Annotated in this window: 54 protein-coding genes, 2 pseudogenes and 3 other annotated features (1 of these 59 cut by a window edge); of the genes and pseudogenes, 51 read left to right on the forward strand and 5 right to left on the reverse strand. The window is 42.3% G+C overall.

What is annotated here, in order from left to right:
* Positions 1-223: 223 nt before the first annotated feature.
* The 7 genes and pseudogenes from ACTJJQ_RS00225 to ACTJJQ_RS00255 all read left to right on the forward strand — a co-directional run.
* Positions 224-364, forward strand: a pseudogene (locus ACTJJQ_RS00225) (Kelch repeat-containing protein); the annotation flags it as partial.
* Between the two features lie 254 nt (positions 365-618).
* Positions 619-768 (forward strand): teichoic acid D-Ala incorporation-associated protein DltX, encoded by a 150-nt coding sequence (locus ACTJJQ_RS00230; protein WP_024427820.1) that lies wholly within the window; start codon positions 619-621, stop codon positions 766-768.
* Positions 769-782: 14 nt separating this feature from the next.
* Positions 783-2,288 carry a D-alanine--poly(phosphoribitol) ligase subunit DltA gene (gene dltA / locus ACTJJQ_RS00235; RefSeq protein ID WP_017367739.1) on the forward strand — a complete coding sequence of 502 codons (1,506 nt, stop codon included), beginning with the start codon at positions 783-785 and terminating at the stop codon, positions 2,286-2,288.
* Entirely contained in the window at positions 2,285-3,469 is a 1,185-nt protein-coding gene (dltB, locus tag ACTJJQ_RS00240; protein WP_440599854.1) for a D-alanyl-lipoteichoic acid biosynthesis protein DltB, read from the forward strand. The genes dltA and dltB overlap by 4 nt, the downstream gene beginning before the upstream one ends.
* 21 nt (positions 3,470-3,490) lie before the next feature.
* Complete coding sequence (gene dltC, locus ACTJJQ_RS00245) at positions 3,491-3,727, forward strand: D-alanine--poly(phosphoribitol) ligase subunit 2 (RefSeq protein WP_003216498.1); 237 nt, start codon at positions 3,491-3,493, stop codon at positions 3,725-3,727.
* Complete coding sequence (gene dltD, locus ACTJJQ_RS00250; protein WP_048002087.1) at positions 3,727-4,893, forward strand: D-alanyl-lipoteichoic acid biosynthesis protein DltD; 1,167 nt, start codon at positions 3,727-3,729, stop codon at positions 4,891-4,893. Before dltC ends, dltD begins: the two co-directional genes overlap by 1 nt.
* 95 nt (positions 4,894-4,988) lie before the next feature.
* Positions 4,989-5,408, forward strand: coding sequence for a YkvA family protein (locus ACTJJQ_RS00255; RefSeq protein ID WP_008342863.1), 420 nt, complete (start codon positions 4,989-4,991; stop codon positions 5,406-5,408).
* A gap of 195 nt (positions 5,409-5,603) precedes the next feature.
* Here the strand turns inward: ACTJJQ_RS00255 and ACTJJQ_RS00260 are convergent, their stop codons facing one another.
* On the reverse strand, positions 5,604-6,647 hold the full coding sequence (locus ACTJJQ_RS00260; protein ID WP_193803779.1) for a lactonase family protein: 1,044 nt from the start codon (positions 6,645-6,647) through the stop codon (positions 5,604-5,606).
* 432 nt (positions 6,648-7,079) lie between these two features.
* Between ACTJJQ_RS00260 and ilvE the strand changes: the two genes are divergently transcribed.
* The 14 genes from ilvE (at position 7,080) to yihA (ending at position 25,432) form a co-directional block, all read left to right on the forward strand.
* Complete coding sequence (gene ilvE / locus ACTJJQ_RS00265) at positions 7,080-7,994, forward strand: branched-chain-amino-acid transaminase (RefSeq protein ID WP_144610602.1); 915 nt, start codon at positions 7,080-7,082, stop codon at positions 7,992-7,994.
* 8 nt (positions 7,995-8,002) lie between these two features.
* Positions 8,003-8,250: a binding site (T-box leader), on the forward strand.
* A gap of 122 nt (positions 8,251-8,372) precedes the next feature.
* Positions 8,373-10,097, forward strand: coding sequence for an acetolactate synthase large subunit (gene ilvB, locus ACTJJQ_RS00270; protein ID WP_440599855.1), 1,725 nt, complete (start codon positions 8,373-8,375; stop codon positions 10,095-10,097).
* Positions 10,094-10,612 carry an acetolactate synthase small subunit gene (gene ilvN / locus ACTJJQ_RS00275; RefSeq protein ID WP_007501584.1) on the forward strand — a complete coding sequence of 173 codons (519 nt, stop codon included), beginning with the start codon at positions 10,094-10,096 and terminating at the stop codon, positions 10,610-10,612. Before ilvB ends, ilvN begins: the two co-directional genes overlap by 4 nt.
* An 18-nt stretch (positions 10,613-10,630) precedes the next feature.
* Positions 10,631-11,659, forward strand: a complete 1,029-nt coding sequence (gene ilvC, locus ACTJJQ_RS00280; protein WP_007501581.1) for a ketol-acid reductoisomerase — start codon at positions 10,631-10,633, stop codon at positions 11,657-11,659.
* Complete coding sequence (locus ACTJJQ_RS00285; RefSeq protein ID WP_008342850.1) at positions 11,646-13,199, forward strand: 2-isopropylmalate synthase; 1,554 nt, start codon at positions 11,646-11,648, stop codon at positions 13,197-13,199. The genes ilvC and ACTJJQ_RS00285 overlap by 14 nt, the downstream gene beginning before the upstream one ends.
* Before the next feature lie 18 nt (positions 13,200-13,217).
* Positions 13,218-14,315, forward strand: a complete 1,098-nt coding sequence (gene leuB / locus ACTJJQ_RS00290) for a 3-isopropylmalate dehydrogenase (protein ID WP_039166990.1) — start codon at positions 13,218-13,220, stop codon at positions 14,313-14,315.
* Positions 14,316-14,357: 42 nt separating this feature from the next.
* Complete coding sequence (gene leuC / locus ACTJJQ_RS00295; RefSeq protein WP_041090960.1) at positions 14,358-15,773, forward strand: 3-isopropylmalate dehydratase large subunit; 1,416 nt, start codon at positions 14,358-14,360, stop codon at positions 15,771-15,773.
* Between the two features lie 15 nt (positions 15,774-15,788).
* Positions 15,789-16,388: a 3-isopropylmalate dehydratase small subunit gene (gene leuD / locus ACTJJQ_RS00300; RefSeq protein ID WP_008342843.1), complete on the forward strand. Its 600-nt coding sequence runs from the start codon at positions 15,789-15,791 to the stop codon at positions 16,386-16,388.
* Positions 16,389-16,511: 123 nt separating this feature from the next.
* Entirely contained in the window at positions 16,512-17,519 is a 1,008-nt protein-coding gene (ddcA, locus tag ACTJJQ_RS00305) for a DNA damage checkpoint antagonist DdcA (protein ID WP_035391221.1), read from the forward strand.
* A 240-nt stretch (positions 17,520-17,759) separates the two neighbouring features.
* Positions 17,760-19,034 carry a trigger factor gene (gene tig, locus ACTJJQ_RS00310; protein ID WP_017358146.1) on the forward strand — a complete coding sequence of 425 codons (1,275 nt, stop codon included), beginning with the start codon at positions 17,760-17,762 and terminating at the stop codon, positions 19,032-19,034.
* A gap of 251 nt (positions 19,035-19,285) precedes the next feature.
* Positions 19,286-20,551 (forward strand): ATP-dependent protease ATP-binding subunit ClpX, encoded by a 1,266-nt coding sequence (gene clpX / locus ACTJJQ_RS00315; RefSeq protein ID WP_017358145.1) that lies wholly within the window; start codon positions 19,286-19,288, stop codon positions 20,549-20,551.
* Positions 20,552-20,690: 139 nt separating this feature from the next.
* Positions 20,691-22,352, forward strand: coding sequence for an ATP-dependent protease LonB (lonB, locus tag ACTJJQ_RS00320; protein ID WP_007501566.1), 1,662 nt, complete (start codon positions 20,691-20,693; stop codon positions 22,350-22,352).
* Positions 22,353-22,523: 171 nt separating this feature from the next.
* Positions 22,524-24,848 carry an endopeptidase La gene (gene lon, locus ACTJJQ_RS00325; RefSeq protein WP_440599856.1) on the forward strand — a complete coding sequence of 775 codons (2,325 nt, stop codon included), beginning with the start codon at positions 22,524-22,526 and terminating at the stop codon, positions 24,846-24,848.
* Positions 24,845-25,432, forward strand: coding sequence for a ribosome biogenesis GTP-binding protein YihA/YsxC (yihA, locus tag ACTJJQ_RS00330; RefSeq protein ID WP_007501562.1), 588 nt, complete (start codon positions 24,845-24,847; stop codon positions 25,430-25,432). The genes lon and yihA overlap by 4 nt, the downstream gene beginning before the upstream one ends.
* Positions 25,433-25,475: 43 nt before the next feature.
* On the opposite strand, the gene ACTJJQ_RS00335 is transcribed toward yihA, so the two are convergent.
* Positions 25,476-25,961: a hypothetical protein gene (locus ACTJJQ_RS00335; RefSeq protein WP_007501561.1), complete on the reverse strand. Its 486-nt coding sequence runs from the start codon at positions 25,959-25,961 to the stop codon at positions 25,476-25,478.
* Between the two features lie 240 nt (positions 25,962-26,201).
* Between ACTJJQ_RS00335 and hemA the strand changes: the two genes are divergently transcribed.
* The 8 genes and pseudogenes from hemA (at position 26,202) to ysxE (ending at position 35,101) form a co-directional block, all read left to right on the forward strand.
* Positions 26,202-27,569 carry a glutamyl-tRNA reductase gene (gene hemA, locus ACTJJQ_RS00340; RefSeq protein WP_024718410.1) on the forward strand — a complete coding sequence of 456 codons (1,368 nt, stop codon included), beginning with the start codon at positions 26,202-26,204 and terminating at the stop codon, positions 27,567-27,569.
* A 7-nt stretch (positions 27,570-27,576) separates the two neighbouring features.
* Complete coding sequence (locus ACTJJQ_RS00345; RefSeq protein WP_008342830.1) at positions 27,577-28,407, forward strand: cytochrome c biogenesis protein; 831 nt, start codon at positions 27,577-27,579, stop codon at positions 28,405-28,407.
* A 37-nt stretch (positions 28,408-28,444) separates the two neighbouring features.
* Positions 28,445-29,380, forward strand: a complete 936-nt coding sequence (hemC, locus tag ACTJJQ_RS00350) for a hydroxymethylbilane synthase (RefSeq protein ID WP_025207728.1) — start codon at positions 28,445-28,447, stop codon at positions 29,378-29,380.
* Positions 29,377-30,168: a uroporphyrinogen-III synthase gene (locus ACTJJQ_RS00355; protein ID WP_025207727.1), complete on the forward strand. Its 792-nt coding sequence runs from the start codon at positions 29,377-29,379 to the stop codon at positions 30,166-30,168. Before hemC ends, ACTJJQ_RS00355 begins: the two co-directional genes overlap by 4 nt.
* Complete coding sequence (gene hemB / locus ACTJJQ_RS00360; protein ID WP_025207726.1) at positions 30,165-31,136, forward strand: porphobilinogen synthase; 972 nt, start codon at positions 30,165-30,167, stop codon at positions 31,134-31,136. Before ACTJJQ_RS00355 ends, hemB begins: the two co-directional genes overlap by 4 nt.
* Positions 31,137-31,163: 27 nt before the next feature.
* Positions 31,164-32,456 (forward strand): glutamate-1-semialdehyde 2,1-aminomutase, encoded by a 1,293-nt coding sequence (gene hemL, locus ACTJJQ_RS00365; protein ID WP_008342821.1) that lies wholly within the window; start codon positions 31,164-31,166, stop codon positions 32,454-32,456.
* A 331-nt stretch (positions 32,457-32,787) separates the two neighbouring features.
* Positions 32,788-33,267 (forward strand): annotated as a pseudogene (locus ACTJJQ_RS00370) (LysM peptidoglycan-binding domain-containing protein); the annotation flags it as partial.
* 802 nt (positions 33,268-34,069) lie between these two features.
* Positions 34,070-35,101, forward strand: a complete 1,032-nt coding sequence (gene ysxE, locus ACTJJQ_RS00375) for a spore coat protein YsxE (RefSeq protein WP_008342818.1) — start codon at positions 34,070-34,072, stop codon at positions 35,099-35,101.
* A gap of 82 nt (positions 35,102-35,183) precedes the next feature.
* On the opposite strand, the gene ACTJJQ_RS00380 is transcribed toward ysxE, so the two are convergent.
* Positions 35,184-35,372 (reverse strand): hypothetical protein, encoded by a 189-nt coding sequence (locus ACTJJQ_RS00380; protein WP_003216497.1) that lies wholly within the window; start codon positions 35,370-35,372, stop codon positions 35,184-35,186.
* A gap of 169 nt (positions 35,373-35,541) precedes the next feature.
* Positions 35,542-35,771: a binding site (T-box leader), on the forward strand.
* A 59-nt stretch (positions 35,772-35,830) separates the two neighbouring features.
* Between ACTJJQ_RS00380 and ACTJJQ_RS00385 the strand changes: the two genes are divergently transcribed.
* The 20 genes from ACTJJQ_RS00385 (at position 35,831) to pheA (ending at position 53,913) form a co-directional block, all read left to right on the forward strand.
* A complete protein-coding gene (locus ACTJJQ_RS00385; RefSeq protein WP_017358140.1) occupies positions 35,831-38,473 on the forward strand; it encodes a valine--tRNA ligase in 2,643 nt (880 codons plus the stop codon).
* A 65-nt stretch (positions 38,474-38,538) separates the two neighbouring features.
* Positions 38,539-39,843 carry a bifunctional folylpolyglutamate synthase/dihydrofolate synthase gene (locus ACTJJQ_RS00390; RefSeq protein WP_060832483.1) on the forward strand — a complete coding sequence of 435 codons (1,305 nt, stop codon included), beginning with the start codon at positions 38,539-38,541 and terminating at the stop codon, positions 39,841-39,843.
* Positions 39,844-39,992: 149 nt separating this feature from the next.
* Entirely contained in the window at positions 39,993-40,724 is a 732-nt protein-coding gene (locus tag ACTJJQ_RS00395; RefSeq protein WP_076822355.1) for a prepilin peptidase, read from the forward strand.
* 157 nt (positions 40,725-40,881) lie between these two features.
* Positions 40,882-41,898: an SPOR domain-containing protein gene (locus ACTJJQ_RS00400; RefSeq protein WP_076822503.1), complete on the forward strand. Its 1,017-nt coding sequence runs from the start codon at positions 40,882-40,884 to the stop codon at positions 41,896-41,898.
* A gap of 177 nt (positions 41,899-42,075) precedes the next feature.
* Entirely contained in the window at positions 42,076-42,645 is a 570-nt protein-coding gene (locus ACTJJQ_RS00405; protein ID WP_017358136.1) for a Maf family protein, read from the forward strand.
* 48 nt (positions 42,646-42,693) lie between these two features.
* Positions 42,694-43,368, forward strand: a complete 675-nt coding sequence (radC, locus tag ACTJJQ_RS00410) for a RadC family protein (RefSeq protein ID WP_026050121.1) — start codon at positions 42,694-42,696, stop codon at positions 43,366-43,368.
* Between the two features lie 90 nt (positions 43,369-43,458).
* Entirely contained in the window at positions 43,459-44,478 is a 1,020-nt protein-coding gene (locus ACTJJQ_RS00415; protein WP_007501538.1) for a rod shape-determining protein, read from the forward strand.
* A gap of 27 nt (positions 44,479-44,505) precedes the next feature.
* On the forward strand, positions 44,506-45,405 hold the full coding sequence (gene mreC, locus ACTJJQ_RS00420) for a rod shape-determining protein MreC (protein WP_007501536.1): 900 nt from the start codon (positions 44,506-44,508) through the stop codon (positions 45,403-45,405).
* Positions 45,402-45,920, forward strand: a complete 519-nt coding sequence (mreD, locus tag ACTJJQ_RS00425) for a rod shape-determining protein MreD (RefSeq protein ID WP_017358135.1) — start codon at positions 45,402-45,404, stop codon at positions 45,918-45,920. The genes mreC and mreD overlap by 4 nt, the downstream gene beginning before the upstream one ends.
* Before the next feature lie 54 nt (positions 45,921-45,974).
* Entirely contained in the window at positions 45,975-46,658 is a 684-nt protein-coding gene (gene minC / locus ACTJJQ_RS00430) for a septum site-determining protein MinC (protein WP_007501533.1), read from the forward strand.
* A gap of 2 nt (positions 46,659-46,660) precedes the next feature.
* The gene (gene minD / locus ACTJJQ_RS00435; RefSeq protein WP_017358134.1) at positions 46,661-47,464 is read left to right on the forward strand and encodes a septum site-determining protein MinD; all 804 of its coding nucleotides are present in this window, start codon (positions 46,661-46,663) and stop codon (positions 47,462-47,464) included.
* A 109-nt stretch (positions 47,465-47,573) separates the two neighbouring features.
* Complete coding sequence (locus ACTJJQ_RS00440) at positions 47,574-48,365, forward strand: peptidoglycan DD-metalloendopeptidase family protein (RefSeq protein WP_440599857.1); 792 nt, start codon at positions 47,574-47,576, stop codon at positions 48,363-48,365.
* The gene (locus ACTJJQ_RS00445) at positions 48,358-49,227 is read left to right on the forward strand and encodes a M50 family metallopeptidase (protein WP_076822351.1); all 870 of its coding nucleotides are present in this window, start codon (positions 48,358-48,360) and stop codon (positions 49,225-49,227) included. Before ACTJJQ_RS00440 ends, ACTJJQ_RS00445 begins: the two co-directional genes overlap by 8 nt.
* Positions 49,228-49,293: 66 nt before the next feature.
* Positions 49,294-49,367, forward strand: a sequence feature (ribosomal protein L21 leader region).
* Between the two features lie 12 nt (positions 49,368-49,379).
* Complete coding sequence (gene rplU / locus ACTJJQ_RS00450) at positions 49,380-49,688, forward strand: 50S ribosomal protein L21 (RefSeq protein WP_003216781.1); 309 nt, start codon at positions 49,380-49,382, stop codon at positions 49,686-49,688.
* A 14-nt stretch (positions 49,689-49,702) separates the two neighbouring features.
* Positions 49,703-50,041, forward strand: coding sequence for a ribosomal-processing cysteine protease Prp (locus ACTJJQ_RS00455; protein WP_007501524.1), 339 nt, complete (start codon positions 49,703-49,705; stop codon positions 50,039-50,041).
* A gap of 12 nt (positions 50,042-50,053) precedes the next feature.
* Entirely contained in the window at positions 50,054-50,338 is a 285-nt protein-coding gene (rpmA, locus tag ACTJJQ_RS00460) for a 50S ribosomal protein L27 (protein ID WP_003216586.1), read from the forward strand.
* Positions 50,339-50,615: 277 nt separating this feature from the next.
* Positions 50,616-51,209 (forward strand): sporulation initiation phosphotransferase B, encoded by a 594-nt coding sequence (locus ACTJJQ_RS00465; RefSeq protein WP_007501522.1) that lies wholly within the window; start codon positions 50,616-50,618, stop codon positions 51,207-51,209.
* A gap of 21 nt (positions 51,210-51,230) precedes the next feature.
* On the forward strand, positions 51,231-52,517 hold the full coding sequence (gene obgE, locus ACTJJQ_RS00470; RefSeq protein WP_007501521.1) for a GTPase ObgE: 1,287 nt from the start codon (positions 51,231-51,233) through the stop codon (positions 52,515-52,517).
* A 55-nt stretch (positions 52,518-52,572) separates the two neighbouring features.
* On the forward strand, positions 52,573-53,016 hold the full coding sequence (locus ACTJJQ_RS00475; protein WP_008342790.1) for an ACT domain-containing protein: 444 nt from the start codon (positions 52,573-52,575) through the stop codon (positions 53,014-53,016).
* Positions 53,017-53,034: 18 nt separating this feature from the next.
* On the forward strand, positions 53,035-53,913 hold the full coding sequence (pheA, locus tag ACTJJQ_RS00480) for a prephenate dehydratase (protein WP_017358133.1): 879 nt from the start codon (positions 53,035-53,037) through the stop codon (positions 53,911-53,913).
* A gap of 24 nt (positions 53,914-53,937) precedes the next feature.
* On the opposite strand, the gene ACTJJQ_RS00485 is transcribed toward pheA, so the two are convergent.
* Complete coding sequence (locus ACTJJQ_RS00485; RefSeq protein WP_048001815.1) at positions 53,938-54,477, reverse strand: transcription repressor NadR; 540 nt, start codon at positions 54,475-54,477, stop codon at positions 53,938-53,940.
* Positions 54,478-54,480: 3 nt separating this feature from the next.
* The gene (locus tag ACTJJQ_RS00490) at positions 54,481-55,629 is read right to left on the reverse strand and encodes an IscS subfamily cysteine desulfurase (protein ID WP_048001814.1); all 1,149 of its coding nucleotides are present in this window, start codon (positions 55,627-55,629) and stop codon (positions 54,481-54,483) included.
* Between the two features lie 92 nt (positions 55,630-55,721).
* Between ACTJJQ_RS00490 and nadB the strand changes: the two genes are divergently transcribed.
* The gene (nadB, locus tag ACTJJQ_RS00495) at positions 55,722-57,293 is read left to right on the forward strand and encodes an L-aspartate oxidase (RefSeq protein ID WP_440599858.1); all 1,572 of its coding nucleotides are present in this window, start codon (positions 55,722-55,724) and stop codon (positions 57,291-57,293) included.
* Positions 57,275-57,671, forward strand: partial view of a carboxylating nicotinate-nucleotide diphosphorylase gene (gene nadC, locus ACTJJQ_RS00500; RefSeq protein WP_024718392.1) — the 5' portion only. Its footprint extends 467 nt past the window's final position; only the first 397 of its 864 coding nucleotides appear in the window; its start codon is at positions 57,275-57,277; its stop codon lies off the right edge, out of view. The genes nadB and nadC overlap by 19 nt, the downstream gene beginning before the upstream one ends.

A 57,671-nucleotide genomic window follows, 5' to 3' on the forward strand; every position in this document is an offset into this window, starting at 1 on the left:
TCGCGGAGTTCCTGATAGTGTTTTGCCCTTGTATCCATGGCACTGGTTAGTGCTTTTGCATCAAGTATCTTGCCCAGAAAGGTTCACTCCCTTTTCAAATAAGTATGTTTATTTTAACAATATAAAAAATTGTAATGAATAGGAAAAAAGTAGTGAGTGCTAGAGCTCTAAATACTAGATTGGTCAACACACTGCTGAAGTAATTTGACCTTTCCATCCTGGCAAAAAGCGAGATGCCGGCGAAGGTCCTGGGTTTTATGAAATTGATGAGCATGACAACAACAAAGGTCCTTTTGAAAGTAAAAAGGACTATGTGGTATTCAACAACATTCTCATGTTCGAAGTGAATAAATATAAAAAGTAAATAACATCAAAGCCATCTAGTCAAACTAGGTGGCTTTTGCGTTTGTTCGACAGTTTTCACCAATTTTAAGGCAAATTTAAGCTTCCATTTCATTTCAATTACATTAAATCTTTGTTACAATAAGACAGCTTTGCCCGAAGACACGTTCATACTTTGGACATCTTTTTTTCATCAATTCTTAAAATTTTTATGTTTTGATATGAAACTCTTTTGATGATCCATGCGTCTTTATAAGTGTCAAAAGAAAAGAGGTTATCAATATGCTATTCAAAAAGCTATCAGAAAATAAGTCTGTAAAATGGATAGGATATACAAGCTTTTACTTACTTATTTTGCTATTATTGTTCTTTATTTACGGATTCCATACAGCAAATACGGGATCATTCATTTACAACGATTTTTAATTGGAGATTAAACTATGAAACTATTACACACGATTCATGAATACCAACAAACGAAACCGACACAGCCAGCATTTGTTTCTCAACATGCTTCGATCACATATGATGAGCTTTGGCGTCTATCAGACCAAATGGCTGGTGCGATTGATACAGTCGCAACTGACAGTGCACCTGTCATTGTCTACGGTCATATGGAGCCAGAGATGCTGATTTCTTTCTTAGGCACTGTGAAATCAGGCAGACCCTATATTCCGGTCGACATTTCAATACCTGCTGAACGTATCGTCTCAATTATTGAAAGCTCAAAAGCGAGTCTATTGATTTGTGCAAATGAGCAGAATGTATTAGATGTAGAAGAACACATTGAAGTAAAGAGTGCGGCATCGCTGTTATCGCTTGAAAAAGAAGCACCGCCATCCACGCAGTGGGTTCAACAAGATGATGTTTTCTACATTATTTATACGTCTGGCAGTACCGGAAAACCGAAAGGCGTTCAGGTAACAGCCAGCAATTTAGAAAGCTTTACAGAGTGGATGTGCAGAGACTTCCCAATTGGTGAGGGGCGCACATTCTTAAATCAAGCACCATTTTCTTTTGACTTATCAGTGATGGATCTATATCCAGCGCTTCAATCAGGCGGCACGCTGTACTGTTTAGTGAAAGATCTTGTGAATAAGCCAAAGGATATGTTTGCAGCGCTTGGTCAATCTGACGTTGAAGTGTGGACATCAACACCTTCCTTTGTCCAAATGTGCTTAATGGATCCTTCCTTTACAGGGGAGCTTTTACCAGAGTTGAAAGTTTTCTTGTTCTGCGGAGAGGCACTTCCTGTCTCTGTAGCAAGCGCGCTTCTTGAGCGTTTTCCTAAGGCGCAGGTCTTTAATACGTATGGTCCAACTGAAGCAACTGTTGCAATTACATCGATTGAAGTCACGCAGGAGATTCTTGATCAGCACGATTCTTTACCAGTGGGTTATGCCAAACCGGATACAGAAATCGTCATATTAGATGAAGAAGGCAAGACACTCCCTGATGGGGAAAAAGGGGAAATTGTCATCGTGGGGCCAAGCGTCACGAGAGGCTACTTAGGTGAACAAGCCTTAACGGATAAAGTGTTCTTTGAATACGAAGGACGCCCTGCTTACCGCACAGGTGACGCAGGTGTGGCGCAGGATGGTTTGATTACGTGCCACGGTCGTCTGGACTATCAAATTAAGCTACATGGATACCGGATGGAGCTTGAAGAAATTGAATATCATGTGAGCGAGACAACGTATGTCAATGCTTGTGTGATTGTGCCATTCCAGCCAAACGGTCATGTGGAGTACTTGATTGCAGCCATTGTTCCAGCAGCGCATTCCTTTGAAAAAGAATATCAGCTGACAAGTGCGATTAAGAAAGAAATGGCGGATTCACTTCCTGCGTACATGATTCCAAGAAAGTTTGTTTATCTTGAGCAGCTGTACATGACGCCAAACGGGAAGGTTGACCGTAAAAGAATCGCGAAAGAGGTTCTTCTATGATCCCGTTTAGTTCATTCTTTTTCTTCATTCTAATTGGTATTCTTCTTTTGCCGACGATGATTCTTGGTCTACGCGGCAAAAGAATGCAGGGCTACAACATGTTTGCAACGGTTGTGGCACTCGCGCTTATTTTCTCAAAGGATGCACATGGCGCTTTGTTGCTGTTCTTGTTTACAGTGTGGCAAGTCTTGATCATCCGCCTATACCTTGCGTACCGGCTGAAGGCGAACCGTGCGTCTGTCTTCTATATGGCAGTGGTGGCATCGATTTTGCCGCTTGTACTATCAAAGGTTTTACCGTTCTTTTTAACTCATCAGCCGCATCAACCGCCGCCAATGAACTGGCTGAGCTTTTTGGGGATCTCGTACTTAACATTTAAAGGTGTTCAGCTAGTTATCGAGACAAGAGACGGCTTGATTAAAAAGAAAATCCCGATTCACCGTTTGGTCTATTTCATCGTCTTTTTCCCGACGATTTCATCAGGTCCAATCGATCGTTATCGCCGGTTTGAAAAGGATATGGATACACCGCATGAAAAAGAAGCGTACAGTGACCTTCTATATGCAGGGATTCATAAAATTTTTATTGGGTTCTTATATAAGTTCATTATTGGTTATCTCATTCACACATATATTCTCATGAATATTCATCACATTAGTAGCAGTCACTTTGTTCAACAGTTAACGTATATGTATGCGTACAGTATGTATTTGTTCTTTGACTTTGCTGGATATACAGCATTTGCTGTAGGTGTGAGTTATATCATGGGCATTAAATCACCAGAAAACTTTAATAAACCGTTTATCAGCCGTAATATTAAAGACTTCTGGAATCGCTGGCACATGTCGCTATCCTTCTGGTTCAGAGATTATGTGTTTATGAGATTTGTGTTCTTTATGACAAAGAAGAAGTGGATCAAGAACCGAATGGCTGTATCAAATATTGGGTACTTTGTCCTCTTTCTATTGATGGGTGCTTGGCATGGTCTCGCCCTTCAATACATTATTTACGGACTATACCATGCAGTTGTGATGTCCGGTTACAATTTATTTGAGAAGTGGAATAAAAAGCACAAGTGGTGGCCGGATAATAAGGTCACAATGGTAGTGTCGATCATTATTACATTCCATGTGATTTGTTTCGGATTTTATATTTTTTCAGGAAAACCATTTCATCATTAATGATTAAGGGAGTAGAGAATTATGGAATTTAAAAATCAAGTATACGGTATTATTGCAGAAGTTTGTCAGGACGACGTTGTGAAAGAAAATCCAGAGATTGCAATTTTTGACGAAGGCCTTCTAGATTCATTTGGTACAGTAGAACTACTTATGGCAATTGAAAGTCAACTTGGAATTACTGTTCCGATTACAGAGTTTGATCGTGATGTGTGGGATACACCGAATCACATTGCTGAGCAGCTGGCAGAGATGAAGTAATGAAAAAGCGTTTTTTTGGGCCGCTTATTTTAGCGGCTGTTCTATTCATTGGTGTTCTTCTTGTACCAAATGCATGGCTCTCACATCTGATCCCAAAAGACAAATTACAAAAGTCAGCCACAGAATTAGATCCAGGGATGTTCCAAGGGCTTTATTTACAAGATGAAATGCTAAAAGATCCAACTTATTTACCGATCTATGGATCTTCTGAACTATCCCGTTTTGATCCATATCACCCTTCGAATTTCTTTCATGAAAATCCTCAAGGGTTTACACCTTATCTTGTTGGAAAAGGTGGATCGCAATCATTAATTCATGCCATGAACTTTGCAGCGCATATGAATGAATTAAAAGGGAAAAAGCTTGTGTTTATCGTGTCCCCGCAGTGGTTTGTCAAAGGGGGATCAGACGAGAATCACTTTGCTCCTAACTATTCAGCGCTTCAGGCGCTTGATCTTGCTTATAATAAAGAAATTGATCCAGCTGTGAAAAAAAAGCTCATCAAAAGAATCATGAAGTTTAAGGCAGTAAAGAACGACATGGTCATCACAGAGCTTTTTAAAGCAGAGCTTTCTGGGAACAAATTCGCTTATGGCGCGATTTCTCCTATTGCAAAAATGTATTATGGCATGCTTCAAAAGAAAGACATGTACTATACGATCGGGTCTGGGCATGAGCGCAAGCATCGTCCGTCTCCTTCAGTGAAAGGGAAAACATGGACTGAGCTTGAAAAAGAAGCGAGCGTCTTAGGATCCGAAAAAGCAGGGGACAACCCGTTTTATATTGATCAGAGACTGTTTGATCGTAAGCTGAAGCCGATCATGAAAAAGATGAAGGATTCTCGTCGTGACAATTCTTATGCAGCATCACCTGAATATAAAGATTTCCAGATCATGCTGGATATTTTAAAACAGGCAGGGGCGAAGCCTTTATTTGTGACGATTCCCGTCAACGGAAAATGGTATGATTACACTGGTTTTCCGAAAGAGGGGCGTACAGATTATTATCAAAAAATCAATCGTCAAATTCGAGATAATGGGTATGAAGTCGCAGATTTGACTTCGCATGAGTATGACCCATATTTCTTTAAGGATACGATTCATGTGTCGTATAAAGGATGGGTATACATCGATAAGGCGATCGAAAAATTTTACAAAGAGCAGTAGAACGCAGCAGCTTTCTGCTGCTTTTTGTTTGTCGAATGAGTGGATTTCTTGTATAAATAAGGTGGAAGGGCTATGCTGAATATGGAGGCGATACGATGAATCGTTCTGAGAAAAAAGAACTATTAAAGCGTTCAAAGAAGCATTTTAATGATCATGCCTTTTGGGAAAAGTTAAAAAAGACGGCACAAAAAGCTGGAGTTTCTCTTGTTTATGCTGTGTTATTACTTTATTATACATTGCAAAAACCCGAAGTACCGGTTAAAGCGAAGACCCTCATCATTGGGGCGCTAGGGTACTTTATCCTTCCGATTGACCTGATCCCTGATACATTGGTGGGGATCGGCTACACAGATGATCTAGGCGCCATCACATTTGCTCTGCTTCAAGTCGCAATGTACATTGATGACGATGTCAAGGGAAAAGCGAAAGACAGGCTGGGAAAATGGTTCGGTGAAAAAAGCGATACGTCTTTCATTGATCAAAAGCTTGAAGATGGCGGTATGCCGTCTGCTTAAAGAAAAGCCTCCTAAACAGGGGCTTCAGCGTGCAGACAAACCCTCGCATTCTTTGTCAGTCCTGCGCTCCGGTACTTGTTCTTCCTAGACTTCAAGGTTTTTCAACTACGCTGAAAAAAAGACAAAGGGCTAAAATAAAGTTCATTTTAGCCCTTTGTCAACAATCTATTGCCTCCTAAACGGAGGTTTTTTTCATTATCCTAAAAATTTCACGCAAACCGGATGCGGAACGGTGATGTCTGATTGTAAGACAGTGAGTCGTCCCGTTTCCTTGTCACGTTTGTATAACACAAGGGTGCTAGATTCTTGGTTTGAGCCGACGAGAAATTCTTCTGTTGGATCAAGGACAAAGTCTCTAGGCCAATTTCCTTCAGATGAAGCAATGTCGACAAGGCTTAGTTTGCCATCATGATCTGCTTTGAAAATGGCAATGCTGTCATGTCCACGATTTCCTGCATACACAAATTGACCGTCAGAAGACACATGAATGGCGCTGCCTTGATTATTCTCTGTGAAGTCATTAGGAATGGTTGCGATCGTTTGGATCTCTTCGAAATGACCATCTTCAAAGTAACGAAGCACAATGACCTCTGAGCTGAGCTCTGTCATCACATAGGCCACAGGTTTCGTTGGGTGGAATGTGATATGACGAGGGCCGCTGCCTGGTTTTGTTTCAAATGTATGGGCAAGCTCAAGTTTGCCGTTTTCTTTCTTATACGTATAAATTCCGTCTGTGCCAAGGTCAACAGCCACTGCAAATTGTTCATCAGGTGTCAAACCCATAAAGTGAGTGTGCGGTTTTTCTTGACGGTCTTCGTTTGGTCCAGTGCCTTCATGCTGCGCTTGTGACAGCGTGCGGATCACTGAGCCGTTTTCAGCATCAATTTCGTACATCTCTGCTGTTCCTTTATGATAGTTTGCTGTAAACGCCGTTTTCGTTTGGCTGTCCACGCTGACGTGACAAGGAGAAGCCCCATCGGCAAGCTCTTGGTTGATGAAACGAAGTGCGCCGGTGTCGGCATCAATTTGATACGCAGCAAGCCCGCCCTGTGCTCCTTCTTTCACAACAGCATACACAAACTTTTGAGAATCTGAGACAGTTAAATATGTAGGATTTTCAAGTTCGGCAGCCACTTCTACTTGTTCAATCTGCTGCTTGTCCGTATTTAAAGTAAAAGAATAGATTCCTTTGCTGTCTCCCTTTGTATACGTTCCGATATAACCTCTGATGTTAGCCATGTATTGCCCTCCTTCTATTAGATGCTCTCATTCTATCACAAATTCATAGGAAAACGCTTTAGAAAGGCATGCTGAAGGAAAAAACAAACGCAATGAAATCTCACAATATTCTTCAAAAACCATGTGAAAAAATATCACAAAAGCTTGTTCAAAAGAAAACCGTTCATGTAGAGTAAATAAATTGAAGAAAAAATACAAAAAATTTTAAGTTTTTTCATTCCTTGTCTAGCAAAGGTGTAAGCGTATACATTTTATTTTGATTAGTCTAAATTGTCTAATAATTTTAAAAATGCTGTTGACACTGTATGGAAAGCGGCGTAAGATGGGTTCAACAAAAGCAAACAGACACGCAGAGTAAGCGTGAGACACTTCAATATAAAGTGTCTGAAAATTCAACTACTTTTTGTTTGAAAGAGAGGGTGCTCACTGAAGATGGAAGACCAAAAGGAACAGTGGATCTTTTTAAACGATGAACTCGTGAAAAAAGAGGATGCGAAAATTTCAGTTTATGATCATGGCTTCTTATATGGTGACGGTGTGTTCGAAGGAATACGTGTATATAACGGAAATATCTTTCGAATGAAAGAACACTTAGATCGCCTGTATGATTCCGCTAGATCGATTATGCTGAACATTCCATATTCACTTGAGGAGCTCACTGAAAAAATGATTCATACAGTTGAAAGGAACGGCCTAAAAGATGCCTATATCCGCCTTGTTGTCTCAAGAGGAGCCGGTGATCTTGGCTTAGATCCAAACAACTGCGGGAGAGCCAACACAGTGATCATTGTAGAGCCGCTGGCCATCTTTCCAAAGCACCTATATGAAACAGGTATTGATATTGTGACAGTACCGACAAGGCGAAATCGTCCTGACGTACTAAGTCCAAAAGTGAAATCATTAAACTATTTGAATAACATTCTTGTCCGAATCGAAGCCCATATGGCCGGTGTGAGTGAAGCGCTGATGCTGAACGATCAAGGGTACGTGGCAGAAGGTTCTGCAGACAATGTGTTTATTTATAAAAAAGGTAAGCTCTATACACCGCCAGGTTATATCGGCGCTCTTGAAGGCATCACAAGAAATGCCATCATGGAGATTGCAGAAGACTTAGGCTACGAAGTGAAAGAAGAACCTTTCACAAGACATGATGTGTATACAGCTGAAGAAGTCTTCCTGACAGGAACCGCTGCCGAAGTCATTGCTGTTGTAAAAGTTGACGGTCGTATCATTGGCGAAGGAAAGCCAGGGTTCCACACAAACAAACTTCTTGAACAATTCCGCGAGCGAGTCGTTGAAGAAGGAGAAAAAGTAGTCTTTACCGATGAGAACATTCACGCAAGCTAAATAGATATCGATAAACGTTGAAGAGGACTAGTAGCTTTAGAGTCAGTATCTACAGAGAGCCGGTGCTAGCTGGAAACCGGTGTTACTTTCTAAAGTGAACTCACCTCTGAGTGTCTGCTTGAAATGATAGTAGGGCAGACCGAGTGACATTGCATCACTCGTTACCAAAATGGATGAAAGATGTCCATGAGACGGCAGCATGATTTGCCGTGAACAAGGGTGGTACCGCGAAAAACAAAGCTTTTTCGCCCCTTTGACCTAGTGAAAAGTAGTGTCATTGTGGGGTGAGAAGGCTTTTTTATATGGTCTCATATCTCTATCTTGAATGGAAAAGGGTGAAAGGACTTGACTGAAGCAAGACAAAGAGGAGGAAATCAAATGGGGACAAATGTACAAATGGAGACGGAAAAATCAAATGCACCACAAACGATGAACGGTGCACTCATGTTAATTGAAGCACTCAAAAGAGAAAAAGTAGAAGTCATTTTTGGTTATCCTGGCGGAGCCGTTTTACCGATCTACGATAAAATTTACGATTCTGGTTTATTTCATGTCCTGCCAAGACATGAGCAAGGAGCGATTCACGCAGCGGAGGGATACGCAAGAGTATCTGGTAAACCAGGCGTTGTTATTGCCACATCAGGACCGGGGGCAACCAACCTAGTCACAGGAATTGCAGATGCGATGATTGATTCACTACCTATGGTTATCTTCACTGGACAGGTGGCAACCTCAGTCATTGGATCAGATGCTTTCCAAGAAGCAGATGTACTTGGTATCACAATGCCAATCACAAAACACAGCTATCAAGTGAGACGTCCAGAAGAGTTACCGGGTGTCATTAAAGAGGCATTTCACATCGCAACAACCGGCAGACCTGGTCCAGTCTTGATTGATATTCCAAAAGATGTCGCTGGCATTGAAGGGACATTTGAATACGATCAGCCAATCGACTTGCCTGGTTATCAGCCGAAAATTGAGCCGAATTATTTGCAAATTCGCAAGTTAGTAGAAGCTGTAAGCAGAGCAAAGAAACCAGTTATTCTAGCAGGAGCTGGCGTTCTTCACGGCAAAGCGTCGGAAGAATTAAGGCAATATGTAGAGCAGCAGCAAATCCCTGTCGCTCATACATTGCTTGGGCTTGGTGGATTCCCAGCAAAGCATCCTCTTTTCCTAGGAATGGCGGGTATGCACGGCACATATGCAGCGAACATGGCACTACATCAATGTGACTTACTCATTTCAATCGGAGCGAGATTTGATGACAGGGTAACCGGCAACCTCAATCATTTTGCAAAGCATGCGAAGGTGGCTCATATTGACATCGACCCAGCAGAAATTGGTAAAAACATTCACACCCATATCCCAGTTGTTGGTGACAGTAAGCTAGTGCTTCAAGAACTGATCAAACAGGACGGGAAACAAGGTGAATCAGACGAGTGGAAGAGCCAGCTAAATCAGTGGAGGGAAGAATATCCACTCTGGTACGTTGAAAACGAAGCTGAAGGTTTTAAACCTCAAAAGCTGATTGAATACATTCATCAATTCACAAAAGGTGAAGCCATTGTGGCAACTGATGTCGGACAGCACCAAATGTGGGCTGCACAGTTCTATCCATTTGAAAATGCCGATAAATGGGTGACATCTGGTGGGCTTGGCACAATGGGATTTGGTTTACCGGCAGCGATTGGCGCGCAGCTAGCTGATCAAGAGGCAACGGTTGTAGCGATTTTAGGAGACGGAGGTTTCCAAATGACCCTGCAAGAACTTGCCGTTATCCGTGAGCTGAACCTTCCAGTGAAAGTGATTGTTCTCAATAATCACAGTCTTGGAATGGTAAGACAATGGCAAGAAATTTTTTACGAAGAACGCTACTCACATTCTAAATTTTCAGAGCAGCCAGACTTCGTGAAATTATCTGAAGCTTATGGCATTAAAGGGATCAGAATCTCATCAGACGAAGAGGCGCAAGAAAAGCTAGAAGAAGCATTAACGTCTAGAGAGCCTGTTTTCATCGATGTCAATGTAGCGAGAGATGAGAAAGTATTCCCGATGGTAGCACCGGGGAAAGGACTTCATGAGATGGTGGGGGTGAAACCTTGAAAAGAATTATTGTGTTGACTGTATTAAATCGATCAGGCGTACTGAACAGAATCACAGGCCTTTTTACGAAAAGACACTACAACATTGAAAGCATTACGGTCGGCCATTCTGAGATTCAAGATGTATCACGCATCACGTTCGTCGTCCATGTAGACCAGGAGAAAGACATCGAACAGCTGACAAAACAGCTGAACAAACAAATCGATGTTCTGAAAGTAACAGACATTACAAACCAATCAATCGTTCAGCGAGAGCTGGCTTTGATAAAAGTCGTATCTGCACCAGCATCTAGAATGGAGATCACGGGTGTCATTGAACCGTTTAGAGCTTCTATTGTAGATGTGAGCAGAGAAAGTGTCGTCATTCAGGTGACAGGTGAGTCTTCAAAAATTGAAGCACTCATTGAATTACTTAAGCCATACGGCATTAAAGAAGTCGCCAGAACTGGCACCACGGCCTTTGCGAGAGATAATCAGCAAAAGCCGCAAACAAATAAAACAATTTCAATTGTCTAAACAAAAGGAGAGAGTCAAATGGTAAAAGTATATTATAACGGTGATATTCAAGAAAACGTATTAAACGGTCAAAAGGTAGCTATCATTGGTTACGGATCACAAGGTCATGCACATGCATTGAACTTAAAAGAGAGCGGCGTAGATGTCATTGTCGGCGTAAGAAAAGGCGGATCTTATACAAAAGCACAAGAAGACGGTCATCAAGTATTCACAGTAAAAGAAGCAGCAGCACAAGCAGATGTCGTCATGGTATTACTTCCAGATGAGCAGCAAAAGAAAGTATATGATGAAGAAATCAAAGATCAATTAGAAGCAGGTAACTCACTTGTATTCGCACACGGATTCAACGTTCACTTCCATCAAATTGTTCCTCCAAGTGACGTAGATGTGTATCTTGTGGCTCCAAAAGGTCCAGGACATCTTGTCAGAAGAACATATGAGCAAGGCGCTGGTGTACCTGCACTATTTGCTATCTATCAAGACGTATCTGGTCAAGCGAAAGACAAAGCACTTGCTTATGCAAAAGCAATCGGTGGAGCAAGAGCGGGCGTTCTTGAAACAACATTTAAAGAAGAAACAGAAACGGATCTATTCGGTGAGCAGGCAGTTCTTTGTGGAGGTCTTACTTCATTAGTAAAAGCAGGTTTTGAAACATTAACAGAAGCTGGTTATCAGCCAGAGCTTGCATACTTCGAGTGTCTGCATGAACTGAAATTGATCGTTGACCTTATGTATGAAGAAGGATTAGAAGGTATGAGATATTCAATCTCTGATACAGCGCAATGGGGTGACTTCGTATCAGGACCACGCGTTGTGGATGCAAAAGTAAAAGAATCAATGAAAGCAGTCTTGACTGACATCCAAAACGGAACATTCGCGAAAGAATGGATTGTTGAAAACCAAGTGAATCGTCCACGTTTCAATGCAATCAATGCAAATGAAAATGAGCACCAAATTGAAATCGTCGGAAGAAAGCTTCGTGAAATGATGCCTTTCGTTAAACAAGGAAAGAAAAAGGAAGCGGTGAGCGTCGGTGCGAAAAATTAATTTTTTTGACACAACACTTCGAGATGGAGAGCAATCACCAGGAGTGAACTTAAATGCACAAGAAAAGCTAATCATTGCTAAGCAGCTTGAGCGCCTTGGGGTTAATATTATTGAAGCGGGTTTTCCCGCTTCATCCCGAGGGGATTTCTTAGGCGTACAAGAAATTGCAAGAACGATTAAGAACTGTTCAGTTGCAGGACTTGCACGATGTGTGAAAGGTGACATTGATGCTGCATGGGACGCATTAAAAGATGGAGCTCAACCAAGAATACACGTCTTTATTGCGACTTCTGACATTCACCTCAAGCATAAACTAAAGAAAACACGAGAAGAAGTGGTTGAACAAGCTGTTTCAATGGTGAAATATGCGAAAGAGCGCTTCCCAGTTGTTCAGTGGTCAGCAGAAGATGCATGCCGGACAGATCTTTCTTTCCTAGCAGAAATTGTAGAAAAAGTGATCGACGCAGGCGCAAGTGTCATTAACTTACCTGACACTGTTGGATACCTAGCACCAAAAGAGTACGGAAATATCTTTAAATATATGAAGGAACACGTTCCAAATATCGATCAAGTCATCTTGTCAGCACACTGTCATGATGATTTAGGAATGGCTGTAGCGAACTCACTTGCTGCCATTGAAAACGGAGCAGATCAAATTGAAACAGCTGTCAACGGTATTGGAGAGCGCGCAGGAAATGCTGCTTTAGAAGAAATTGCAGTTGCCCTTCATATTCGCAAAGACTTTTACCAAGTCGAATCAACCATTCAGTTGAATGAAATTAAGCGCACAAGTGATGTAGTGAGCAAATACTCAGGTATGATTGTACCGCGTAATAAAGCAGTCGTTGGAAACAATGCATTTGCTCATGAATCAGGTATTCACCAAGATGGATTCCTCAAAGAAAAAACAACCTATGAAATTATCTCTCCAGAGCTTGTAGGCGTCACAACAGATGTGCTTGTCCTTGGTAAACACTCCGGAAGACACGCGTTTAAAGACCGCTTAAAAACACTCGGCTTTAAATTGACTGAAGAAGAAATCAATAAGTTCTTCGAAACGTTTAAGAACTTAACAGAGAAGAAGAAAGAAATCACAGATGATGATTTGATCTCTATTATATTAGAAGAAAAAGTAGCAGACCGGAAAATCGGCTATGAATTTGAAAGTCTTCAAGTTCACTATGGAACAGAGCAAATGCCGACAGCAACAGTCTCTCTTAAAAATCAAGAAACGCAGGAAGTCATTCAAGAAGCAGCTACAGGTGCAGGCAGTGTAGAAGCTGTGTACAACACGCTTGAGCGCTGTATGGAGGAAAGAATTCATTTGCTAGACTATCGCATTCAATCCAATGGAAAAGGCAGAGACGCACTAGCGGAAGTATATGTCACTGTTTCAATAGAAGGAAAAGAAACAGCAGGACGCGGTGTAGCGCAAGATGTGCTGGAAGCATCGGCTAAAGCTTACGTCAATGCAGTGAATAGACATTTAATCTTTAAATCAAACCTAATAGAAATTGAGAAACATCACGCCATCTCATAAGAAAGGAGGAAGGGACTCATGAAAAAGAAAATTGCACTTTTGCCCGGCGATGGAATCGGACCGGAAGTCGTCACATCAGCTGTCGCTGTCCTGAAAGAGACAGCGGCTCAATTTCAACACGAATTTGAATTCGAAACAGCTCTTATTGGCGGTATAGCGATAGATGAAAAAAACAATCCGCTCCCTAAAGAAACAGTAGAAGTGTGCAAAAGCGCAGATGCGATTTTATTAGGAGCCGTTGGCGGACCAAAGTGGGATCAAAACCCGCCAGAACTTCGCCCAGAAAAAGGCTTGCTCTCCATTCGCAAGCAGCTGGACTTATTTGCGAACATCCGCCCTGTCAAAGTATTTGATAGCTTGAGTGAGGCTTCACCGTTAAAACAAGATCACATTAGCGGAGTAGATTTCGTCATCGTTCGTGAATTAACTGGAGGCCTCTACTTTGGCGAACCAAGTGAGCGCTACACGGATGATGAAGGAAAAGAAGCTGCGGTTGATACACTTCTTTATACAAAGGAAGAGATTGTTCGTGTATTAAAAGAAGCGTTCGACATGGCATTAACGAGACGGAAAAAAGTAACGTCTGTGGATAAAGCAAATGTTCTCGCTTCGAGTAAACTATGGCGGGATGCGGTAGAAGAAGTTGCATCCCAATATCCAGATGTCGCATATGAGCACATGCTCGTCGATAATGCCGCGATGCAGCTGATTTATAAGCCCGCTCAATTTGATGTCATCGTGACAGAGAATATGTTTGGTGACATTTTAAGTGACGAAGCATCTATGATTACTGGCTCACTCGGCATGCTGCCATCTGCTAGTTTATCAAGCACCGGCCTTCATTTATATGAGCCGATTCATGGTTCAGCACCCGATATTGCGGGGCAAAATGTCGCAAACCCTCTGGCTACTATATTGTCAGCAGCCAGCTTGCTTAGAACATCCTTTGCTTTAGAAGAAGAAGCGGCTGCAATTGAAGCAGCTGTGGAAGCCGTTCTTGCCTCTGGCAAACGAACAAAGGACCTAGCATCAAAAGAGGGAACGTATGAAACGACTGATGATATCACGAAAGCCGTTGTAGATGCACTCAAACAACGTACGAAAACCATTGTATAAATAGAAATCTTGTTGAATTAGGTAGAGGGAGGAAAAAGGGTTATGCCTCGAACAATCATCGAAAAAATATGGGATCAGCATGTTGTCAAAAATGGCGAGGGAAAACCAGACCTTTTATATATTGATCTGCACTTGGTGCATGAGGTGACGTCACCTCAAGCATTTGAAGGATTAAGACAAAAAGGGCGCAAGGTGCGAAGACCACAAAACACATTTGCGACGATGGATCACAACATTCCGACTGTGAATCGATTTGTGATCAAAGATGAGATTGCGAAGAAGCAAGTCAGTGCTCTAGAGCGCAACTGTGCTGAATTCGGGGTCCGTCTAGCTGACCTTCACAGTGTAGACCAAGGAATTGTTCATGTCGTTGGACCAGAGCTTGGTTTAACACTTCCGGGGAAAACAATCGTGTGTGGAGATAGTCATACATCTACTCATGGCGCATTTGGTGCACTTGCCTTTGGGATTGGCACAAGTGAGGTTGAGCATGTGCTTTCCACACAAACACTTTGGCAGCAGCGTCCGAAGACACTAGAAATTAGAGTAGACGGAACGCTTCAAAAAGGGGTAACAGCCAAAGATGTCATTTTAGCAGTCATTGGCGCACATGGCGTGAAGTTCGGTTCAGGTTATGTCATTGAATACACTGGGGAAGTATTCAGAAACATGTCAATGGATGAGCGGATGACCGTTTGTAATATGTCAATTGAAGCAGGCGCAAGAGCAGGATTGATCGCACCTGATGAAGTGACCTTTGAATATTGCCGCGGACGCAAATACGCACCGCAGGGTGAAGATTTCGAAGCAGCGATAAAAGAATGGAAAGAACTAAGAACAGATCCGGGTGCGACCTATGATAAAACCATTGTTTTAGATGGAAATCATATTTCACCAATGGTCACGTGGGGAATTAACCCAGGAATGGTGCTCCCTGTGGATGCAGCAATTCCAGGACCTGAAGATTTTGCACAAGAAGATGACCAAAAAGAAGCAAAACGTGCTTATGAATACATGGGGGTTCACCCACATCAGCGTATTGAAGATATTACGATTGAGCATGTGTTTATTGGCTCATGTACGAACTCAAGAATGACTGATTTACGCCAAGCCGCTTCTATGATTGAAGGACAAAAAGTAGCTGATCATGTCAGAGCGATTGTGGTTCCCGGCTCACAAAGTGTCAAACTGCAAGCAGAAGAAGAAGGTCTTCATAAAATTTTCCTAGAAGCAGGATTTGAATGGAGAGAATCTGGCTGTAGTATGTGCCTCAGCATGAATAACGATGTGGTGCCAGAAGGTGAACGCTGTGCATCCACATCAAACCGTAACTTTGAGGGACGTCAAGGGAAGGGTGCAAGAACGCATCTTGTCAGCCCGGCAATGGCTGCAATGGCTGCCATACATGGCCGATTTGTCGATGTCAGGAAGTTTAATCAAGAGAAAACAGTCGTGTAAGGAGTTGTGTCATAGATGGAGCCTTTAGTCACTCATAAAGGAAAAGCCGCTGTGCTTAACCGTATAAATGTAGATACAGATCAAATCATTCCGAAACAGTTTTTGAAAAGAATCGAACGAACAGGATATGGCCGATTTGCCTTTTTTGACTGGCGATATTTAGCAGATGGTAGTCCGAATCCAGATTTTGAACTCAATCAGCCGATTTATGAAGGAGCCTCTATTTTGATCGCAGGCGAAAACTTTGGCTGCGGGTCATCAAGGGAACATGCGCCTTGGGCGCTTGATGATTATGGTTTCAAAATTGTCATTGCCCCATCTTTCGCCGATATTTTTCATCAAAACTGTTTTAAAAACGGGATGCTTCCAATTCGTCTTGATTATGATGTGTGGAAAACGTTTGCTGCATCATATGAAAACAAAGGATATGAAATGACAGTTGATCTGGAAAAACAACAGATTCAAGACCATGAAGGGAATGTTACTCCTTTCGATGTAGATCCACACTGGAGAGAAATGCTCCTGAATGGCTATGATGAGATTTCATTAACATTGTTACTAGAAGATGAGATTCAAGCATTTGAAGAAAAACGTAGCAGCTGGCTGCGTGCATAAACAACGAGAAGCCGTCCCCGTGGTGTGACGGCTTCTTTTTTGCATGAAAACCTCTCGTTACTTGTGTTTACTAACCTTCGTTGGTAAACTGATAAAAAATATGCGCCCGAAAGGAACGTAAGCATGAAACATGACAAGAAGAAAGATAATGTCATTTTGTTTCCTGGTCTGAAAGAAAGACTGATTGAAAAAGGAATGGCAGCATTAAAAGATAAACAGTATCAAGAGGCGCTTCACTTATTTTCAGAAGCGAAATCGTATGATGACGATGAAGAATCCGATATTCATCTCGGTATGGCGATTTGTTTTCTAGAGCTTGGTGAGCTGCAGGATGCAAAGCGAGTCTGTGAAAAGATGCTACATGAAGGATATGGCCACTATTTCACTGTGCTTCAAGTATATATGACCATCTTAATTCAGCTGAAAGAGTACGAGGAAGTCAAACAAACAATTGAGGCTGTCCTTGAAGAAAATCACCTTCCAGCAGAAAGCGCGGAGCATTTTTATAAACTGCTTGAATTTAGCAGAAAGATGATTGAATCACCAGAAGAGATTTTAGATGAAGACGAGGAAGGCAGCGGAGAAATCAATATAGATGAAATGCTCGAGCGGCCAGAAGAGCAGGTGCAGTTCATCCATTCGCTGAAAGACCGAAACATCACGCCGCATATGGGTCTATTAAATACGATCCTACAAAAGCCTGATGGAAACCCTTTGGTCAAATCATTGATCCTGCAACTTCTGTCAGATCATGATGTGGCAAAGCCGGTTCATGTGACGAAGTTCGGTGATTCTTTAACGCTTGTTCCTTCTGGGGCTGTCAAGCCAGAGCAAATGCCACTGCTTCAGCAAGTCCTTCGAAAGCTCGATGACACTCTCGGCAATGAGAACCCAACCCTTTACCAAGGGGTTGAAGAGTTATGGCGCCGGCACTTATTTGTGCTATATCCATTTCTTCCTAAATATACGGATCCGAATCTTTGGGCTGCGGCACTTCATAAAGTCGGCTATGAAATGCATGGAATCGAGATTGACCTCGAAGAATTGCATTTATTGTATGATTTTAACGAACGAGAGCTGAGAGAAGCTTGTACAATGCTGAAAGATATTGAAGAAATTTCTTATTTGTAATTTGTCGATTTAGTTGAAAGACGGACTTGTTATGTTATAATATAATGGTTGTATTTGTGCATATATCGTGCGGTTGTAAGATTCCAACGGTTGAAAGACGTTATGTATAATCAAGTCAAATGTTGTATACATAAGACCGCTTCTTTAGCGGAGTGCGTGGTTTTTGATTGGACGAAGTCTTTATGATGCTTTAGAATGTAACAACGCACAATCTGAATAGATTTTTGGAGGGAAACACACATGTCAGTAAAATGGGAAAAACAAGAAGGTAACGAAGGTGTCTTAACAGTAGAAGTTGACGCTGAAACATTTAACAAAGCACTTGATGATGCATTTAAGAAAGTAGTTAAGCAAGTATCAATCCCTGGATTCCGTAAAGGGAAAGTACCACGTGGTCTTTTCGAGCAGCGTTTTGGAGTAGAATCTCTTTATCAAGATGCACTAGATATTCTTCTTCCAGTTGAATATCCGAAAGCAATCGACGAAGCTGGTATCGAGCCGGTTGACCGCCCTGAAATCGATGTTGAGAAAATCGAAAAAGGCGAAAGCTTAATCTTCACTGCAAAAGTAACAGTGAAGCCAGAAGTAAAACTTGGTGACTACAAAGGTCTTAACGTAGAAAAAGACGACACATCTGTATCTGATGAAGATGTCCAAGAAGAGTTAAAAGCTATGCAAAACCGTCAAGCTGAGCTTGTTGTCAAAGAAGAAGGCGCAATCGAAAACGGCGATACAGTTGTTCTAGATTTCGAAGGATTCGTTGATGGAGAAGCATTCGAAGGCGGAAAAGCTGAGAACTACTCTCTTGAAGTAGGTTCTGGTTCATTCATCCCTGGTTTCGAAGAGCAATTGGTTGGTCTTGAAGCAGGTGCAGAAAAAGACGTTGAAGTGACATTCCCAGAAGAATATCATGCTGAAGACCTTGCAGGTAAACCAGCTGTATTCAAAGTGAAAATTCATGAAATCAAAGCAAAAGAACTTCCAGCACTTGACGATGAGTTCGCTAAAGATGTTGATGAAGAAGTAGAAACGATTGCTGAATTAACTGAAAAAACGAAGAAACGTCTTGAAGAAGCAAAAGAAAACGAAGCAGAAGGCAAACTTCGTGAAGAACTAGTAGCAAAAGCTTCTGAAAATGCGGAAGTTGACGTTCCTCAAGCGATGGTTGACACTGAGCTAGACCGCATGATGAAAGAATTCGAACAACGTCTTCAAATGCAAGGGATGAACCTTGAGCTTTACTTCCAGTTCTCTGGACAAGATGAAGATGCGCTAAAAGAGCAAATGAAAGAAGATGCTGCTAAACGCGTAAAATCTAATCTTACTCTTGAAGCAATTGCTGCTGCAGAAGACCTACAAGTGTCTGATGAAGAAGTGGAAGAAGAACTTTCAAAAATGGCTGAAGCATACAACATGCCAGTTGAAAATATCAAACAAGCGATCGGTTCTACTGAAGCAATGAAAGAAGATTTAAAAGTTCGTAAAGCAATTGATTTTCTTGTAGAAAACCGTTAATATGGTGCATAATAATAAAACAGGGCGCGAGTGACTCGTGCCTTGTTTTGTACAATTTTTGACTTATCATCGCTTCTTTTGGAAACGATAGTGTAAGTCGCATCTTTCTGTCATACATATCTCAATGTGCAGTGTTACAAACACATCATTACCGTCTTTTAGGAAAGTATGGTAAAATGCATACATACTGGACCCAGAAGGGTAGCTGACTGTTAGCTACAGGCAAGTGAAGAAGAATAAGGGGTGAAAGAATGTTTAAATTCAACGAGGAAAAAGGTCAATTAAAATGCTCGTTTTGCGGAAAAACGCAAGATCAAGTGCGTAAACTGGTCGCAGGACCTGGCGTATATATATGTGATGAATGTATCGAGCTTTGCACGGAAATAGTTGAAGAAGAGCTCGGTACTGAGGAAGAAGTTGAATTCAAGGATGTTCCGAAACCTCATGAAATCCGGGAAATTCTTGATGAATATGTCATCGGACAAGAGAATGCGAAGAAATCCTTAGCTGTAGCGGTTTATAACCATTACAAGCGGATTAATTCCAACAGTAAGATTGATGATGTTGAGCTTTCGAAAAGTAACATTTCTATGATTGGACCTACAGGAAGCGGTAAAACATTACTTGCTCAAACACTTGCACGTATTTTAAATGTTCCATTTGCGATTGCAGATGCGACGTCTTTAACAGAAGCAGGTTACGTTGGGGAAGACGTAGAGAATATTTTACTAAAGCTGATCCAAGCAGCAGATTATGATGTAGAAAAAGCTGAAAAAGGCATTATCTACATCGATGAGATCGATAAAGTAGCAAGAAAATCAGAAAACCCTTCTATCACTCGTGATGTATCTGGGGAAGGTGTACAGCAAGCCCTTTTGAAAATTCTTGAAGGAACAGTCGCTAGTGTACCGCCTCAAGGTGGACGTAAACATCCTCATCAAGAATTCATTCAAATTGATACAACAAATATCCTCTTCATTTGTGGTGGAGCCTTTGACGGCATTGAGCAAATCATCAAACGCCGCCTAGGTCAAAAAGTGATTGGATTCGGTGCGGAAAATAAAATTGAAGATCTTGAAAAAGAAGTCCTTCTATCAAAAGTTCTGCCAGAAGACTTACTTCGCTTCGGTTTAATCCCAGAATTCATCGGTCGTCTTCCGGTTATTGCAAGCCTAGAGCCGTTAGATGAAAAAGCACTTGTAGAAATCTTGACGAAGCCTAAAAATGCGCTCGTTAAGCAATATACAAAAATGCTTGAGCTTGATGATGTTGAGCTTGAGTTTGAAGAAGATGCTCTTAGCGAAATTGCGAAAAAAGCAATTGAGCGTAAAACAGGAGCTCGTGGTCTTCGCTCCATCATTGAAGGCATCATGCTTGATGTGATGTTTGATCTTCCATCTCGTGATGATATTGAGAAATGTGTCATTACTGGTGAAACGGTTGCTGATGGTGAGCCGCCACGTCTTGTCTTAAAAGACGGTACAGTCGTGAATAAAGATACAAAAACATCAGCATAAGCCCATTTGAATGACTCCTGAATCGTTTGATTCAGGAGTTTTTTATTTATCGTGGAAGTTGTGTTTATTCCGTCCAGCTCTAGGAAATACTAGCAGACAGAAACCAATACATAACGATAGATGAAGGAGGGAGCACCGATTGAGCTGGACAGGAATCGTATTATTCATACAACTGTTCTTTGGTATCGTCATCGGGTTGTACTTTTGGAACTTACTGAAAAATCAGCGCACACAAAAGGTGACGATCGATAAAGAATCAAAAAAAGAAATGGAAGCACTCAGAAAGATGCGATCCATTAAACTGAGTGAACCTTTATCAGAGAGAGTCCGGCCAAAGGGGTTTCAAGATATTGTAGGGCAGGAAGACGGTATACGTGCACTTAAAGCAGCCCTGTGTGGACCGAACCCGCAACATGTCATCGTCTACGGGCCGCCTGGTGTTGGAAAAACAGCTGCTGCCCGTCTAGTGATGGAAGAGGCGAAGCGTCACGCTGATTCACCATTTAAAAAAGATGCAGTATTTGTTGAACTTGATGCTACAACGGCAAGATTTGATGAACGAGGCATCGCAGACCCCTTGATTGGTTCTGTACATGATCCCATTTATCAAGGAGCAGGGGCCATGGGACAGGCCGGCATTCCGCAGCCGAAACAAGGAGCCGTCACACATGCTCATGGGGGCGTTCTCTTTATCGATGAAATTGGAGAACTGCATCCGATTCAAATGAACAAAATGCTCAAAGTGCTAGAAGATCGAAAAGTGTTTTTAGACAGTGCTTATTACAGTGAAGAAAATACGCAAATCCCGAATCACATCCATGATATTTTTCAAAATGGGTTACCCGCTGATTTTCGACTGATTGGCGCCACGACAAGAACACCAGACGAAATTCCGCCGGCTATTCGATCAAGATGTTTGGAGATTTTCTTCAAGGATTTGGATCAGCATGAGCTGAAAATTGTTGCAGCTAAAGCAGTCGAGAAAATACAGAAGGAATTAAGTGACGAAGGACTGAACCTGTTAACATCTTATGTGAAAAATGGACGTGAAGCGGTCAACATGGTACAGATCGCCGCAGGTATGGCTGTCACTGAAAACCGAAAAGATATTACGATCGCCGATGTAGAATGGGTCATTCATTCAAGCCAGCTGACACCAAGATATGAACAAAAAGTACCGGAAAAGCCAAAGGTAGGAGTAGTAAATGGTCTTGCCGTGTATGGACCGAACAGCGGGGCTCTGCTTGAAATTGAAGTGAACATTTGTAAAGCGCTTGAAAAAGGCAGTATCAATATTACAGGTATTGCGGAAGAAGAAAGCATCGGCAATCAGTCTAAATCGATCAGACGGAAAAGTATGGCGAAGGGCTCAGTTGAAAATGTCTTAACCGTGCTTCGAAACTTAGGCATACGAACAAATGAATATGATATCCACATTAATTTTCCGGCTGGTGCCCCGATTGATGGGCCGTCTGCTGGAATTGCGATGGCCACAGCCATTTTCTCAGCCATTCATCAAATCCCGATTGATCATTTAACGGCGATGACCGGTGAGATTGGATTACAAGGTCAGGTGAAGCCGATTGGCGGTGTCATACCAAAAATCAAGGCAGCCAAACAAGCGGGTGTCAAAACAGTGATCATCCCTTATGACAATCAGCAGTCGATCTTAAAAGAGATTGAAGGGGTTACGATTGTGCCTGTGAAGCATTTCCAAGAAGTGCTGGATCAGTGTTTGGTCAATCCGCCAGATGAGAAGAAAGATGGACTAGAAGAAGAAATGAAAAGGAAATCTGTTTAATCCCCATCTCATATGGGGATTTTTTAGTGAAATAGATCTTTTTTTCTTTTTCAAGATAAAAAGAAAGGGTATACTACGGTAAGATCATCATTTCTCAAGTCTTTTACATTGTACAAGACTGAAACAGGTATATTATAATGATTCATACTAGTGACGGAGGTGTCTATCAACATGGCAGATGAAATCAAAAAGAATGTTCCGCTCCTTCCACTGCGAGGCTTGCTTGTTTATCCAACAATGGTCTTGCATTTGGACGTTGGGCGCGAAAAGTCTGTTCAAGCATTAGAACAGGCCATGATGAACGATCATATGATTTTTCTAGCAACACAGCGGGAAATTTCAATAGATGAACCAGGTGAAGAGGAAATTTTCAAAGTCGGCACCTACACAAAAATTAAACAAATGCTGAAGCTGCCAAATGGAACGATCCGTGTGCTCGTCGAAGGCTTAAATCGAGTGCAGATCGAATCCTACATGGAGCTAGAAGACTATACGTCAGTCGATATTAAAGAGTTGACAGAAGAAGAATTAAAGGACGCAGAAGCAGAAGCACTCATGCGCACTTTGTTAGATCACTTTGATCAGTACATAAAAATTTCAAAAAAAATCTCAGCTGAAACATATGCAACGGTGACGGATATTGAAGAACCTGGAAGAATGGCGGATATCGTCGCTTCCCACCTTCCTTTGAAATTAAAAGACAAGCAAGAAGTGCTGGAAACAGTCGATGTCAAAAAACGGTTGAATCGGGTCATCAGTCTCATTCACAATGAAAAAGAAGTGCTAGAGATTGAAAAGAAAATTGGCCAGCGTGTCAAACGTTCAATGGAGCGAACGCAAAAAGAATATTATTTGCGCGAACAAATGAAAGCTATTCAAAAAGAGCTTGGAGACAAAGAGGGGAAAACAGGCGAAGTCAGTACGCTTATGGCTAAAATTGAAGAGTCCGGTATGCCAGATTCTGTTCGTGAAACGGCTTTAAAAGAACTGAACCGTTATGAAAAAATCCCTTCAAGCTCTGCTGAGAGTTCTGTCATTCGCAATTATATTGATTGGCTGATCAATCTGCCGTGGGGCACTTATACAGAAGATCGTCTAGATTTAAAGCTTGCAAGCGAAATTTTAGATGACGAGCACCACGGGCTTGAAAAAGTAAAAGAGCGGGTACTCGAATATCTTGCTGTTCAAAAACTAACAAATTCATTAAAGGGACCGATTCTTTGCTTGGCAGGACCTCCTGGGGTAGGGAAGACGTCACTTGCAAAATCCATTGCTAAATCACTTGATCGAAAGTTTATCCGTATCTCTCTTGGCGGTGTACGTGATGAATCTGAGATCCGTGGTCATCGAAGAACCTATGTAGGTGCGATGCCGGGCCGTATCATTCGCGGGATGAGCAAGGCGGGCACAATGAATCCGGTCTTTCTTTTAGATGAAATTGATAAAATGTCTTCTGACTTTAGGGGAGATCCGTCTTCTGCGATGCTTGAAGTGTTAGATCCAGAGCAAAATCATAATTTTAGCGATCATTATATTGAAGAGACATTTGATTTGTCTCAAGTCTTATTTATCGCAACTGCCAACAATTTAGCAACCATTCCGGGTCCACTTCGTGATAGAATGGAGATTATCACGATTGCAGGGTATACGGAAGTTGAAAAAGCAGAAATTGTGAAAGATCACCTTCTGCCGAAGCAGCTAAAGGAGCACGGATTAAAGAAAGGGAACTTGCAGCTTCGTGAAGCAGCGATTTACGATATGATTCGCTATTACACGAGAGAAGCAGGAGTCCGCGGGTTAGAGCGTCAGCTAGCGGCGATTTGCCGAAAAGCGGCAAGAGCAATTGTGGCTGAAGACCGCAAACGCATCACAGTGACGGAAAAGAACTTATCTGAATTCCTCGGAAAAAGACTTTACCGTTATGGTCAGGCGGAAACGACCGATCAGGTCGGCGTTGTCACAGGCCTTGCATATACCACAGTTGGCGGAGACACCTTGTCCATCGAGGTCTCACTCTCGCCTGGTAAAGGCAAGCTTTTGCTAACAGGTAAGCTCGGTGATGTCATGAGAGAATCTGCGCAGGCGGCATTCAGTTATATCCGTTCAAAAGCAGATGAACTGAACATTGATCCTCAATTTAATGAAAAGCACGATATTCATATCCATGTTCCAGAGGGTGCGGTTCCAAAGGACGGGCCATCAGCTGGTATTACCATTGCGACGGCTCTTGTATCAGCACTCACAGGACGTCCTGTTTCAAAAGAGGTTGGCATGACAGGAGAAATTACGTTAAGAGGAAGAGTGCTTCCGATTGGCGGATTAAAAGAAAAAGCATTAGGCGCACATCGTGCAGGACTGAAAACGATTATTCTTCCAAAGGACAATGAGAAGGATATTGATGATATTCCTGAAAGTGTGAGAGAAGGATTAACTTTTATTCCGGTTTCACATTTAGATGAGGTGCTTGAGAAAGCGTTAGTAGGAGAGGGAAGATGAAAGTAACAAAATCAGATATCGTCATTAGTGCGGTGAAACCAGAGCAGTACCCGAGCGGGGGACTGCCTGAGATCGCACTTGCTGGACGATCAAATGTTGGAAAGTCCTCGTTCATTAACTCATTGATTAATCGGAAAAATTTAGCGCGTACGTCTTCTAAACCAGGAAAGACCCAGACGCTTAATTTTTACATTATTAATGATATGCTCCATTTTGTGGACGTCCCCGGTTATGGCTTTGCGAAAGTATCAAAAACAGAGCGCGAAGCATGGGGGAGAATGATCGAAACGTATATTACAATGCGTGAAGAGTTAAAAGCAGTCGTCCAAATTGTGGATCTGCGTCATAAACCATCCGCAGATGATGTGAACATGTATGAATTCCTTAAATACTATGGAGTTCCTGTGATCATTATTGCGACAAAGGCCGATAAAATTCCAAAAGGCAAATGGGAAAAGCATGCGAAAGTCGTCAAACAGACACTCGACATCGATCCATCAGATGAATTAATCCTTTTCTCTTCTGAAACAAAAAAGGGAAAAGATGAAGCCTGGAATGCGATCCTTGCGAAGATTAACAGCTAAAAAAAGGCATCTGCTATGTGCAGATGCCTTTTTATTGTATAAGTTATTTCCTTTTTAAAAATAATAAGAGGAGACTGACGGCAATCAATACATATGGCCAGTACAATTCAAAACCGGAAGTAGGGATCGAAAGTGTGCTAAGTTGCTTTGTAATTTGTTGAAAGAAATAAAGGAATAGACCGAGTGCAATGAGAACAATACTTTCTATTCGATATTCCTTTTTCTGTGATGACTTCATCAAAAGTGCGAGGCCGACGATGAACACAATCATCGTAAATGTATCTGGCCAGTGTTCTAATTTCGGCTGAAGGATAAAGTGTAGCGCAAGGCCTGTCATGAGCATACCGATAAACACATGAGAGGTTTCCTGTTCCTTCTTTCCTTGATATAAGAAAGCAAGGCCAAAAAGCAGTACAAGTGTATACCATTTCTCCTGATCTTTCCAAATGTCAAATTGATCTCCTGAGAGAATGGCATATAGTGCTACAGCCAGCAAAGTGAGCGGCAGCAAAATAGATTTCTTCTTCAAAGATGTCACCTTCTTATAAGCAGATCATTTGTCCGCACGCGCCAAATCTGGTAAATTGCTTGAAGTGATGATATGGCATTCGATGTCGAACATTTTTCTACTATATCACAACATTTTTGAAATCTGTTCACAATTTTTATCCAGTTAAAAATGAATATATGTTATAATCATTATAAATAATAAATTCTATATTGTAATTATTATAAATTAGACAGGGCGTTGGGGGTGCAAGCTGAAGTTATGCATATTCTTGTTGTGGGTTTAGATTATAAAACAGCCCCTGTTGAGATACGGGAACAGCTGAGCTTTGAACCGAGCGAGCTCGGAACAGCGATGTCCAAGCTTAAAGAAGAAAAAAGCATTCTAGAGAATATCGTCATCTCAACATGTAATCGAACAGAGATCTACGCAGTTGTAGATCAGCTTCATACTGGTCGGTTTTATATAAAAAGATTTTTAGCAGATTGGTTCGGTTTAGAAAAAGAAGATGTCTCTCCATATTTGAAGTTTTATGAAAATGATGGAGCGGTTGAGCATTTATTCCGAGTTGCCTGTGGACTTGATTCTATGGTCATTGGTGAAACACAAATACTCGGTCAAGTGCGCTCAAGCTTTAAAGTCGCTCAAGAGGAGAAGACCATTGGTACCGTTTTCAATTATTTGTTTAAGCAGGCGGTAACAGTTGCGAAACGCTCTCATGCGGAAACAGATATTGCGTCTAATGCTGTATCTGTCAGCTATGCGGCAGTGGAACTTGCCAAAAAAATCTTTGGACGTCTTTCTGATAAACATGTCCTTATTCTTGGTGCGGGTAAAATGGGCGAGCTGGCGGCTCAAAACCTTCAAGGTCAAGGAATTGGCCAGGTAACAGTCATCAATCGAACGTTCGAAAAGGCCAAAGAACTGGCCGGCCGTTTTTCAGGAGAGCCTAAGAGCTTGAATCAATTAGAAAAAACTTTATCTGAAGCGGATATTTTAATTAGCTCTACTGGGGCTAAACAATTTGTGATCACAAAAGAAATGGTCGAAAAAGCGAACAAACAGAGAAAAGGCAGACCTCTATTCATGGTGGATATTGCAGTACCACGTGATTTAGATCCAGCTATTTCTGAAGTAGAAGGTGCTTTTTTGTATGACATTGATGATCTTGAGGGTATTGTGGCAGCCAACCTGAAAGAGCGACGTGCAGTAGCTGAAGAGGTGGAGCTTCTCATCGAAGCTGAAATTGTGGAATTTAAGCAATGGCTTAATACGCTCGGAGTGGTTCCTGTGATTTCTGCTTTAAGAGAAAAAGCACTCTCGATTCAAGCGGATACGATGCAAAGCATCGAACGAAAGCTTCCAAACCTCACAAATCGTGAAATGAAGCTGTTAAATAAACATACGAAAAGCATCATCAATCAAATGCTGAAAGATCCTATCTTAAAGGCCAAAGAAATTGCCGGGGAGCCGAATGCAGAGGAAAAACTTTTACTCTTTAAAGAAATCTTTGATTTACAGGTTGAAGATGAAGAGCAAAAGGCAGAGCCGATGCAGGTGGAGCAAGGGGCATTTCAGCTGTTTAAAACAAATATGGCACAAGGCCTTGCTACAGTTGCCAGTGAGTGATTAGGCGATGATGGAATCCATTGTAGCGAGACTAGGTGAAGCGACGATCTTGATCTATGCACTCAGTGTCTTGTTCTATTTCATAGATTTTCTTCAACACAACCGGAAGGCTGGAAAAATGGCTTTCTGGTTGCTTTCTATTGTCTGGCTGCTGCAAACAGTCTACATGTTTTATATTATGATGGAAACAGACCGATTCCCTGTGTTGAATGTAGCAGAGGGGTTATATTTTTATACGTGGGTGCTTGTGACATTGTCACTTGTTTTGACAAAAGTATTACGTGTTGAATTTATTGTGTTTTTTACAAATGTGATTGGTTTTTCCATGATGGCGATTCACACCTTTACACCATCCGATCTTCATTCTGCCGAACTGACGGGAAAGCTGACGAGTGAGCTGCTCGTCATTCATATTACGATGGCCATTTTATCATACGGCGCTTTTTCACTTTCATTTGCTTTTTCACTCCTCTATCTATTTCAATATCGTTTGCTGAAAAAGAAAAAGTGGGGAAAATGGCTTTTGAGAATTGAAGACTTATCAAAGCTTGATCACATGGCGTATGTCTTAAATATTATTGGCGTGCCGATGCTCTTGCTTAGTTTAATTCTTGGCATTATATGGGCATATATCTCGTATGATACGTTGTACTGGACAGATGCAAAGGTGCTCGGTTCGTTTATTATGCTGTTTTTATACGGCTTTTACTTATACATTAGACTGGTGAGAAATATGCAGGGCAAAATCGTGGCGCGATGGAATGTCGCTTCATTTCTTGTGCTGATGATCAATTATTTTCTGCTTGGTAGCTTATCAACCTTTCATTGGTTTCAATAATGATGAGTCTTAAGGGCATTGTCGGGAGGAAGACGTAATGCGTACAATTAAAGTAGGTTCTAGACGAAGCAAACTTGCGATTACACAAACAAAATGGGTCATTCAAAAGTTGTCTGAACTAAACCCTTCTTATTCTTTTGAAATTAAAGAGATTGTGACAAAGGGTGATCAAATTTTAGATGTGACCTTATCAAAGGTTGGCGGAAAAGGTCTGTTTGTTAAAGAGATTGAACAAGCAATGCTGAACCATGATATCGATATGGCAGTACACAGCATGAAAGATATGCCGGCCTCTCTTCCGGAAGGTTTAGTCATCGGCTGTATTCCTGAGCGTGAAGATGTGCGGGATGCGTTGATTTCAAAGGATCATCTCCGTCTTCATGAACTACCAAAGGGAGCGGTTGTGGGAACGAGCAGCTTACGGCGCAGTGCCCAGCTTCTTCAGAAGAGACCAGATCTTGAGATTAAATGGATCCGTGGAAACATTGATACGAGACTCGAAAAACTGAAAAATGAAGAGTATGATGCGATTATTCTAGCGGCTGCCGGATTGTCTAGAATGGGCTGGAGTCAAGAAGTCGTGTCGGAATTTTTATCTCCTGATACTTGCCTTCCTGCTGTGGGGCAGGGCGCATTGTCGATAGAATGTCGGGGAGATGACGAAGAGCTCTTGCAGCTGTTAGCTCAATTCACAAATGAGTATACAAAGAAAACGGTCCTTGCTGAAAGAGCCTTCCTTAAGCAAATGGATGGAAGCTGTCAAGTGCCGATCGCTGGTTACGCAACGATGAATGAGCGTGATGAAATTGAATTGACAGGTCTTGTGGCATCTGCGGACGGCCATACGATTATTCGAGAAACCGTAACAGGTACTGACCCTGAGGCAATCGGAACAGCATGTGCGAAGCAAATGGCGGATAAGGGAGCAAAAGATTTGATCGACAAGGTGAAAAAGGATCTGTCTTCCCAATGACGATAGCCAAATCGCTTTACGGACAGACGGTGCTTGTCACTCGAAATGAACGTCAAGCGGGTGCGTTTCAGCAGAAAATTGAAGCGCTGAACGGCCATGCTGTTTTAACCTCTCTTATCAGGTTTGAACCAACGCTGACAAAAGAAAAAGCGAAGGCATTTTTAGAAGATTTAGAAGCAAGCCATTGGCTTGTGTTTACGAGTGTAAATGGTGCGTCTTTTTTTCTTAGTTATATAGAGAAGCATCAATTACATCAAAGCTTATCCCACTTGAAAGTGGCGGCCGTAGGTGAAAAAACATCTGCCTATCTGATGCAGCACGGCCTAAAAGTGGATGTGGTTCCAGAGCGATTTATAGCAGAAGAACTGGCAGATGCTTTAATTGATCATGTACACCCAGAAGAATGTGTCTTTGTAGCAAAAGGCCACCTGTCACGAGATGTGGTGAAGAATACCCTCGTTCCGCTTGGCATTGACGTAAAAGAGTGGATTATATATGAAACAGTGAAGGATGAGGACGGAATTATCGCACTCAAGTCGGCAATGATGGAGCAATCATTTGATTTTATTACATTTACAAGCTCCTCCACTGTTCATTCTTTTATGCACGCCATGGAGGCTGATATCGATAGATTAGCTGCATCAGACACATGTTTTGTGAGCATCGGTCCTCTTACACAAGAGGCACTGCTTCAATACGGGATTTCTTCTGAAACCCCAGATACTTATACGATAGGCGGGATGCTTGATTTAATGTGCCGTTTATCTGAAAGGAAGTTGAACCAATGATGAAATTTAACAGACACCGCAGATTGCGTACAAGCGCAGGAATGAGAGAATTGGTGAGAGAAACATTTTTAAGACCCTCTGATTTCATTTATCCCATCTTTTTTGTAGAGGGAGAGAATGTCCGGAAAGAAGTCCCTTCAATGCCGGGTGTCTATCACATTTCAGTTGATCTTGTGAAAGAAGAAGTCCAAGAGCTTGTTGACCTTGGGATTAAATCTATCATTGTTTTTGGGGTACCAGACCATAAAGACCATGTAGGCAGTGAAGCTTATCACGATCATGGGATCGTTCAAAAAGCAACGCTTGAAATCAAAAAGCATTTCCCAGAGCTTGTGGTCATTGCTGATACTTGCTTATGCCAATATACAGATCACGGACATTGCGGAATCGTTGAAGATGGAGAAATTTTAAATGATGAATCTCTTCAGCTCTTAGCGAAAACCGCTGTCAGTCAGGCTCGTGCAGGTGCAGATATCATTGCTCCATCAAATATGATGGATGGCTTTGTGCTTGCAATTCGTGAGGCGCTTGATGAGGCCGGCTTTGTTCATGTGCCTGTCATGTCATATGCTGTGAAATATGCAAGTGCTTTTTACGGTCCGTTTCGTGATGCGGCGCATAGCACACCGCAATTTGGAGATCGTAAAACGTATCAAATGGACCCTGCAAACCGCTTAGAAGCACTGAGAGAAGCGCAGTCTGATGTAGAAGAAGGCGCTGACTTCCTGATCGTGAAGCCGTCACTTTCATACTTAGATATCATGCGTGATGTGAAAAATGAATTTACACTTCCTGTTGTTGCGTACAATGTGAGCGGAGAGTATGCAATGGTCAAAGCAGCAGCTCAAAATGGGTGGATTTCTGAAAAAGAGCTTGTTCTTGAAATGCTGACTAGCATGAAACGTGCAGGCGCAGAATTAATCATTACGTATCATGCAAAAGATGCAGCGAAATGGCTCTCAGAATAAAGAACGGATAGACAGGAGGACATTGAAATGGGACGTAGCTATGAAAAGTCAAAGCAAGCATTTAAAGAAGCGCAGCAGTTAATGCCGGGTGGTGTGAACAGCCCTGTGCGCGCATTTAAATCAGTCAATACAGACCCGATTTTTATGGAACGAGGCAAAGGCGCAAAAATATACGATATTGACGGAAATGAATATATTGATTATGTCTTATCGTGGGGACCGCTTATTTTAGGGCATACAAATGACCGTGTGGTTGAAAGTATTCAACGAGTAGCTGAACATGGTACAAGCTTCGGTGCTTCTACTTTAGTTGAAAATGAATTAGCTAAGCTTGTATCAGAACGAGTTCCTTCTATTGAGGTCATTCGTATGGTCAGCTCTGGAACAGAGGCGACGATGAGTGCGCTTCGTCTAGCACGTGGTTTTACAGGCAGAAACAAAATTGTGAAATTTGAAGGCTGTTATCATGGCCACGGTGATTCTTTGCTTATTAAAGCTGGTTCGGGTGTGGCAACGCTTGGACTTCCGGATAGCCCTGGTGTCCCTGAAGGTACAGCAAGCAATACGATCACCGTTCCATACAATGATTTAGAAAGCATCAAAGTCGCTTTTGAAGAATTTGGAGACGACATTGCAGGTGTCATTGTAGAACCAGTTGCAGGAAATATGGGTGTTGTCCCTCCGCAAGAAGGTTTCTTGCAAGGATTGAGAGACATCACTGAGCAATATGGCTCTTTACTCATTTTTGATGAGGTCATGACAGGCTTCCGTGTGGATTATCATTGTGCACAAGGCTATTTTGGCATTACGCCTGATCTGACATGTCTTGGTAAAGTCATCGGAGGCGGTCTGCCAGTTGGTGCCTATGGCGGTAGAGCGGACATTATGAGACAAATTGCGCCAAGCGGCCCGATTTATCAAGCAGGAACGTTATCCGGTAACCCGCTTGCGATGACAGCAGGTCTTGAAACATTAAAACAGCTGACACCTGAGTCTTATGAAGAGTTTAGACGCAAAGGAGATCGTTTGGAAGAAGGCATTTCAAAAGCGGCGAAAGCACATGGGATTCCACTAACATTTAACCGTGCAGGTTCCATGATTGGATTCTTCTTTACAAACGAACAAGTCGTCAATTACGATACAGCGAAAACAGCTGACCTCGCTTTATTCGCTGAATTCTACAAGGAAATGGCTGATCACGGCATCTTCCTTCCACCTTCACAATTCGAAGGGCTGTTCCTATCAACTGCTCATACGGATGAAGACATCGAGTATACGATTGAGACAGTTGAAAAGGTATTTCAAAAATTAGCTCAGTAACCAAAAGCCGATATGGAGACATATCGGCTTAGATCGTTGACAAAGGGTTAAAATGAACTTTATTTTAGCCCTTTGTCTTCTTTTCAGCGTGAAAGAAAACCTTTGCAGTCTAGGAAGGACGAGCACCGGAGCGGAGCGAATTTGACATTCGTGAGCACCAGCGCGCAGGACTGACACCGAATGCGAGGGTTTGTCTACACGCTGAGCCGATATGGAGACATATCGGCTTTTTGCTTTGCATAAAACCAATCATATTTTCACCGCCTCTTTCATACACCTGTATTGACATCTAATTTTATTTTGAAGGATTAGATGAAAGGAGGACACCGACTTGTCTCAAAACAATCGATTACAGTTTTCGGTAGAAGAGTCCATTTATTTCAAAAACGGACAGGAAGTCAGTGAGTTGCTGTCAATTTCTCTCGATCCTGACATTCTCGTTCAAGAAGTGAATGATTATGTTTCCATTAGAGGTTCACTCGAGCTAACAGGAGAATACAACATAAATCAAGAGGAGCTAATGGGTGAATCCAGTTCCTATGCATCATACAGGCAGGCTGATGAGGTGAAGGTAAGAGAGGACGGAACGGCTGAGCTGCTGCATCAATTTCCGGTGGATATCACGATCCCCAAGAACAAAATTAGTCATTTAAATGATGTATTTGTGTTTATTGATGCATTTGATTACCAGCTGACAGAAAGCCGTTTGCTCACGATTCAGGCTGATTTGGCCATTGAAGGTCTGTTAGATGAAGGAACGCCTGAACCGCTTGTAGAAGAGCCATATGAATTTGTCCATCGTGCTGAAGAGGAATATGGCGATGTCACTTATGAATATCAGGCGCAGTCTGAATATGAAGAGCAAGAAATGCTGCCACGTGAAGAGCATGAAGAAAATGCAGAACAGCAGGCCGTTTTGCAACATGAAGCGCGAACTGAACAAGAAGAGGATGAAATAGACATCGAGACGGTGATGGTGGAAGAAGCAGAAGAAGAGGAGGAATATGAGGAAGAAGAAGCCGTGGCGCTTGGGTATCGTTCCTTCCCAGAAGCTCAAGTTCAAGAGCCGCCATTCTTTGACCCGCCTAAGCTGTTAGAAGAAGAGGAGCGGGATGATACGTTCTTTGAGGTGGAAGTGAGGAAAGACCCTGAAGCAGAGAGCAAGGAAGAAGAAGAGCCGCCAGCTTATCCAGCCTTTGAATCACCTGCTTATCAGATGGAACAGACGCAGGAAGAGCGGGATGACAGCTATCAGTTCGAACGATTATATGAACGTGAAGCACCAAAGGTGTATGAATCAGCTCAAGAAGCTGAGGAGTTTGAACATGACCAGAGAGAAGCGTCTGGCAGTGAGAATTCTCTTTATTTAACGAAGCTGTTCGCTAAGCAGGAGGAGGAAGATTTTTCTCGCATGAAAATATGTATAGTTCAGCAAGAAGATACGGTCGATCGTATTTGTGAGCGATATCAGTTGAATGTGCAGCAGCTCCTTCGAACGAATTCATTGTCGGTGGATGCAGAGCTTGAAGAAGGGCAGATTCTTTATATTCCTGAATATCAAAAAAGCAATGCATAGTATGAGATGATGGACCGAGAAAATGTGGTGAGAGAACGTGGATGAAATCCAATCTGTCCTATACGAATACGGGCTTGAGGCTGAATATATCGAACCTGTCAGTCCAGCAGTCGTTAGAGTGTATACAAAGCAGGGCGTATTTGCACTAAAGCGAGTAAAACCCCATCGACACATGCAGTTTACAGAGCAAATGCTTGAACTAGAATCAAAAGGCTATCGCTCGTTTGTGCCGATTTATCGCACGAAGAGCGGTTCCTTTTTCTCAAATCATCGAGAAAGCCAGTACACGTATTACCTCATGCCATGGCTAACGAATGAAAAGAGAGAAGAGCAGGACGATAAACATGAATATTTATTTCAAGAGATTGCAAGACTTCATAAACGAACAGAAGTCATGATGGACATTACTGAGCAGGAAATAGAGGCTCACTACACCCAAATGAAAAGCAAATGGGAAACAGAGAAAGACATGTATGAACGATTTATCGAGCGGGCAGAACAAACATGGTATATGTCGCCATTTGAGCTGGCTGCTGCTATGTACTTTTCAGAAGCGATGTCTGCAAGTGAATTTGCACTTGAACGTTTAGAGGATTGGCATGAGGAAATGAAAGACCAAGAGACGACACGTATTGTGTTAAACCATGGGCAACTGTCAATCCATCACTTTTTGTACAATGATGTAGGTACAGGACATTTCACCAATTTTGAGCGGTCTAAAAAGGCTGCCCCCATTTATGACCTTTTGACCTTTTACTATCGCACATTCAAAACCTACCCTACTCCTTGTCCTGAATGCACATCTTTGTTTTATACGTATCAAAAGGGAAATAAACTTCGTGAGGAAGAGATTCATTTGTTCTTGAGCTACCTCGCTTATCCGCAGGGTTTGTTTGATACGGTGAAAGCCTATGAAGCAGGCGGACAGGATGAGATGGAAAGTTGTCAGGAGCTGTTAAGGGCGTATTGGCAAATGAAAAATTCTGAGCCGACCGTCATGAAAATACACGAAATTGAGCAGGCTAGACGCCTTGAAGAAGAACAAAATGCCTCGTCATCAGAAGAGTGACGAGGTTGTTTGCTGTTGCGCTATGAAATGTCTAACGAGGGATGACCTATACATAAGAGTGAGCCTGCAACATTCAGCTCTCTTAAAACCAATCAAGATGAAAGGCACAGGCGAGAAATATGAGAATTCCTAAGATGAGGACGTCAAATGTTGTGGGAAAAATGATCGTACGAAAGCCTTGAAATATGGCAATCGGGAGAACGACTTGGGAGGCAACTGCCCGAATTTGTCTAAGCCATGGGGGGAGTGTGTAAGGATTGATCTTTTTCAAAATAAAACGCCCTCCTTCTTTATTTTGTTATTATCATATGGGCAAAGAGGCAAAGGGTGCCTGCCCAATTTGTATAAAGAAGAAGAAAAGCGGAAAAGATGATTGACGAAAACAAAAGGCATTTAGTAATATTAATAAAAGATGAGTATAAGCTGATGAACGTGATATATCGTAAGCGTGGATCAGGAAGAGTACGAGCAAGACCCTAAAGAGAGGGAAACCAATAGCTGAAAGGTTTTCTAGGATGCACTTGTTTGGAAGGTCGCCTGTGAGCTTAATTTCTTGAAACATGTAGTAGAGAAATTCGGGAGATCCCCGTTATCCTTTAGAGAGTACGGGACACGTCTAAGTGTTTCGTGAAAAAAGGTGGTACCGCGAAAAAGCTTTTTCGTCCTTTTATAAGGATGAGAAGGCTTTTTTTATGTTTCATCAGCCGAAAAAATGTGGAGGTAACACAAATGGAAACAAATAATCAAGAAATGCCAACAAAGTACGATCCAAATGCGATTGAAAAAGACCGCTATTCGTACTGGCTTGAAGGGAAATTCTTCGAAGCACAAAATGACAAAACGAAAGATCCATATACAGTCGTCATTCCTCCACCAAACGTGACAGGAAAATTACACTTAGGGCATGCTTGGGATTCAACCCTTCAAGACATCGTGACTCGTATGAAACGGATGCAGGGCTATGATGTTTTATGGCTGCCAGGAATGGACCATGCGGGTATTGCAACACAAGCCAAGGTAGAGGCGAAGCTTCGCGAAGAAGGTGTGAGCCGCTATGATCTCGGACGTGAAAAATTTGTAGAAGAAACGTGGAAGTGGAAAGAAGAGTATGCCGATTTTATTCGCAGCCAGTGGGCGAAAATGGGTCTAGGTCTAGACTATTCGCGTGAGCGTTTCACATTAGATGAAGGCTTGAATAAAGCAGTCCGCCAAGTGTTTGTTCAATTGTATGAAAAAGGATTGATCTATCGCGGAGAATACATCATTAACTGGGACCCAGCAACAAAAACGGCCCTTTCTGATATTGAAGTCATCTACAAGGATGTGCAAGGTGCGTTTTATCACTTGAGATATCCGCTTGCAGATGGATCAGGTTCGATTGAAATTGCGACAACAAGACCTGAAACGATGCTGGGAGATACGGCAGTCGCTGTACATCCTGAAGATGAACGCTATCAGCATTTGATTGGGAAAACAGTTGTTTTACCAATTACCGGCCGAGAGATTCCAATCGTCGGGGATGACTATGTCGATATGGAATTTGGATCAGGAGCTGTAAAAATTACGCCGGCTCATGACCCGAATGACTTCGAGCTTGGAAACCGTCATAACCTAGAGCGCATTCTTGTGATGAATGAAGATGGCACAATGAATGGAAACGCACTTCAATACAAAGGAATGGACCGCTTCGAATGTCGTAAACAGCTTGTGAAAGATCTTCAAGAAGAAGGCATTTTGTTCAAAATTGAGGACCACATGCATTCAGTTGGTCACAGTGAGCGCAGTGGCGCTGTAGTGGAGCCATATTTATCAACACAATGGTTTGTGAAAATGCAGCCGCTCGCAGATGAAGCCATCAATCTGCAAAAAGGTGATGAGCAAGTTCAATTTGTTCCAGACCGATTTGAAAAGACGTATTTACACTGGATGGAAAATATCCGTGACTGGTGTATTTCTCGTCAACTATGGTGGGGACACCGCATCCCGGCTTGGTATCATAAAGAAACGAAGGAAGTATACGTGGGACTTGATGCGCCAGAAGATATTGAAAACTGGGAGCAAGATAACGATGTACTTGATACATGGTTTAGTTCAGCGCTTTGGCCTTTCTCTACAATGGGCTGGCCAGATGCAGAAAGTGAAGACTTCAAGCGCTACTATCCAACCAATCTGCTTGTAACAGGCTATGACATCATCTTCTTCTGGGTATCCCGTATGATCTTCCAAGGTCTTGAATTCACAGGAGAAAAACCATTTAAAGATGTCCTCATTCACGGTCTTATTCGCGATGAACAAGGGCGTAAAATGAGTAAGTCACTTGGCAACGGAATTGATCCAATGGAAGTCATCGACAAGTACGGAGCGGATTCATTGAGATATTTCTTAGCGACTGGAAGCTCTCCAGGTCAAGATTTACGTTTTAGCTTTGAAAAGGTTGAATCCACTTGGAACTTTGCGAACAAAATTTGGAACGCATCCCGTTTTGCTCTCATGAATATGGATGGTTTAACGTACGATGAGCTTGATTTAACAGGAGAAAAATCAGTTGCTGATCAATGGATTTTAACACGCTTAAATGAAACAATTGAAAGTGTCACACAGCTTGCTGATAAGTATGAATTTGGTGAAGTGGGCAGACATTTATACAACTTCATTTGGGATGATTTCTGTGATTGGTACATTGAAATGGCGAAACTTCCGCTTTATGGAGAAGATGAAGCGGCGAAGAAAACGACTCGTTCGATCCTTGCGTATGTATTAGATCAAACGATGAGACTTCTACATCCGTTTATGCCGTTCTTAACAGAAGAAATCTGGCAGCATCTGCCTCACGAAGGTGAGTCTATTACGGTTGCGAAATGGCCTGAAGTGAAGCCTGAGCTTTCAAACGAACAGGCTTCTGCTGACATGAAGCTGCTTGTTGAACTGATTCGTTCTGTTCGTAACATTCGCAGTGAAGTCAACACACCAATGAGCAAACAAGTCGAGCTATATATCAAAGCATCCACATCTGATGTACAGGAACGTTTAGAGAAGAACCGTTCATATATTGAGCGCTTCACGAATCCAAGTGTGCTTGAAATTGGCACGGATGTTCCTGCTAGTGATAAAGCGATGACAGCAGTTATTTCTGGAGCAGAGCTCATTCTTCCGCTTGAAGGTTTAATCAATTTAGACGAAGAAATTGCCCGTCTGCAAAAAGAGCTTGATAAGCTGACAAAAGAAGTTGAACGCGTACAGAAAAAACTTGGCAATGAAGGCTTTATGAAAAAAGCGCCTGAAAGTGTCGTAGAAGAAGAGCGTGCGAAAGAACGTGATTATGTCGCAAAACGCGAAGCTGTTCAAAAGCGTATTGAAGAGCTGAAAGCATAAGAGTGAAAAGACGGCTCCTAATGAATTGGAGTCGTCTTTTTTGAAAATTTCGTATGAAATGAGAGATGACATTGTTTACAACCTATCATGAAGCCATTGAATGGATTCATAGCAGACTCGCTTTCGGTGTCAAACCGGGACTTGAACGAATGAAATGGCTGATGGACAGACTAGACCATCCTGAACAAAAAATAAAAGCGGTGCATGTGGCTGGAACAAATGGAAAAGGATCAACGATTGCATTTACTCGGTCCATTTTACAGTCAGCGGGCTATTCAGTTGGAACCTTCACCTCACCATTTATTTTAACGTTCAATGAACGAATTAGTGTAAATGGGGAGCCGATTTTGGACGAAGAGTGGCTGAGTTTGGTGAACGACATCAAGCCTTTAGTTGATGAATTAGATGATACAGAGCTTGGTGCAGCAACAGAGTTTGAGATCATTACAGCCTGTGCGTTTGCTTATTTTGCCCATGTGCACCAAGTAGACTTTGTCCTCTTGGAAACAGGGCTTGGCGGAAGACTTGATTCTACAAATGTGGCAGCGCCCATCTTAACAGCAATTACGTCGATTGGTCACGATCATATGGCCATTTTAGGCGACACACTTGATCAGATTGCAGCAGAAAAAGCTGGCATTATTAAAACTGGGATTCCGATGATCACGGCCGTTCATCAAGCGGATGCTCTTACTGTGATTCAACACAAAACCGAAGAAAAGAATGCGCCGTTTATCTCGTTATATGATACTTGTACCTTTAAGGACCAGCAGCCGACAGAAACAGGTGAACGTTTCACATTCACTACCCCAAAAAGGGAGTACTCGCAGCTAGAGACAGGGTTAATCGGAACGCATCAAAGGCAGAACGCCTCCCTTGCCGTTCTAATGATCGAATGGCTGGAGCAAGAAGGATATATCCATGTGCTAGATGAGCAAGTGTATGAAGGAATTCGGCAAGCGGTGTGGGCTGGAAGATTTGAAAAGATCCAAGATGAGCCTCTTGTTTATTTAGATGGTGCTCATAACGAAGAAGGAATGGACCGTTTAATCGAAACTGTACAAGCTCATTTTTCTAGTAAACAGGTTCATGTATGTTTTAGTGCGTTAAAAGATAAACCTTACAAACAAATGATCGAGAAGCTTGAAAGGATTAGTTCATCGATTCATTTTGTTTCCTTTGACTTTCCAAGAGCTGAGTCAGCGGAAAAGCTTTATGATTGCAGTCATTTAGAAGCAAAATCGTTTGATGAAGACCCTCGTGCAGTGCTTGACTTCATTCAGAAGAAAAGAGATGACCCTTCAGCAATGATTCTGGTGACAGGTTCCCTTTATTTTATCTCAGATGTACGAAGTCGTATTTTACAGTAAGGAAAAGACGCACATTGCTTCTATGCAGTGTGCGTCTTTTTTCTTTTGATATGTAGGAGAGGGGGAAAATCACTTTTTCGCAAGGTGATCAAAGGTGAATCGCTATGGTACAATCCGGTCTATTCTATTTACGGAAGGAGTCACCTAATTTGATTGATTTTTTTATGTTTTTCACAGGCATGGTCATGGGGTCATTTTTTCATCTAGTTGGTGAGAGGCTTCCAATGAAGCGGTCTATTCTTTTTCCTCGTTCACACTGCGGAGCTTGTAAAGAGCCGCTTTCTTTTCACGACATGCTCCCGCTTGTTTCTTATATTGTATTGAAAGGGTCATGTAAGCATTGTGGAACCCGGCTCTCTTTGCTTTATCCACTGGTTGAGCTGTTGACAGGCGGCCTTTTTTTCCTCGTTTATAGACATGCTGGTTTCTCTTTTGAGGGCCTTTTTCTTGTGAGTCTATGTAGTTTATTCGTGATTGCTGTCGTGAGCGATCTTTTTTATATGAGAGTACCCAACGAGCTCTTTCTCTTCTTTTTTCCTCTTTTCGCCATATACCGCACGCTAGAACCGCTTTTTATTTGGTGGGAAGGAGCGGCATCTCTTCTTATTTGTCTTCTTTTGTTTTATAGTTTTGAACATTTCAAGCCAAATAGTATGGGGGGAGCGGATGTCAAACTATTTGGTGTGCTTGCATTTTGCTTCGGATTTAAGCCGTTTCTGACCATTCTTTTTCTTTCGTCTGTCACTGGAATGGTTTACGCAAAGGTGTTTTCTTACAAGGCAAATGAACCCTTTCCTTTTGTTCCTGCCATCGCTTGTTCTTTCTGGCTTTATCTTTTTTGTGGTGATCTGTTAAACCCAATTCGCGATTTTTTTGGATGAGAAAATTGGCGAACACTTTTTGAACCTGCCGACAAAAGTCTTGTTCTTTTTTTTATTGGCTATGTTAAAGTGTGAAACAGAAAGAAGGACGGGTTACATTCGCGCTATTTCATTGGACAGAAAGGTCTTTCTTACAAACAATGTCAGAAAGCGGGGAATGACAGTGAAAAAAAGGCAGGCAAAAAAACAAGGGTTAAAGGTCAATATTAATGGCAAGGAAGAAATGCTGCATGGAGAAGAGCATCAACCTCAAAAACAGCAAGAGGATCAAGTGACGTTTTCGAACTGGGAGGAAAAGAGGCAGTCGGAACAGGAGACAGCCGCTTCCGAGGAGGAACCGTCCAAACCGAAAGAAGAAGATTTTCAATGGGACGATGCAGCTGATCACATTTACCATTCGGATCCAAAGGTCGTCACACCTTATCAAAAGAAAAAAGGTTCTTTTGACCAGAAGTTCAGTAAAAATCGCGGTCCCTTCAAACGAGTGATGACTACGATTGTGTTTGCAGTCGTTCTAGGGACAGGCCTCGGTGTATTTGCATTAAGTTTAAGTAAAGATGGGTCTGCCAATCCATCAGGAGGCGATCATATCAGCGTCTCAGCATCTGGAAGCGGACCTTCGGCGAAAGCTGGGGGAGATGCGCCACCGGCTGATCTTGCAGATACGTCAAAGGACAATGAAGGTGAAAAAAGTGCATCAGGTCATTTTTCAACCTTTGTGGTGCAGGCTGGAAAGTTTTCTTCTGAAAAAGGAGCAGATGACTTAGTGGACAGTTTAAAAGAGGCAGGATATGCAGGTAAAAAGGTATCAATGGATGATGGATATTATGTGATTGCCGGACTTGCCACAGAACAAGGGATGACAAGTGCCGTTGGGAAAAAATTGATCGATCAGCACTTTGAAGCATGGGGAGGAAAAGAGCTCTCGTTTCAAGTGCCGGATGAGCTGACAGGTTTAATAGAGAAGGCATCTGTCTTATCCTCTAAGATGATTGCAGGAGATGATGTGGATCAAAAAGAAGTCACTCAGCTGATTTCTGAACTCGAAAATGCCAAAACAACCGATGCACCAGCTAAAAGCAGTTTGCTGAAAGCTGTACAGCTTTTAAATGACCCATCTGCTGAAAATGGCTGGAAATCTCAGCAAGCGCTATTAGATCAACTAAATACGTAAAATCATGTTTTTAACAGCCAAACTAGTCAAAAAATGACTAGTTTTTTTCTTTTGCTTCCAACATAATGATGTAGGAACATGAAAATGGCATTTTCGTCAATTGTCGGTAAGATGTTCATTTGATAGGATGAATGGGTATCTTACTTCTTAGGCTAAACCCTGAAAGGATGAACAAACATGAACCAGTTAATACTCGCATCTCAATCACCTAGAAGAAAAGAATTGCTTGATTTAGCAGGGTTTTCTTATGACATTCAGGCAAGTGATTTAAAAGAAGAAATAAATCGAAACCTTTCTCCTGCTGAGAACGTCCAATGGTTGGCAGAACAAAAAGCAAATGATATTCAAAAAATACATCCCAAAGCTGTGATCATTGGTGCAGATACAATTGTTGCAATTGATGGCAAATGTCTTGGAAAGCCAAAAGACAAGAAAGATGCAGCCTCAATGCTTCAATTATTGTCAGGTAAGACACATCAAGTCTTGACTGGTGTCACGATTCAATCAGAGAATAGAAAAGAAACATTTTATGAACAGACAGACGTGACATTTTGGCCGCTTACACAAGATGAAATAGACCGCTATATTGAAACCAGTGAGCCTCTTGATAAAGCTGGAAGCTATGGCATTCAAGGAAAAGGTGCCCTGTTTGTACAAAAAATAGACGGTGATTATTTTTCCGTTGTAGGACTCCCTATTGCTAAAACAGTCAGAGTGCTTGAAACATTTGGTATCACCCCTTTTTGATGACGGGAAGGAATCAAAAAAGGAGTGTAGATCTTGAATCATTTCCCTATGCTGCTAAAGCATTTTCCTCATGATGAAAAGCCGCGCGAACGATTTGTCAAATATGGCCCAAGCAGCTTATCAAACCATGAACTTGTCGCGATTCTTTTGAGAACAGGTACAAAAAAGGAATCAGTTCTTCAAGTGTCCGCAAGACTTTTACAAACATTTGGTGGTCTTCGTTCTGTGAAGGAAGCTTCGATTGAAGAATTGTCAAAGATTCGAGGAGTTGGAAAAGCGAAGGCGATCTCTCTTTTAGCTGCTTTAGAACTCGGCACTAGATTACACCATCAAACGACGGACAATCGTTATGTGATCCGCACGCCGGAGGATGGTGCGAATTTTGTGATGGAAGATATGAGATTTTTGACGCAGGAGAATTTCGTTTGTCTTTATCTCAATACCAAAAATCAAGTTCTTCATAAACATACTGTGTTTATCGGAAGTCTAAATTCGTCGATTGTTCACCCGCGCGAAATTTTTAAAGAGGCCTTTAAACGTTCGGCCGCTTCATTTATATGTGTGCACAACCATCCATCTGGAGATCCGACGCCCAGCAGGGAAGATATTGAAGTCACACAGCGACTTTTTGAATGTGGGAAGCTGATTGGAATACAGCTGCTTGATCATCTAGTGATCGGTGATCAAAAATTTGTGAGTTTGAAGGAAAAAGGGTATTTGTAACACTTTTTTTTTCAATGTTTTACGATATAATAGAGTTTATGAGTTTTTCCCTAAAGGGAATTTTGGTTTAAGAAAGGAAGATACATACATATGTTTGGAATTGGTACAAAAGACCTTGGAATAGATCTTGGAACAGCGAATACGCTTGTTTTTATTAAAGGAAAAGGCATTGTTGTGAGAGAACCTTCGGTCGTAGCTTTGGAAACTGATACGAAGTCTATAGTGGCGGTTGGAAATGACGCTAGAAACATGATCGGTCGTACACCTGGTAATGTTGTGGCACTGCGCCCAATGAAAGACGGAGTCATTGCAGACTACGAGACGACAGCAACAATGATGAAATATTACATTAATCAAGCATTAAAAGGTAAAGGGCTTTTTGCTCGTAAACCTTACGTGATGGTGTGTGTACCATCTGGTATTACAGCAGTAGAAGAGCGTGCAGTCATTGATGCAACAAGACAAGCTGGTGCTCGTGACGCATACCCTATTGAAGAGCCATTTGCTGCGGCAATCGGTGCTAACCTTCCTGTATGGGAGCCAACTGGAAGCATGGTTGTAGATATTGGCGGCGGTACAACAGAAGTAGCCATTATTTCACTTGGCGGTATTGTGACATCTCAATCGATCCGTGTTGCAGGAGACGAAATGGATGATGCGATCAGCAGCTACATTCGTAAAACGTATAATCTTATGATTGGTGATCGCACGTCAGAAGCGATTAAAATGGAAATCGGTTCTGCGCAGCCTGACGTACATGATGAGATGGACATTCGCGGCCGTGACCTTTTAACAGGTCTGCCAAAAACGATCTCTATTACGGCAGAAGAAATTGCAAAAGCGCTTCGCGATACGGTGGAAACAATTGTCGATGCGGTCAAAATGACACTTGAAAAAACGCCACCTGAGCTAGCAGCAGATATTATGGACCGTGGAATTGTGTTAACAGGCGGCGGTGCATTGCTACGTAATCTTGACAAAGTCATTAGTGATGAAACAAAAATGCCGGTCATTATTGCTGAAGATCCGCTTGACTGTGTGGCGATCGGAACAGGGAAAGCACTAGAACATATTCACTTGTTCAAAGGAAAATCTAAAGATAATCGATAATTGGGCGTAAATAAAGAGGTGTAAGACATGCCGCAGTTTTTTATGAATAAAAGATTAATGTTGCTCCTTGTCTGTGTCATCGTACTGGTGGCCATGATTGGTTTTTCAGTGAAAAGCGGCAGAGGTGCTTCATGGCCGGAAAAATTAGTGGGGGATACGACAGGCTTTTTTCAAGGTGTCTTTCATAAACCATCACAATTTATTGCCGGTATTTATGGGAACGTACAAGATTTAAAGAACACATATGATGAAAACGAGCGACTTCGAAAAAAACTTGATGGACAAACCCAATATGAGGCGAAACTTCAAGAACTAGAAGATGAGAACAAAAAGCTTCGCAAGCAGCTCGGATATGTGAACTCTATTCGTGACTACACGCCCATTCTTTCAACAGTCATTGCGAGAAACCCGTCCCTTTGGGATAGTTTTGTCATGATTGATAAAGGGAAAAAACAAGGCGTTGAAAAAGATATGGCGGTCACAAATGAGAGTGGTGCGTTAATTGGGAAAATTGAAAGTGATAAGCTCAACAATTTTACGTCGACTGTAAGGTTGCTAAGCTCTACAGATCAAAATAATAGAATTTCAACGAAAATTTTTGCGAAAAAGGGCAAAGAAGAACTCAATGGAATCATTAACGGTTATGACAGCAAGAAAAAAATGCTGACAATGAACATTTTAAAATCCGATGCTGATGGGGATGTCAAAAAAGGAGATCTTGTTGAAACATCTGGAGCAGGGGGCGTATTCCCGCAGGGCTTGACGATTGGAAAGGTAAGCGAAATTGAGCCGGACCATTACGGACTGACAAAAATTATTTATGTAGAACCAGCTGCTGAACTCAATAATTTAGACCGTGTGATTGTTGTGAATCGCAGCACAAGTACGGCAGACGCATCTCAATTAACGAAGGAGGAAGGCTCGTGAAACGTGTCCTTCTTGCTTTCGTCATGTTGTTTATTTTCGTATTTGACAGTATTTTTGTCGATTTAGTGAAGCTCCCATTTGTTTCAGACAATCAAATTTTAGCGCCTCATTTCATCTTACTCGCACTTGTATTTATGACAGCTTTTGTGAATCAAAAATATGGTGTGATTTATGGATTTATCTTTGGACTTTTATATGATATTTCGTATACAGGTATTCTTGGTGTTCATATGTTTGGCTTTGGTGCGCTCTGCTATTTGTTAGCAAAAGCCTTCAAAGTCCTCCAAACGAATATGTTAGTCGTTGTCTTTCTGTCGGTGATTGCTGTTGCAGTGATGGAGTTTTATGTGTACGGTGTTCAAGCGACGATTCAACCAGATATTATGCCTTTTAATACGTATGTCATCGAACGCTTTATTCCAACGATTCTTTTAAATACTGCTGCGTCTCTCATACTTGTTGTGCCGCTTAGGCTCTTTTTCATCAATGTGAAACAAGGACTGATCGACGAATAAAAGCAGGAGTTTGTCCAATTACGGCGAAATGAGTATGTTGTTGAGGTGAGCATCTTGAAAACTCAAAAACAGCAGTATGTGACAATAAAAGGTACAAAAAACGGATTAACATTACAGTTAAATGATGACTGTTCGTTTGAAGACCTTCTTTCTGGCTTGCGAGAGGTTCTTTTACTTGAGCAATATACAGATGGAAGAGAAGGACATAAAGTCAATGTGCATATTAAACTTGGTTTTCGATATTTAACAGAGGATCAAGAGGCGCGTTTAACTGAAGCGGTGTCTGAAAATGAACATCTCGTCATTCACTCTATTGAAAGTGACGTCATGTCAACTGAAGAGGCGAGACGTTTAAAAGCAGAGGCTGAGATTACTTCTGTAGCAAAAATTGTACGCTCTGGACAGGTGCTTTATGTCGAAGGGGATCTTTTATTAATAGGAGATGTCAACCCTGGCGGAACCATTCGTGCAGGGGGGAATATTTTTGTGCTCGGTGCATTAAAAGGTGTAGCGCATGCTGGATGTAATGGAAACAAACAAGCTGTGATTGCGGCATCTCATATGATTCCAACCCAGCTTCGTATCGCACAGGTGTTTAACCGTGCACCGGATCAAAAAGAAGATGGAAATGAAATGGAATGTGCTTATTTAGATATAGATGGCAATATGATCATTGAACGCCTGCAGCAATTGGCTCATATAAGACCTAATCTGACAAGGCTTGAGGGAGGAATGTGAAATTGGGCGAGGCTATTGTGATTACCTCAGGAAAAGGCGGCGTTGGCAAAACAACAACATCTGCAAACTTAGGCACAGCACTAGCAATTCAAGGGAAAAAAGTGTGTCTAGTTGATACCGACATCGGCCTTCGGAATTTAGATGTCGTGATGGGGCTTGAAAACCGCATTATTTATGATCTAGTCGATGTAGTAGAAGGAAGATGCAAGATTCACCAAGCGCTTGTGAAGGATAAGCGGTTCGAGGATCTTTTGTATCTTTTACCTGCTGCTCAAACAAGCGATAAAACGGCGGTAGAGCCGGAGCAGATCAAAGAATTAATTCAATCATTGAAACAAGACTTTGATTATGTTGTCATTGATTGCCCTGCTGGAATTGAGCAAGGCTTTAAAAATGCTGTATCAGGTGCTGACAAAGCGATTGTGGTCACGACACCTGAAATCTCAGCTGTGAGAGATGCAGACCGAATTATCGGCTTGCTGGAACAAGAGGATATTGAACCGCCTCGTTTGATTGTGAACCGCATTCGTACACACATGGCGAAAAATGGCGATTCGATGGATGTGGATGAAGTTGTCCATCATTTATCAATTGATCTTCTCGGCATTGTAGCCGATGATGATGATGTCATTAAGGCTTCAAATAATGGTGAACCGATTGTCATGGATGCTAAAAATAAAGTTTCCATTGCGTATCGCAATATTGCTCGCCGCGTACTAGGTGAATCCGTTCCTCTTCAATCCTTTGAAGAAGAAAACAAAGGGATGTTTGCAAAGCTGAAAGCATTTTTCGGTGTAAGAGCATAATGATTCACGTGAGATGAGACCGATTCGATGAGAATCGGTCTTTTTGTTGCATATCATATGAGGTCGCCACATAAAATGTACAAACTGTTTGTATGTAAAGGGTGATCTTATGAAAAGAGTGGACGAGTATCGAAAGAAAATAGCGCAGCGCCGCAAAATGAAGCAGCCAGCTGCTGCCCCTAAGAAGGCAGCTTTCAAGAAGAAAGATGATATTCCGCCATGGGTCTTGTTAACAGAAGAAGAAAAGCATTCTGGCTCGGCTTCCTACGAGTCAACTTCTCATCAGCCGAAAAAATTTCGCCATCCGTTATTTCATTCAAATACATTTGTGCTTAAATGTTTACTTTCTGCCTCTCTTGTACTGATTGCCGCTATTTCATTTAAAGGACAGGCGGGGCCTTTTCAGCAGCTAAAGCCGATGATCAGTCAAACCTTTGAACAAGATTTTCAATTTGCTGCCGCCAACCGGTGGTTTGAGAAAACTGTCGGAAACCCACTTGCCTTTTTAACCGATAAAAAAGAAGGACAAAAGGACGTACAAGCCAATCAAGAGCTGGCTGTCCCTGCCTCGGGAAAAGTGCAAGAATCCTTTACGCAAAATGGTGCCGGAGTGAAAGTTGAAACATCTGCTGAAGCCATCGATAGTATGAAAGAAGGCTATGTCGTAGAAGTGAAAAAGAAAAGTGATACGGGGCTCACAGTCGTGGTGCAGCATGCAGATAACAGCTACAGCTGGTACGGCCAACTAAAAGAAGCTGATGTGGCTTTATACGATTTTGTCGATAAAGGGGAAAAAATTGGTCAAATTGCGCTTGATGAACAAGGCAAGGGGACATATTACTTTGCCATTAAGCAAAATGAACAGTTTATTGATCCCATTCAGGTGATGACCTTTGAATAGATGGCTGCTCATGCTGACAAAGGTCCATGTTCACCCGCTCCTTTGGATAGTCATGGCATTTGCCATGCTATCAGGTCAAATTAAGCCGCTACTTTGTCTGCTCATCATCGTCTGTGTCCATGAGCTTGGACATGCAGCGGCTGCTTGTTATTATCACTGGCGGATTCGGCGGATTTTTTTACTGCCATTTGGCGGGGCGGTAGAAGTAGAAGAGCATGGCAACCGTCCGCTAAAAGAAGAACTGGCGGTCATTTTATGCGGACCGATTCAGCATGTCCCGCTCCAGCTCGTCGCCTGGCTTCTCATGGAAGCCTCACTTATTTCATATGACGTCTTTACGATGTTTACTTTTTATAATATAGCGATTTTTCTAGTGAACCTTTTGCCCATTTGGCCGCTTGATGGCGGAAAATTATTCTTTTTGCTCTTATCTGTTTTTTACCCTTTCCAACAGGCACATGCCCTTGCAATAAAAGGCTCACTCATTTTTTTCGGTCTTTTGACAGCAGGGTTACTCTGTTTTGCTCCGCTGCAATTCAACGGCTGGATCCTGCTCACTTTTTTAGCCTACTCGCTTGTGATGGAGCACCGGCAGCGGCATTATATCAGGGTACGTTTTTTACTAGAACGTTATTACGGTAAAAAAGAGCAAAAGGTAGAGAAACTCATTCCGCTGAGAGCCAGTGCTGAGGAGAAAATATATGAAGTGATGGCGCGATTCCAAAGGGGCTGTAAGCATCCCATTATTATCGAACGGAATGGTGTGAAAATGAGCCAGCTCGATGAAAATGAATTGCTCCATGCTTATTTTTCAGATCGAAGAACCACCTCTTCCATGGAAGATCTTCTTTTGCCGTACTAATGGTGAAAATACATTGACATTCAGCGTCTAATTTGATATATTTTTTAATGTTATGGATATGTAGCACCCGTGCTACAACCGCGCGGAGCAGGTGTAAAGTGCCTATTGGCCCCCTGTATTCGGCGAGTCTGAGTTTATTAGGAGGTGCAGAGATGTACGCAATTATCGAAACTGGTGGTAAACAAGTAAAAGTTGAAGAAGGTCAAACTGTTTATGTTGAAAAACTAGCTGCTGAAGCAGGTGAAACAGTTACTTTCGAAAACGTATTGTTTGTCGGCGGAGACACTGTCAAAGTGGGTAACCCTTCAGTTGCTGGAGCAACAGTAACGGCTAAAGTTGAAAAACAAGGTCGCGGTAAAAAAATTACTGTGTTCAAGTACAAACCGAAGAAAAACAACCACAAGAAACAAGGTCATCGTCAACCTTACACTAAAGTTGTTATCGAAAAAATCAACGCTTAAGGCGTGTGAGTGATATGATCAAAGCAACCATTACTCGGTCGCCAGCAGATGAAAGCATTACGTCTTTTCAGATGACTGGACATGCCGAGTTTGCTGAAAAAGGTCAGGATCTCGTTTGTGCAGGTGTATCTGCTGTTGTTTTCGGGTCAGTCAATTCAATTATTGCACTGACAGGAATGGATCCACTGCTTGATATTGGAGATGAAGGCGGGTATTTCTCTTTTGAACTGCCAGCTGATACAGATCCAGTCACCTTTGAAAAAGCCCAGTTGCTTTTAGAAGGCATGGTCGTTTCCTTAGAAACAATTGAACGAGATTATCACGATTATGTGAGAATATCTACAAAAAAATAGGAGGTGAACTTCATGCTTAGATTAGATCTTCAATTTTTCGCATCTAAAAAAGGGGTAGGTTCTACAAAGAACGGACGTGACTCTGAGTCTAAACGTTTAGGCGCTAAACGTGCTGATGGTCAATTCGTAACTGGTGGTTCTATCCTTTATCGTCAACGTGGAACGAAAATCTATCCAGGTGAAAACGTTGGACGCGGAGGCGACGACACTCTTTTCGCTAAAATCGACGGAACAGTTAAATTCGAACGTTTCGGTCGTGACCGTAAAAAAGTGAGCGTATATCCTGCGGCACAATAATTGCTAAAAACTCCGGTCATTGACTGGAGTTTTTTTCACTATTCAGGGAGCTTTTGCGCTTTTTACAAGTAGTACCGAAGATGATAAAAGAAGATGCACTCCATAAATATCAAAGAATGTTTGCTGACTTTGCCTCATTTTCTCCTATACGATCAGAAAAAACAACCTTTCCTCACATAACTAGTGTTTTTCTAAGCTGTCTTCTCTGTTATAATTCAGGGAGACATATTGATGATAAGACTCCTAAAAGAGAGACCAAACGATTGGGAGTGCGATAATGGAAGAGATACCAAGTAAACAAAACGAAAAATTAACTCACGTTGCATTAACGAATGAATTGATCCATCTGCTTAGTCGTTCAAGACACGACTGGATGAATAAATTGCAGTTAATCAAAGGCAACTTGACATTAGAAAAATATGACCGAGTGTTCGAAATAATAGAAGAAATGGTCATTGAAGCACAGCATGAATCCAAACTCTCAAATTTAAAAATTCCCCAATTGGCCTATTACTTTCTAACCTTTAATTGGGAGTCGCATTTTATCACCCTAGAATATGAAGTGCTTGGTGAAACCCGAGACTTATCAGCATATGAATCGCAGCTGCTAACGGTATCACGGGAGTTGTTTTCGATATTCGATCAATCAGTTTGCCAAAAAACTGAAAATCATTTAACGGTCACTTTCCAAACGGATCATGAAGAGAATGATGTGATCTTATATTTTGATTTCAAAGGAAAATTAACAAGTTTGGATGCGTTAAATGCGTTTCATGACGCAAACTATCCATGTATGAGTATAACGCAATTTCATGTGACGAATCACGAGTCCATGATTGAGCTTTGTTTGAGGCAAGAACGAGATATGTGATGCAGAGAAACGGAGGAAGTTATGTTTGTAGATCAGGTTAAAGTGTATGTTAAAGGCGGTGACGGCGGAAACGGTATGGTGGCGTTCCGTCGTGAAAAATATGTGCCAAAAGGCGGGCCAGCTGGCGGCGACGGCGGAAATGGTGCAGATGTAGTTTTTGAAGTAGACGAAGGACTCAGAACGTTAATGGACTTTCGTTATAAGCGTCATTTCAAGGCGGACCGCGGTGAGCATGGAATGAGTAAAAACCAGCATGGCCGAAATGCGGAAGAAATGATTGTTAAAGTTCCGCCGGGTACAGTTGTGACAGATGCTGAGACGGAACAAGTACTAGCTGACTTGACAGAGCATGGACAGCGGGCTGTGATTGCCAAAGGTGGACGTGGCGGACGTGGAAATTCACGCTTCGCAACACCAGCAAACCCTGCACCACAGCTGTCTGAAAACGGTGAGCCAGGTAAAGAACGTGACGTCATCTTAGAATTAAAAGTACTTGCAGATGTTGGACTTGTTGGTTTCCCAAGTGTCGGGAAGTCAACGCTGCTTTCGATTGTCTCTTCTGCGAAACCAAAAATTGCGGATTATCATTTTACAACGCTTGTGCCAAACCTCGGAGTTGTTGAAACAGACGATAACCGAAGCTTTGTCATGGCGGATCTGCCAGGACTGATCGAAGGAGCGCACGAGGGTGTTGGCTTAGGTCATCAATTTTTACGCCACATTGAACGTACACGTGTCATTGTCCATGTCATTGATATGTCTGGACTTGAAGGGCGTGACCCATACGAAGATTACGTGACGATTAACGAGGAGCTTGAGCAATACAATATGAGATTGACAGAGCGTCCGCAAATCATTGTAGCGAACAAAATGGACATGCCGGATGCAGCTGACAATCTAGCGGCATTTAAAGAAAAATTAACAGATGACTATAAAGTGTTCCCAATTAGTGCGATCACAAGAGAAGGGCTTCGTGAGCTCTTATTTGAAATCGCCAATCAGCTTGAAACAACACCGGAATTCCCGCTCTACAATGAAGAAGAGCTCTCTGATAACCGTGTGATGTACAAGTTTGATGAAGGAGAAGCAGCATTTGAGATCTCAAGAGATCCTGATGGTACGTTTGTCTTAACTGGTAAAGCACTTGAGCGACTGTTTAAGATGACAGATTTCTCAAGAGACGAGTCAGTGAAACGATTCTCTAGACAGCTGCGCGGAATGGGCGTTGATGATGCCCTGCGTGAACGTGGTGCAAAAGATGGAGACATCATTCGTCTGCTTGAATTTGAATTTGAATTTATCGATTGATCAAAAGGAGGGTCCAGTTCATGGGCTCTCCCGTTTTTAAAAGGGGAGAAAACAGGTGAAAGAAGAAACGTTCTATTTAGTAAGAGAGGATGTACTTCCGGATGCGATGCGAAAAACGCTTGAAGTCAAAAAGCTTCTCGATCGCAAAAAAGCTGATTCAGTTGCCGATGCTGTTCAAAAAGCGGATTTAAGCCGCAGTGCTTTTTATAAATATCGAGATGCTGTTTTTCCATTTTATACGATGGTCAAAGAGCAGATCATCACATTGTTTTTCCACCTGGAGGATCGGTCTGGGGCTCTGTCTAGGCTGCTGCAAATTGTGGCTGACTCTGGCTGTAATGTGTTATCCATTCACCAAACGATTCCGTTGCAAGGAAGAGCGAATGTTACCCTGTCGATCAGTACGGCCGGCATGGCAGATGATATTAATACAGTCATGAATCAATTAAGAAAACTTGAATTTGTCGAAAAAGTTGAAATTCTAGGTTCTGGGGCGTAAAAGGAGAGATCATAGCAGATGAAGCAATTAACGGTAGGTTACTTTGGACCAGAGGCCACATTTACTCATTTGGCTGTCTGTTCTTGTTTTCCAAAAGATGCAGAGCAGCGGGCTTATGCAACCATTCCGCAATGTATGGATGCCGTGTCAAAGGGAGAAGTAGATTTGGCGGTCGTTCCACTTGAAAATGCACTCGAAGGATCTGTGAACTTAACGATTGATTATTTAATTCATGAGGACGCTTTGTCCATTGTGGGCGAAATGACAGCACCGATTCGCCAGCACCTGCTTGTCCATCCATCGAGAGCGGAGAGCTGGGAGACATTAGATGTGATTCAGTCACATCCGCACGCCATTGCGCAGTGTCATCAATTTTTGAAGAGACAGTTTCCTAATATCCCGCATCGGCCAGTGGAATCAACAGGCTATGCAGCGAAATACATCAGTGAGCATCCAGATGAAGCTGTTGGTGCGATTGCGAATGAAATCGCCGCAAAAACGTACGGATTGACGATTGCGAAAAAAGACATTCATGATTATCCGCACAATCATACACGTTTTGTCATTTTACATAAAGAGGCGAAGGCATCGTTCCCAATGAATTCTGGTTTTTCTTCAAAGCCAAAAACGACCATTGTTGTCAGCCTGCCAAAGGATGATCAGTCAGGTGCATTGCACCGTGTGTTATCAGCTTTTTCATGGCGGAATCTCAATTTGTCCAAAATTGAATCGCGTCCGACAAAAACAGGCCTTGGACACTATTTATTTATCATTGATATCGAAAAAGAGATGGATGATGTACTTGTCCCTGGCGCCATTCAAGAATTAGAAGCAATTGGCTGTGAAGTGAAACTACTCGGCAGCTATCAAACATATGAATTAACGAATGAAAAATAGTGTCCTCTTGGGGACACTATTTTTTTAGTCTTTAATGAGAAATCCAGCGTCATCAAGCGCTTGAATGGCTTGGTCAAGCTGCTTTTGGCTGTATGAAGTAAGGGTATGTAAGTGTACGCCGTCTGTCAGCTCTGATAAGTAGGAGGCGCCCGTATTAGAAATATGATGAACGAAGTCAGCCACTTGTTTGCGCGTACTCACTCGAATAGAGGCCGTCAGCTCCCCGTAGACAGGGTGCTCAATGATCACGTCTTTCACCGTTACACCGTAGTCTACAATCAGTGTCAGCTCCTCTTCTGTACGATGAGGATCGTGCTTGCAAGCGATAATCTGTTCAATTTCAGTTTCCGGTGTATGCTGCGCCATATACACATAGCCTTGGCTTGTGGCAATAATGGGTTCGTTTTTTGCTTTGAGTAATGAAATATCTTGTACAATGACTTGTCGTGAGACAGCGGCTTTTTTAGCTAAAAAACTTCCGGTGAGTGGTGTATCAGTCTCTTGTAGCCACTTTAAAATGGCGTTTCTTCTATCTTCGCCAATGAGTTTTCTCTCTTGTTCCACGTTTTATGCTCCTTTCTTCTCCTTTTGCAAGCTCTCAAATGTATGCAAAAGCTGATCGATGTCATCCTTTGATGATCCTCGTCCAAATGATAGTCGAATGAATTGAAGGGCATCACGATCTGATACATGTAATGCCTTCACAGCAGGGGAAGGGTGGTGATAACCAGAAGCGCACGCACTTCCTGTGGATATACAAATCCCATGCCGGTTACAAGCTAACATTACATATTGTCCTTCAAACCCTTCAAAAAAACAACCAATAATATGAGGCAGCGTGCGGCGCTGGTCACTTTCTTGCAGCATGCGGACAGGCAGCTGCCTTTTTTTTAGCTGCTGAAGAAAATAATCACGAAGCTGAATATCTAGCTGTTGCTGTTGATCTATTTTCAGCATGATTTGCTCGCTTGCGGCTACAAAAGCACCGATGCATGGCACGTTCACTGTCCCTGGGCGTAGACCATTTTCCTGAACAGTATCTTGATATATAGGCTTCCAAGGGACATGTGCCCCCATATAGACAGCACCGGCGCCCTTAGGTGCATACACTTTATGACTCGAAATGGAGAGGGCATCAACCCCTAGTTCTTTAATCGACACATGCATTTTTCCGAATGTTTGCACTGCATCTGTATGAAAAAGAATGTCTCTTTCTTTTAAGAGCGTTGCTAATTCAGCTAATGGCTGAATAATCCCAGTTTCTGAGTTGGCATGCTGGATGGATACTAGTCCGGTTTCAGGCAATAGAGCCTGTTTGAGAATCTCCTTTGTGATAATTCCTTCTTGATTCGGTTCTATGACCGTCACCTTCACACCGAGACGCTGCAAGGCATTGACCGCATGATGAACAGAAGGGTGCTCTACTGATGTGGTAATGACATGCTGTTTATGTGGAGGTAGCCCATTTATGATCGATTGAATCGCAAGGATATTGGATTCAGTTCCGCCACTTGTAAAGTAAATACTATCAGGTTCGCCCCCTAGAATCGCTGCAAGTGATTGTCTGCTGTAAGCCAAGATTTCATTTGCTCTTCCTCCTGCATCATGCAGGCTGCTCGCATTTCCGTAACATTCTTTGCTCAACTGCTGAAATACATGCAGTGATTCCTCAGAAACAGGTGTAGAAGCTGCATAATCTAAATAAATCAAATCCATCCATCTCCTGTGTGAAAATTTTTTCTTGTATTTATTGTAGTGTTGTGTAATGATATGTGTCAAGACAGGTGTAAATGACAGGAGGGGCGATTGTGTCATCTATCAAAAAAGTCATTGTGGTGGGGTCGGGCATTGCGGCTCTTTCCTTTGTGAATACGATCTCAGAGAACTGCCAAGTCATCATGATGACAAAAAAACAATTTTCCTCTAGTAATTCCATGCTCGCACAAGGGGGAATCGCTGCAGCCTTTTCCGCACATGATTCTGTCGATCAGCATGTGCAAGACACTTTAGCTGCGGGGTGTGGTCACAATGATGACAAAACTGTACAGGAGATCGTCCGTCATGGAAAAGATCTTGTAAAGAAGCTCGTAGAAGAGGGCTGCCCATTTGATCGAGATGAAACGGGAATTCCGCAGTTAGGTAAAGAGGGAGCCCATACGACCCATCGTATTCTGCATGCAGGAGGAGATCAAACGGGAAAAACCCTCGTGCAGTTTTTGAAAGGGAAGCTCGGCTCACACATTCATGTATACGAAAATCATCATGTCATGGATCTATTAGTTCATGAAGGGGTATGTACCGGTGTTGTGTGGAAAGACGAAAAAGGTCATGTACATACAATGACCGCGGATGCAGTTGTATTATCCACTGGCGGCTGTGGATCCTTATATGAAACAAACACAAATGATCCGTCTGTGACAGGAGATGGTCTGATGATGGCCTATCGCGCAGGGGCACAGCTAGTAGATCTCGAATTTGTGCAATTCCATCCGACCCTTTTGACCACTTCAGGTAAAGCGATCGGTCTCGTATCAGAGGCAGTCAGGGGAGAGGGCGCCTATTTAGAAGATGAATCAGGCAGGCGGATCATGAAAGGAATCCACCCGCAGAGCGATTTAGCGCCTAGAGATGTGGTGGCAAGGACCATTTTCCATGAGCAGCAACTCGGTCATTCCATTTATCTTAACATCCGTGATATTCCGCATTTTTCTGCACGTTTTCCTGCGATTGCTTCGATGTGTCAGCGTGCGGGAGTTGATATGGCAAGCGGAAGGCTGCCAGTTTCACCCGGTATGCACTTTTTAATGGGTGGAATTAAGGTGAATGAACATGGAGAAACAACAGTTCCATCACTTTTTGCCATTGGTGAAGCAGCTTGTACAGGTTTACACGGCGCCAATCGACTGGCAAGTAATTCGCTCTTAGAAGGTCTCGTTTTAGGAAACAACGCAGCACGGTATATTGAGCGGTTGCAAACCTGGCAAGATAAAAACCTTGCTCTTTCCATTCAAGAAGTATGGTCTGTCCCAACGGTGTCACTGGCTCAGCTCAGAAAATGGATGACGGCATATGCCGCAATTGTGAGAGATGAGAAAGGCTTACAGACTTTGCTCGATCATTTAGAACAAGTCTCTTTTCAGCAAATAAATGTGAAGAATATCACAAATGAACAGATCGAAATAACTAATCAATGGGCTTTAGCCATATGCCTTGTCAAATCTGCATTACTCCGAACAGAAAGCAGGGGCGGTCATTATCGCACAGATTATCCTAATCGGCATGATGCTTCGTGGCGAGCAAAACAGATTGTACATGAACAGGGCCATATTTATATCGTAAAAAATGAAAGGATTGGTGCCAAATGGAACGTTTACAGTTAAAGCAAATGCTCACTCATTTTTTAAAAGAAGATATTGGGTTTGGAGATGTATCCGCTGATGCCATCTTTGGAGACAAGAAAGGAACAGCTTACATCATGGCGAAACAATCAGGCGTATTGGCCGGGACGCAAGTCATTGATATGGGATACAAACTGCTGAATGAACAAGTTCAAACTGAGCTGTTTTTCCAGGAAGGTGATTGGATTCAGGAAGGGGCTGTACTGGCACAAATAACAGGCCCCGTCAACGACTTGCTGAAAGGGGAGCGGGTGGTGTTGAATATCCTGCAAAGAATGACAGGGATTGCTACACTAACGCATGAAGCAGTAGAGCGATTAGCTGATCCATCTATTACGATTTGTGATACGAGAAAGACGA

The organism is Bacillus sp. 22483 (genome assembly GCF_052044605.1).
Classification (GTDB): Bacteria; Bacillota; Bacilli; order Bacillales; family Bacillaceae; genus Bacillus; species Bacillus altitudinis.

Excerpts from the sequence above, each read along its gene's own strand:
- radC (WP_026050121.1), top strand. The coding sequence starts at position 42,694 with ATGCTGCTAAAGCATTTTCCTCATGATGAAAAGCCGCGCGAACGATTT.
- ddcA (WP_035391221.1), top strand. The coding sequence starts at position 16,512 with ATGAAACATGACAAGAAGAAAGATAATGTCATTTTGTTTCCTGGTCTG.
- ACTJJQ_RS00440 (WP_440599857.1), top strand. The coding sequence starts at position 47,574 with ATGAAAAGAGTGGACGAGTATCGAAAGAAAATAGCGCAGCGCCGCAAA.
- obgE (WP_007501521.1), top strand. The coding sequence starts at position 51,231 with ATGTTTGTAGATCAGGTTAAAGTGTATGTTAAAGGCGGTGACGGCGGA.
- hemC (WP_025207728.1), top strand. The coding sequence starts at position 28,445 with ATGCGTACAATTAAAGTAGGTTCTAGACGAAGCAAACTTGCGATTACA.
- dltB (WP_440599854.1), top strand. The coding sequence starts at position 2,285 with ATGATCCCGTTTAGTTCATTCTTTTTCTTCATTCTAATTGGTATTCTT.
- leuB (WP_039166990.1), top strand. The coding sequence starts at position 13,218 with ATGAAAAAGAAAATTGCACTTTTGCCCGGCGATGGAATCGGACCGGAA.
- ilvC (WP_007501581.1), top strand. The coding sequence starts at position 10,631 with ATGGTAAAAGTATATTATAACGGTGATATTCAAGAAAACGTATTAAAC.
- ACTJJQ_RS00455 (WP_007501524.1), top strand. The coding sequence starts at position 49,703 with ATGATCAAAGCAACCATTACTCGGTCGCCAGCAGATGAAAGCATTACG.
- mreC (WP_007501536.1), top strand. The coding sequence starts at position 44,506 with ATGCCGCAGTTTTTTATGAATAAAAGATTAATGTTGCTCCTTGTCTGT.
- ilvE (WP_144610602.1), top strand. The coding sequence starts at position 7,080 with ATGGAAGACCAAAAGGAACAGTGGATCTTTTTAAACGATGAACTCGTG.
- hemB (WP_025207726.1), top strand. The coding sequence starts at position 30,165 with ATGATGAAATTTAACAGACACCGCAGATTGCGTACAAGCGCAGGAATG.
- ACTJJQ_RS00345 (WP_008342830.1), top strand. The coding sequence starts at position 27,577 with ATGATGGAATCCATTGTAGCGAGACTAGGTGAAGCGACGATCTTGATC.
- clpX (WP_017358145.1), top strand. The coding sequence starts at position 19,286 with ATGTTTAAATTCAACGAGGAAAAAGGTCAATTAAAATGCTCGTTTTGC.
- hemA (WP_024718410.1), top strand. The coding sequence starts at position 26,202 with ATGCATATTCTTGTTGTGGGTTTAGATTATAAAACAGCCCCTGTTGAG.
- ACTJJQ_RS00400 (WP_076822503.1), top strand. The coding sequence starts at position 40,882 with ATGACAGTGAAAAAAAGGCAGGCAAAAAAACAAGGGTTAAAGGTCAAT.
- dltD (WP_048002087.1), top strand. The coding sequence starts at position 3,727 with ATGAAAAAGCGTTTTTTTGGGCCGCTTATTTTAGCGGCTGTTCTATTC.
- yihA (WP_007501562.1), top strand. The coding sequence starts at position 24,845 with ATGAAAGTAACAAAATCAGATATCGTCATTAGTGCGGTGAAACCAGAG.
- ACTJJQ_RS00385 (WP_017358140.1), top strand. The coding sequence starts at position 35,831 with ATGGAAACAAATAATCAAGAAATGCCAACAAAGTACGATCCAAATGCG.
- hemL (WP_008342821.1), top strand. The coding sequence starts at position 31,164 with ATGGGACGTAGCTATGAAAAGTCAAAGCAAGCATTTAAAGAAGCGCAG.
- lon (WP_440599856.1), top strand. The coding sequence starts at position 22,524 with ATGGCAGATGAAATCAAAAAGAATGTTCCGCTCCTTCCACTGCGAGGC.
- dltA (WP_017367739.1), top strand. The coding sequence starts at position 783 with ATGAAACTATTACACACGATTCATGAATACCAACAAACGAAACCGACA.
- dltC (WP_003216498.1), top strand. The coding sequence starts at position 3,491 with ATGGAATTTAAAAATCAAGTATACGGTATTATTGCAGAAGTTTGTCAG.
- rplU (WP_003216781.1), top strand. The coding sequence starts at position 49,380 with ATGTACGCAATTATCGAAACTGGTGGTAAACAAGTAAAAGTTGAAGAA.
- ACTJJQ_RS00490 (WP_048001814.1), bottom strand. The coding sequence starts at position 55,629 with ATGGATTTGATTTATTTAGATTATGCAGCTTCTACACCTGTTTCTGAG.
- leuC (WP_041090960.1), top strand. The coding sequence starts at position 14,358 with ATGCCTCGAACAATCATCGAAAAAATATGGGATCAGCATGTTGTCAAA.
- ACTJJQ_RS00415 (WP_007501538.1), top strand. The coding sequence starts at position 43,459 with ATGTTTGGAATTGGTACAAAAGACCTTGGAATAGATCTTGGAACAGCG.
- leuD (WP_008342843.1), top strand. The coding sequence starts at position 15,789 with ATGGAGCCTTTAGTCACTCATAAAGGAAAAGCCGCTGTGCTTAACCGT.
- rpmA (WP_003216586.1), top strand. The coding sequence starts at position 50,054 with ATGCTTAGATTAGATCTTCAATTTTTCGCATCTAAAAAAGGGGTAGGT.
- ACTJJQ_RS00255 (WP_008342863.1), top strand. The coding sequence starts at position 4,989 with ATGAATCGTTCTGAGAAAAAAGAACTATTAAAGCGTTCAAAGAAGCAT.
- ACTJJQ_RS00465 (WP_007501522.1), top strand. The coding sequence starts at position 50,616 with ATGGAAGAGATACCAAGTAAACAAAACGAAAAATTAACTCACGTTGCA.
- tig (WP_017358146.1), top strand. The coding sequence starts at position 17,760 with ATGTCAGTAAAATGGGAAAAACAAGAAGGTAACGAAGGTGTCTTAACA.
- ilvB (WP_440599855.1), top strand. The coding sequence starts at position 8,373 with ATGGGGACAAATGTACAAATGGAGACGGAAAAATCAAATGCACCACAA.
- ACTJJQ_RS00405 (WP_017358136.1), top strand. The coding sequence starts at position 42,076 with ATGAACCAGTTAATACTCGCATCTCAATCACCTAGAAGAAAAGAATTG.
- ACTJJQ_RS00260 (WP_193803779.1), bottom strand. The coding sequence starts at position 6,647 with ATGGCTAACATCAGAGGTTATATCGGAACGTATACAAAGGGAGACAGC.
- pheA (WP_017358133.1), top strand. The coding sequence starts at position 53,035 with ATGAAGCAATTAACGGTAGGTTACTTTGGACCAGAGGCCACATTTACT.
- ACTJJQ_RS00390 (WP_060832483.1), top strand. The coding sequence starts at position 38,539 with ATGACATTGTTTACAACCTATCATGAAGCCATTGAATGGATTCATAGC.
- ACTJJQ_RS00355 (WP_025207727.1), top strand. The coding sequence starts at position 29,377 with ATGACGATAGCCAAATCGCTTTACGGACAGACGGTGCTTGTCACTCGA.